Annotated in this window: 31 protein-coding genes (1 of these 31 running past the window's edge); 18 read left to right on the forward strand and 13 right to left on the reverse strand. The window is 42.1% G+C overall.

The window, feature by feature from the left end; translation table 11 throughout:
* Nucleotides 1-96: 96 nt before the first annotated feature.
* The 3 genes from HWQ43_RS21040 to HWQ43_RS21050 are packed head-to-tail and all read left to right on the forward strand — an operon-like array spanning nucleotide 97 to nucleotide 2,880.
* Nucleotides 97-1,182 (forward strand): spermidine/putrescine ABC transporter substrate-binding protein, encoded by a 1,086-nt coding sequence (locus HWQ43_RS21040; RefSeq protein ID WP_292737685.1) that lies wholly within the window; start codon nucleotides 97-99, stop codon nucleotides 1,180-1,182.
* 21 nt (nucleotides 1,183-1,203) lie between these two features.
* Nucleotides 1,204-2,097: an ABC transporter permease gene (locus HWQ43_RS21045; RefSeq protein ID WP_292737758.1), complete on the forward strand. Its 894-nt coding sequence runs from the start codon at nucleotides 1,204-1,206 to the stop codon at nucleotides 2,095-2,097.
* 54 nt (nucleotides 2,098-2,151) lie between these two features.
* Complete coding sequence (locus tag HWQ43_RS21050) at nucleotides 2,152-2,880, forward strand: Uma2 family endonuclease (RefSeq protein ID WP_292737687.1); 729 nt, start codon at nucleotides 2,152-2,154, stop codon at nucleotides 2,878-2,880.
* Nucleotides 2,881-2,930: 50 nt separating this feature from the next.
* Here HWQ43_RS21050 and HWQ43_RS21055 read toward each other — a convergent pair whose 3' ends face one another.
* The 7 genes from HWQ43_RS21055 to HWQ43_RS21085 all read right to left on the reverse strand — a co-directional run bounded on the left by HWQ43_RS21055 (nucleotide 2,931) and on the right by HWQ43_RS21085 (nucleotide 14,909).
* Nucleotides 2,931-6,548, reverse strand: a complete 3,618-nt coding sequence (locus tag HWQ43_RS21055) for a hybrid sensor histidine kinase/response regulator (protein ID WP_292737689.1) — start codon at nucleotides 6,546-6,548, stop codon at nucleotides 2,931-2,933.
* A 110-nt stretch (nucleotides 6,549-6,658) separates the two neighbouring features.
* A complete protein-coding gene (locus HWQ43_RS21060; RefSeq protein ID WP_292737691.1) occupies nucleotides 6,659-9,967 on the reverse strand; it encodes a GAF domain-containing protein in 3,309 nt (1,102 codons plus the stop codon).
* A gap of 124 nt (nucleotides 9,968-10,091) precedes the next feature.
* On the reverse strand, nucleotides 10,092-10,565 hold the full coding sequence (locus HWQ43_RS21065; RefSeq protein WP_292737693.1) for a chemotaxis protein CheW: 474 nt from the start codon (nucleotides 10,563-10,565) through the stop codon (nucleotides 10,092-10,094).
* A 124-nt stretch (nucleotides 10,566-10,689) separates the two neighbouring features.
* Nucleotides 10,690-11,052, reverse strand: coding sequence for a response regulator (locus tag HWQ43_RS21070; protein ID WP_292737695.1), 363 nt, complete (start codon nucleotides 11,050-11,052; stop codon nucleotides 10,690-10,692).
* Nucleotides 11,053-11,530: 478 nt separating this feature from the next.
* The gene (locus HWQ43_RS21075) at nucleotides 11,531-12,739 is read right to left on the reverse strand and encodes a response regulator (protein ID WP_292737697.1); all 1,209 of its coding nucleotides are present in this window, start codon (nucleotides 12,737-12,739) and stop codon (nucleotides 11,531-11,533) included.
* Nucleotides 12,740-13,348: 609 nt separating this feature from the next.
* Nucleotides 13,349-14,275, reverse strand: coding sequence for an N-acetylmuramic acid 6-phosphate etherase (gene murQ, locus HWQ43_RS21080; RefSeq protein ID WP_292737699.1), 927 nt, complete (start codon nucleotides 14,273-14,275; stop codon nucleotides 13,349-13,351).
* 205 nt (nucleotides 14,276-14,480) lie between these two features.
* Nucleotides 14,481-14,909, reverse strand: a complete 429-nt coding sequence (locus HWQ43_RS21085; protein WP_292737701.1) for a DUF3110 domain-containing protein — start codon at nucleotides 14,907-14,909, stop codon at nucleotides 14,481-14,483.
* A 260-nt stretch (nucleotides 14,910-15,169) separates the two neighbouring features.
* Here HWQ43_RS21085 and HWQ43_RS21090 point away from each other — a divergent pair, with 260 nt between their 5' ends.
* Complete coding sequence (locus HWQ43_RS21090; protein WP_292737703.1) at nucleotides 15,170-21,151, forward strand: translocation/assembly module TamB; 5,982 nt, start codon at nucleotides 15,170-15,172, stop codon at nucleotides 21,149-21,151.
* Between the two features lie 14 nt (nucleotides 21,152-21,165).
* Here the strand turns inward: HWQ43_RS21090 and HWQ43_RS21095 are convergent, their stop codons facing one another.
* The gene (locus tag HWQ43_RS21095; RefSeq protein WP_292737705.1) at nucleotides 21,166-21,957 is read right to left on the reverse strand and encodes an Rpn family recombination-promoting nuclease/putative transposase; all 792 of its coding nucleotides are present in this window, start codon (nucleotides 21,955-21,957) and stop codon (nucleotides 21,166-21,168) included.
* Nucleotides 21,958-22,022: 65 nt separating this feature from the next.
* On the reverse strand, nucleotides 22,023-22,949 hold the full coding sequence (locus HWQ43_RS21100; protein WP_292737707.1) for a carbohydrate ABC transporter permease: 927 nt from the start codon (nucleotides 22,947-22,949) through the stop codon (nucleotides 22,023-22,025).
* Between the two features lie 169 nt (nucleotides 22,950-23,118).
* Between HWQ43_RS21100 and HWQ43_RS21105 the strand changes: the two genes are divergently transcribed.
* The 3 genes from HWQ43_RS21105 (at nucleotide 23,119) to rtcA (ending at nucleotide 26,512) form a co-directional block, all read left to right on the forward strand.
* Nucleotides 23,119-23,781 carry a GIY-YIG nuclease family protein gene (locus HWQ43_RS21105; protein ID WP_292737709.1) on the forward strand — a complete coding sequence of 221 codons (663 nt, stop codon included), beginning with the start codon at nucleotides 23,119-23,121 and terminating at the stop codon, nucleotides 23,779-23,781.
* A 189-nt stretch (nucleotides 23,782-23,970) separates the two neighbouring features.
* Nucleotides 23,971-25,317: an FAD-binding oxidoreductase gene (locus tag HWQ43_RS21110; RefSeq protein WP_292737711.1), complete on the forward strand. Its 1,347-nt coding sequence runs from the start codon at nucleotides 23,971-23,973 to the stop codon at nucleotides 25,315-25,317.
* Nucleotides 25,318-25,462: 145 nt separating this feature from the next.
* Nucleotides 25,463-26,512, forward strand: coding sequence for an RNA 3'-terminal phosphate cyclase (rtcA, locus tag HWQ43_RS21115; protein WP_292737713.1), 1,050 nt, complete (start codon nucleotides 25,463-25,465; stop codon nucleotides 26,510-26,512).
* 2 nt (nucleotides 26,513-26,514) lie between these two features.
* Here rtcA and HWQ43_RS21120 read toward each other — a convergent pair whose 3' ends face one another.
* Nucleotides 26,515-27,303 carry a Rho termination factor gene (locus HWQ43_RS21120; protein WP_292737715.1) on the reverse strand — a complete coding sequence of 263 codons (789 nt, stop codon included), beginning with the start codon at nucleotides 27,301-27,303 and terminating at the stop codon, nucleotides 26,515-26,517.
* A complete protein-coding gene (locus tag HWQ43_RS21125; RefSeq protein WP_292737717.1) occupies nucleotides 27,300-28,643 on the reverse strand; it encodes an AAA family ATPase in 1,344 nt (447 codons plus the stop codon). The genes HWQ43_RS21120 and HWQ43_RS21125 overlap by 4 nt, the downstream gene beginning before the upstream one ends.
* A 160-nt stretch (nucleotides 28,644-28,803) precedes the next feature.
* Here HWQ43_RS21125 and HWQ43_RS21130 point away from each other — a divergent pair, with 160 nt between their 5' ends.
* The 7 genes from HWQ43_RS21130 (at nucleotide 28,804) to HWQ43_RS21160 (ending at nucleotide 41,866) form a co-directional block, all read left to right on the forward strand.
* Complete coding sequence (locus tag HWQ43_RS21130; protein WP_292737719.1) at nucleotides 28,804-29,175, forward strand: hypothetical protein; 372 nt, start codon at nucleotides 28,804-28,806, stop codon at nucleotides 29,173-29,175.
* A gap of 392 nt (nucleotides 29,176-29,567) precedes the next feature.
* Complete coding sequence (locus HWQ43_RS21135) at nucleotides 29,568-31,331, forward strand: EF-hand domain-containing protein (protein ID WP_292737721.1); 1,764 nt, start codon at nucleotides 29,568-29,570, stop codon at nucleotides 31,329-31,331.
* Nucleotides 31,214-31,651: a hypothetical protein gene (locus HWQ43_RS21140; RefSeq protein ID WP_292737723.1), complete on the forward strand. Its 438-nt coding sequence runs from the start codon at nucleotides 31,214-31,216 to the stop codon at nucleotides 31,649-31,651. The genes HWQ43_RS21135 and HWQ43_RS21140 overlap by 118 nt, the downstream gene beginning before the upstream one ends.
* Nucleotides 31,652-32,054: 403 nt before the next feature.
* Nucleotides 32,055-36,296: an ATP-binding protein gene (locus HWQ43_RS21145; protein ID WP_292737725.1), complete on the forward strand. Its 4,242-nt coding sequence runs from the start codon at nucleotides 32,055-32,057 to the stop codon at nucleotides 36,294-36,296.
* A gap of 608 nt (nucleotides 36,297-36,904) precedes the next feature.
* On the forward strand, nucleotides 36,905-39,121 hold the full coding sequence (locus HWQ43_RS21150; protein WP_292737727.1) for an EAL domain-containing protein: 2,217 nt from the start codon (nucleotides 36,905-36,907) through the stop codon (nucleotides 39,119-39,121).
* Nucleotides 39,122-39,872: 751 nt separating this feature from the next.
* A complete protein-coding gene (locus tag HWQ43_RS21155) occupies nucleotides 39,873-41,456 on the forward strand; it encodes a mechanosensitive ion channel family protein (RefSeq protein WP_292737729.1) in 1,584 nt (527 codons plus the stop codon).
* A gap of 107 nt (nucleotides 41,457-41,563) precedes the next feature.
* Nucleotides 41,564-41,866, forward strand: a complete 303-nt coding sequence (locus tag HWQ43_RS21160; protein WP_292737731.1) for a hypothetical protein — start codon at nucleotides 41,564-41,566, stop codon at nucleotides 41,864-41,866.
* A gap of 88 nt (nucleotides 41,867-41,954) precedes the next feature.
* Here the strand turns inward: HWQ43_RS21160 and HWQ43_RS21165 are convergent, their stop codons facing one another.
* Nucleotides 41,955-42,896, reverse strand: coding sequence for an N-acetylmuramoyl-L-alanine amidase (locus HWQ43_RS21165; protein ID WP_292737733.1), 942 nt, complete (start codon nucleotides 42,894-42,896; stop codon nucleotides 41,955-41,957).
* Nucleotides 42,897-43,367: 471 nt separating this feature from the next.
* On the opposite strand from HWQ43_RS21165, the gene HWQ43_RS21170 reads away from it, so the two are divergent.
* From HWQ43_RS21170 to HWQ43_RS21185, 4 genes are all read left to right on the forward strand, one after another.
* Entirely contained in the window at nucleotides 43,368-43,661 is a 294-nt protein-coding gene (locus HWQ43_RS21170; protein ID WP_292737735.1) for a hypothetical protein, read from the forward strand.
* A gap of 104 nt (nucleotides 43,662-43,765) precedes the next feature.
* On the forward strand, nucleotides 43,766-47,443 hold the full coding sequence (bchH, locus tag HWQ43_RS21175) for a magnesium chelatase subunit H (protein ID WP_292737737.1): 3,678 nt from the start codon (nucleotides 43,766-43,768) through the stop codon (nucleotides 47,441-47,443).
* A gap of 238 nt (nucleotides 47,444-47,681) precedes the next feature.
* Nucleotides 47,682-48,269: a DUF1003 domain-containing protein gene (locus HWQ43_RS21180; RefSeq protein WP_292737738.1), complete on the forward strand. Its 588-nt coding sequence runs from the start codon at nucleotides 47,682-47,684 to the stop codon at nucleotides 48,267-48,269.
* Between the two features lie 358 nt (nucleotides 48,270-48,627).
* Complete coding sequence (locus HWQ43_RS21185) at nucleotides 48,628-55,245, forward strand: HAMP domain-containing protein (protein ID WP_292737739.1); 6,618 nt, start codon at nucleotides 48,628-48,630, stop codon at nucleotides 55,243-55,245.
* Here HWQ43_RS21185 and HWQ43_RS21190 read toward each other — a convergent pair.
* Nucleotides 55,234-57,671, reverse strand: partial view of an AAA family ATPase gene (locus HWQ43_RS21190; RefSeq protein ID WP_292737741.1) — the 3' portion only. Its footprint extends 4,642 nt past the window's final position; only the last 2,438 of its 7,080 coding nucleotides appear in the window; its start codon lies off the right edge, out of view; its stop codon occupies nucleotides 55,234-55,236. The two genes, HWQ43_RS21185 and HWQ43_RS21190, sit on opposite strands and share 12 nt — an antisense overlap.

Below are 57,671 nucleotides of genomic sequence, written 5' to 3' on the forward strand. Positions count from 1 at the left end.
ATAGTTGTTAGATTTTCAAAAATTTTAACCCTTAACTATATCACAATTTTTTTTTTGCAAGAGGTCTAATACAAAAGATAATTAACTATTAACTTAATGACTAACAGACGCCAATTTTTAACAGGGGTGGTAGCGCTTTCTAGCTTATCTTTAGCTGGTTGTGGCTGGAGGCTAGCTGAAGTACGTGCTAATTCTAATACAAATAGTCAGCGTGACCAACTTTATATCTTCACTTGGACACAATATACTGACAACCAATTACTGAAAACTTTTAGCGCCCAAACTGGCATGAAAGTGTTGGCGGATGTGTATGATTCCAATGATGTCATGCTGGCTAAATTGCAAGCTGGAGGCGGTGGCACTTACAGCATCATCAACCCATCTGATTATATGGTGCAAAAGATGGTAGACAAAGGCTTGTTAACAGAAATAAATCACGATCGCTTAATCGGTCTAGAGAATTTATTTCCCCGGTTTCAAGATCCTAGTTATGACCCCAATAACCGCTATAGTATCCCTTTTAACTGGGGGACGACAGGTTTACTTTACAATTCCGAAAAAATCAAAGATGCACCACAAGACTGGGATTACCTTTGGCAAAATCAAGAGCAACTTAATCAGCGAATGACCTTGCTCAATGATGTTCGAGAAGTGATGGGTGCAACCTTACGAATGCTCGGTTATTCTTACAACTCAAAAAATGAACAAGAAATCAAACAAGCTTATGAAAAATTGAAGATGCTAAAACCTGCGATCGCACGTTTTGACACCGATGCTTGGCAAAATCAAATTCTGGCCGGAGATTTACTACTGGCAATGTGTTATTCAGCAGATGCAGTCAAAATCTCTCAAGAAAATCCTAAACTCAAATATGTGATTCCTCGCAGTGGTTCTTCATTATGGACAGACACTATTGTAATTCCCAAAACAGCCCCCAACCAAGCTGGAGCTTATGCTTGGATTAACATGATTTTGCAACCAGAAATAGCAGCCCAAATCACTCAACGTCTAAATATTTCTACGCCGAATAACGCCGGATTTGAGCAATTGCCAAAAAAAATCCAAAACAACACTAATTTGTTTCCGCCAGAGTCACTATTAAAAAATTGTGAACGTGTTACACCTGTAGGAGAATTTGAAGAGGTTTACGATCGTTATTGGACTCAATTAACTAGCAGTTAAAATAGTTAGGAGTTAGGAGTGATTAATTTGGAAAAAAATGAGATTTCTAAAATAGAAGAATTGCAGCACCCCATTAGAAATTGGCTGCAACCCTTGGTATTGCTTGCACCATCTGGGATTTGGTTATTACTTTTGTTGGTGCTGCCAACTTTGATAATTTTCGAGTTAAGTTTAGTTGCAGACATCCGACCGGGAGATTTGGTCAATCCCAACGGATTCAAAAACTACATCCGAATATTTGACTCCCTTTATGTACAAGTAATTGGGCGATCGCTATTTTTTGCCTTTGGCACTACGATAATTTGTTTAATTTTGGGCTTTCCCGTCGCCTATTGGATTGCTCAAATAGCGCCGCAGCGTTGGCGAAATTTGCTGCTATTAGCCTTTGTTCTACCTTTGTGGACTTCTTCGTTACTCCGTTCTTACGCTTGGATTACAATTCTTCGTCCTACTGGTTTATTGAATAGCTTATTCAGCAATTTAGGCTTGCCTACTTGGGAATTACTCAACAATAGTCAAGCTGTATTGATTGGCATGAGTTATAGCTTATTACCCTATATGGTTTTGATTTTATATGCTTCTCTCGAAAAGCTAGACAAGCGGTTGCTAGAAGCCGCGGCTGATTTAGGTGCAAATCCGGTGGAAACTTTTTTCCAAGTAACCGTACCGCAAATTTTTCCGGGAATTGCAGCTGCTTCCATGCTTGTATTCATCACAGGTATAGGGGATTTTGTCGATCCAGAATTACTCGGTGGTGCCTCTAGTATGACGGCGGCGCGGTTAGTTTATAATCAGTTTCTTGGAGCAACCCAAAATTGGGGATTTGGTTCAGCCTTGAGTATGACGTTAATTTTGCTTGTTAGTATTGCGATCGCACTTTTAATTAAGTTTGGGGAAGGTACACCCAAACGCTAAACTTTGGGTCACTCATTTATAATAAAGGCATCAAACGCCAGCGAGACAACGGTTATGCTCTCACCCGATCTCAAAAATGCGTTACCAACTACTGACGAACTTCCCTGTTCAGACGATACCCCAGTGGATAACGAAGACCAAAACTTTTTGCCCAACATTTTACTCTTCTTACTCAACTCCATTTGGGCAAATCGTATGGATTGGTACTTCGGAGTAGACATGGGAGTATATCACACCACAGGAGTAAATCCCAGAGTACCTGTAGTCCCAGATGCTTTTTTAAGCCTGGGAGTAGAACGGAAAAAGGGTGATAAATCACGCAAAAGTTACGCGGTTTGGGAAGAAAATGGGATAGTTCCAATATTCACATTAGAAATGGTATCCCATACTCCAGGAGGTGAATACGACGAAAAGCTAGATATATATAGAAAACTCGGTGTATTGTACTACGTAATTTATAACCCTGAGTTTTGGCGACGCGACCAACATCAACCCTTTGAAGTGTATAAGTTGATCGATGGAAACTACCAATTACAAATAGGTGAACCCTATTTAATGCCAGAGGTGGGTTTAGGTATAGGGCGACACCAAGCTGTAATTGCCGGGATACAACAGGAATTTTTATGTTGGTATGACGAGCAAGGAAAGCGTTATTTGACAGATGCAGAACAAGCACAACAAGAGCGATCGCGGGCTGAACAAGAACGGCAAAGGGCTGAACAATTAGCCGAGTATTTACGTTCTCTAGGTGTAGATCCAAATAATCTACCTGATAATTCGTAATTCGTAATGACGCTCGCGGACTCGCTAACGTAATTCGTAATTACAAATTATCAATTATTTTTCACCGAGACTAAATTATCTAAATCATCTGTATTATTGTTAATTAACTCATTAATTTTAGAGATAAACTCATGCTCTAAAAAAGGCTTAGTCAAATAAGCTTTTGCACCCAATTCTTGGGCAAGCTGGCGATGTTTTTCAGCGCTGCGAGAAGTAAGAATCATTACAGGTATTTTTGCTAAGTTGGTGTATTGACGGAAATTGCTCAACAACTCAAAACCATTCATTCGTGGCATCTCTAAATCGGAGACAACAACTTGAATTTCTGGATGTAAGTGCAACTTTTCTAGAGCTTCTATACCATTTTGAGCTTGTATGACTTGATAGCCAGATTTTTGGAGAGTCAGAGAGAGAGTTTGTCGGAGACTAATTGCATCATCTACTACTAAAACAACCTTTGGTGATTTATAATCTGGCTCTTGAGAATAACTGGGTTGGGTTTCGATAGTTGTTGTGGAAGTCGATGCCGCAAGTAATGGTGTAGATGAAAAAGTATGCCCTGATATCTGCAAGGTTTTTTTATTTGACGAAGAAGCTACTGGTAGCACCCTGATATCAAGTGTTGTTTGTTGGATTTCGCTAGATTTTACCAGCAACAAAGCATCAATTACTAAGATGAGATTACCATTAGCTAAACTACTACAACCATAAATGTATTTTGGCGGTGCGATCGCATTTCCTAAAGGTCTGATTACCAGTTCTTGTTCACCAATTATTTGGTCAACTTCTAAAGCAACTTTTCCCTGATTTCGCTGGAGCAAAAGCACCGGATTTTTCGCTATGCTTGGGTCGTGAGTATTTGATGTGTTGTATGGAACAGCACTATTAAACAATGAATCATTATAATTAATCAACTTTGAAAGTTGACGAAGGTTGACCATAGTCTCATCATTGTCTATATTCCAATGCAAGACTTTTTTTCCTTCAATTTCTTTAATCTGCTGGTCAGAGGGAATCAATATTTTTTCGATACTGTCCAACATCAGACCATAAACAACACCTTTGGCTTGAACCAGCATTAACTTTTCTGTAGTCATAGAAAAAGGAATTTTGAGTATAAATATTGTTCCTTGGTTGGGTAAGAATTGAACTGAAATCGAGCCGTTGAGTGCGTGCATCTGAGTACGCACAATATCTAAACCCATACCGCGTCCAGAAATTTCACTTACTTTAGTAGCAGTAGTAAATCCAGGCGAAAATATCAAATCTAAAAGTTCAGGTTCCGCCAGATTGAAAGCAGAGCTTCTAGTTTGTTCTTCAGTTTGTATGGGATAAAGTTCAGCAGCTTTTCTGCGAATTCTATCTAGATTCAATCCCTGACCATCATCTCGAACTTCGATAACAGTTTGGCTACCCTGATGATAAGCGCAGATTTCGATTAAACCTTCTTCTGGTTTACCAAGCTCTCGGCGAACTTGCGGAGCTTCAATACCGTGGTCAAAAGCATTACGCACTAAGTGTAACAAGGGATCGTAGAGTTTTTCTGCGATCGCTTTATCTACCAGTACTTCACTACCAGTAAGTTTCAATTCTACAAGTTTGGCATGAACATTCCCCAACTTATTTACCATGTGGGGGAAACGATTCAGAATATTACCCAAAGGTGCCATTCGTGCTTCGACTAAGCTATCTATAATATTAAGAGTTAAATTTTCTTGCTTATCACTAATTTGCATAGCTTGTGTCAGAAGCAAGTCAAGAGACTCTGTGGTTTCTTGTAGTTGCAGTGTCTCTTCTATTGCTTCATGCAATGTCATGTGAAATTCTGTATATACATCCATTTCTAGAGAGTCAAAATCCAATGCAAAACTTTGCGTTTGTTGTGAGTTAATATTTTGTATTTGTAAAGGTAGATCGCGTAAATCATTTAAAGTTGTTTGGTGTCTAGTGATTTGCTGTACGAGTTGCTCAATTATTTCTTTGACTTGTTGATCTTGTAAACTACGCCGTTTTTGGTAAATCAGTAATTCTCCTGCTAGATAATTGAGGTGTTGCAGTCTTTCTGTATCTACCCGAATAAATGAAGGTTGACGAAAGTTTTTAGTTTGAACATACTGTGATTTATCTTCTATTTCTTTATTGATTTGTGTAGCTAGATCAGGGATGACTTCAATAGCTGTTTCCGAAACGTCTACAATTACCTGCTCACTAACAGTTAATGAATCCAGCTTTCCTAAATAATTATCAATCTGGGTTGTCACGACTTCAACAGCAAGGTTTTGCCTAGCTTCTTCACCCCATATTGCTTCTAGTAGGTTATCTGTTGATTGAGAAGATATAATCTCTTGAATCACTAACAGTTTTTGTAACTTAGGACTATCAAGCCAATTTTTCTCCTCGCTAGTAACAGGAGGGTAACTTTTATATTCTTTTGCTAATTTATAAATTTGGTTTTGTAATGTTTTAATTCCTGAGAGGTAACTATCAGATGCTTTCAAAGAATATTGAAACTTTGCAACTGCAAATAGGATGATTAAGATGATCCCACGCCGATAAATACAAAGACTTTGACTATCTTCTTCGTCTTGAACAAAACTAAGAAAGTCTTGCAGCCAGTTGTTGATATAATTAAGCAGATTTTTTCTTTCTAATCTGGGAACGAGTAAAGTCAAACTGAGTTCTGACTCTGGTATTTGCATCTGGTGATTAAACCAGCCAAAAATGTAGCGAATTACTTTTAAATAAAACTTGGCAGTTGTTGGTTTTACCGATTCGTTTTTATTGTTATCAGATATAGTAAGAAACTGATAAAACTGTTCTTCATTAAAGATAAATGTGCTGGCAAATGAATCATTTTGTAATTCTTCAGATTCATTATTTGCCACTATCGTGAGTTTTCGCAAATCTGAAGAAACTTCTCCACCAGATGTGCGATCGCCTTCTAATACTAATTTTTTTGCTTGTTGTAAATCTGCAAAGGCAATTTCTGCAATTTGCTGTACCTGACTGGGATTTGCTTGCAGCGCTGAAAGAATCGTTTGGGAAATTTCTCCCAATCCAGGTAAATTTAGAGATTCTGCCAAGCCAAGAAATACTTCAGCTTGAGAGTGTAAAAACTCGATAAATTCGTCATGGTTTGGCGGATTGTTAATAACATCAGCAATACTGTTTAGACGTTGTTCTACTCCTACTTCAAAAACAGATTGCACAATATCAAATCCCAATTCTTCAGAAGTGGGAATATGAGATTCAGCACCAAATGAATCACCCAGCTTTTCTTGCAACTGCGCGAACACTGAAGTCGCTCGGTGAAGAAGTTCTTCGTCATTAACAGTACTACCTATTAATTCAGTATTTAATGCTATACTCAAACACTCATAAGCTTGTAATAAAAATGTTTGTAATTCTGCATCAACTACCACTTTTGGATTGTATAAAGCCTTAAATACATCTTCTAAAAAATGGGCGATCGTCTTAATTAATTCTAGCCCAACGTTAGCCGCACCACCTTTAAGTGTATGAGTGGCTCGCATTAGATTGTGAATTTTAGCAATGCTATAATCTTCCGACAAGCTAAATAGTTCTTGTTCAATAATTTGGACTAATTCTGGGGCTTCAGCTAGAAAGTAGATGTACCCTTGTTCGCGAATTTCGTTATCTGTAATCATAATTAGGGAGTTGGGAGTGGGGAGTGGGGAGTTGGGAATTAGGAGTTGGGAGTATAGTGCTTTATATAATTAATGCTTTGACCTAATAACTCCTAACTCCTAACTATTTTTCATTTCACTTTAAACTTACTAGCAGTTGTTAATAGCTCTTGTGCCATTCCTGATAAATCTTGGAATACAGTTGCAATTTCTTGAGATTCAGCAAAAGTTTTATCGGCAATTTCTGCAACATCTTGCATTGATTTAGTTACTGTTACAGATTGCGCCATTTGTTTTTGAGTCGCTGCGGTAATTCGCTCGATTAGCTGACTAATTTCGGCAGTCGCAGAAACGATCGCATTTAAGTTTTGGCGAGTATCGCTAACAAGATTTGTACCTTCTACTACCTGCTGAATACCAGTTTCCATTGCGACTGCAACTTCCCCGGTTTCTGCTTGAATCTCCTGAACTAATTTTTCAATTTCGATGGTTGCTGCTGCTGATTGGCGAGATAAAGAACGGACTTCATCAGCTACAACTGCAAAGCCTTTGCCATATTCACCAGCACGAGTAGCTTCAATGGCTGCATTCAAAGCAAGTACGTTTGTCTGGGTGGCAAAATTACCAATCAAATTCACCACTTTGGAGATTTTTTGCGAGGATTCGCTGAGGCGTTTAATCTTTTTGCTGGTTTGAGCAACGGTTTCACGAATTCCTTGGATGGCTTTTACAGTCAGGTTCATGGCAGTATCGCCAGACTCTACAGTTTTATTGGCTTTTTGCACTGCTAGTTGTACTAATTCAGCATTCGCTACTACAGCTTGAGTAGAGTCCACCATCTGTTGAATGTCATCTAAGGCTGCGGTAATGTCCTCAGACTGTTGTTGTGCCAGATTGGTTAGTCCCGCTAGTGAAGCCTCGCTATTGCTAGAAGTTTGGGCAACTTGTTGAGCAGCTCCTTGTACTTGAACAACAATTTGCCGCAGTGCTTGCAGAGTATTATTGTAAGCATCTGCGATCGTGCCTAGCTCGTCTTCTGTAATCGGTGCGCGTACTGTTAAGTCGCCGTTAAGAGCGGGTCTAAGGGCTTTTAAGAGTTGAATGGATCGTTGTTGCAGTAACTCGTTAGCTGCCTTTTCCCGTGTTGCTGCTTCTGCCAATTTTGCTGACTGCGCTTGTACTTGTTGCAAATATTCGGTGTGTTGTAATGCCAATCCTAATTGGCTGCCAATACGTGCTAACAAAGTGACTTCCGATTCTTCCCAATCACGAGTTCCCGAATTTTGATAAGCTGCCAGCAATCCCCACAATTGCTCCCCAAAAAATACAGGAACAATTACATAAGCTTTAGCTTCAAATTGCTCTAAAACTTCAATGTGACAAGGAGAATGACCTGCCTGATAGATATCATTTACAACTAAATTTTCCCCTTGGACATATCGACCTCCCTGAGTTTCTTGTAAATAGGTATCTTCCCAGAGAGTTTTGATATCGGGGCCTACCACTTTTATCCAAAGATGACCTGCTGACTCTGCGACAAATTCACCACCCCAGTTCGGATTGAAACGATACACGGCGACGCGATCGCATCGTAATAATTGTCTTACTTCTTGAGTAGTTGTTTTGAAGATTTCTTCTACATCTAAAGATTGTCGGATGCGGTTACTAATCTTGGTGACAGCTTTTTCTTGTTCTGCTATCTGAGCTAGTTTCTCAGATTTCACCCGCACTAATTCCAAATAATCTATCTGTGATTTAGCTAGGCTAAATTGCAAGCTAGTCTGCACCAAAAAGTTCACTTCCCAGCTTCGCCATTCACGAGAGGTAGAATTTTGATAAGCTGCCAGCAAGCCCCACAATTTATCCCCGAAAAATATCGGAACAATGATGTAAGCTTTGGCTTCAAACTGCTCTAAAATCTCAAGATGGCAGGGAGCAAGCCCGATTTCATAGATGTCATTAACGATAAAGTTTTCACCTCTGACATACCTACCTCCCTTAGTTACTTGCAAGTAAGTATCATCTACAATGGTTTTAATATCAGGGCCTACCAGTTTTGTCCAACCAGTACCCACAGACTCAGCCACAAATTCGCCACCCCAATCAGGGTTAAAACGATAGACAGCGACGCGATCGCATTGCAGTGATTGACGCACTTCTTGAGTGGTTGTTTTGAAGATGCTTTCTACATCTAAAGATTGTCTGATGCGGTTGACTATCTTAGTGAAAACTTTCTCTTGTTCAACTATTTGGGCTAGTTGGTCAGATTTCGTCTGCACTTGTTCCAGATATTCCCCTTGTGATATGGCCACACCAAATTGCAGTCCAATTTGAGTTACAAAGGTTTCTTCCCAAGGTTGCCAATCACGAGGCCCAGAATTTTGGTAAGCTGCCAGCAAACCCCATAATTTTTCTCCAGCAAATATGGGTGCAATGATGTAAGCCTTCATTTCATACTGCTCTAAAATGTCAATGTGACATTGAGCATGGCCCATTTGATAAATGTCATTGACTACAAAGCTTTCACCCTTGGCATAACGTCCTCCTTGGGTGTCTTGTAAGTGGCTATCTTCCCAAACCATATAAAAATCAGGGCCGACCATTTTTATCCAGCCATTACCCACTGATTCAGCGACAAACTCACCACTCCAGTCAGGTTTGAACCGATAGACACCGACGCGATCGCATTTTAGTAATTGGCGGATTTCTTGAGTGGTTGTTTGAAAAAGCTTATCGACATTTGATACCCGCAGAATTTTGTCGATGACTTTGGCTACAGATTTTTTTGCTAGTAGCCGCTGTTGCTGTTCTTTTTGGAATTCAAAGCTCTGTAATTTGTAAATTAGTTCTGTTGTAAGTTGAGATAGTAGGCTAATTTCTACTTCTTGCCACTGCCGCGTTGAGTAGCAATTATTGACTACTAGTAAGCCCCACACTTTACCTTCTACTACAATCGGTAAACTCAAACTAGCTTTAATTTGAAATTTATCTAGCAGTTGCTTTTGATAAGGAGTAAGTTGAATCTGATTGATATCGTCAATAACTACAGCTTCTACATAGTCTTGATTGGTATATAAACCAAAAATAATTCCGGGAATATTTTCGCCTAAAGTTGGTGTCCAACCTAGTGTTCTTGATTCGGCTAAAACATTACCGGATTCTGGTGAAGTAAACTGATAAATTAAGGCGCGATCGCAGCCAATCTTTTCTCTAATTTGTGCTACAGTAATTTTAAGTAATGTATCAATGTCTGGGGCTTGGCGCATGTGAGTTGCGATGTCTTTCAACTGTCGACGCCAATTTTTAAATTCTTTAGCGATCGCACTTAATAAAGTTATTTCATTACTAGCAATATTTGCTATATGAGCGTTACCATTCTGATTTTCTAATTCCGTGATTAGATGCTCGTTATCATGGCTATTGTTATATAAAAATGTCATTTGATTAACCTCCAAATTGTGATAGGTAATAACTTGATATGTGCTAGGCAAAATTATCTGGTGTTTACTCATTAAGGATTAGGAATTTTCAAAACAATCTACCTAATCTCACCTTACTAACTATTCAATTATGAATTCCCCATGCTGGAGATTGAATAATAGTTATGGCATCCAAATTAAAAATTATCTCCTCTGAATCATTAATAAAGTATCCCTGTAAAAAAGGTGATAACTTCGGATAAAATAATTCAGCTGTTGCTGGTTTCAGTTCTTTAGTATCTAGCCATTCAATATCTATAATTTGTTGCACTAATAGTCCCAAATACTTACCCTTATTTTCCAGAACAATCGCCATCATTCTTGAAACTAAATTTGACCCTTGCGAAATAGGAGGATAACCTAACATTGCCTCTAAATCGACTAACCAAAGCATCTCACCGCGCCAATTATAAATGCCCAAGACGCTACTTGGCATCTGAGGAACACTACATATTTCTAGTAATGATACTTGCAAAACTTCTGTGATGTGTTGTAAAGAAATGACGGCTGTATCACTTACTCCCAAATTAAAACTTAAAAACTTTTCCTGAGTTTCCAAAACTATTTATCCTTTGTCTTTGATTAATTATCTTTAGCCAATATTTGCAGTTATTGGTTATTGTGGGAGAGATTCTATCTAAGAAATAGTGACTTATATTATTTGTTGATTTATGACATTTTTCCTAATTAAGTAATCGTTTTAAAATTACCACTAGCTCGTCTCGGTCAATCGGTTTTGATAAATAACCATCAGCGCCTAACATATTACCCCAAATTTTATCTACATCACTATTTTTTGTAGAGCAAAAAACCACAGGTATATTGCTAGTGTCGGGATTGTTTTTCAGTTCCCGGCAAATTTCAAAGCCACTTTTACCAGGTAAAATTACGTCGAGAAATATTAAGTCTGGTTTGTTTTTATCTATTTTGTCTTGAGCCTCTTCACTGCTAGTGGCGCTAATCACAGAATAACCTGCCTGTTGTAAGTAACGGCTGATTATTTCCCTATCTGTTAAGCCATCTTCAACAACTAAAACAGTATTCATGGTAATTACTCGTTAACTTTTTCTCAAAATGTAAACAAAATATACAAATCCTAAATGATTTCTCAAAAAAGACATGGAAGGGACTAGAGACTAGCCCTAACCCCTTTGCCTTAACTAATATTTCACAAATCAAATAGGACTGCTATAAATACAAAAATTTGTATTTGTCTAATTTTGATTCAATCTTTATTTATCAACCTCAGAAAAAGTACGTAATAAATATAACTTAATGTAACATATTTGAATATAATCTAATTTTGAATGTTGGATTAAATATTTAAAATTACACAATGACTGAGAGCAAGAGAACTTAACGGCGAGAATAAATCTAAAATTCCAAATCAATTGACAACTCTCTGGTTTGATTAATAGAGTAAATCTAAAATTGTTTAACCTCAATAATTTAATTTTTACTGAGGTGAAAAAATATATAAATTTTGAGGAATAATTCAGAATTACAAATCGCCTTTAATTCTCCCTAATTACAAACCTCTAAATTAGATTTACTCTTATCGTGGGATACGTTGGATACGCTGTGTGTCGGTAAATATTTACGTATGATACTCATTACCTTATCAGCCACTACAGGTTTAGTGAGAAAATCTGTAGAACCAACTACTTTGGCACGAACTCTATCTAAAAGACCATCACTGCCTGTTAATATAATTATTGGTGTGTTAGAAAAGGTAGATATTCGTCGTAACTGAGTACAAATTTCGTAACCACTAGCAACTGGCATAATCAAATCCAAGAAAATCAGGTCTGGTTTATCCTGAATGAGGGTTGGTAGAGCTTGTACAGCATCTTGAATTTTGACAAACCTCAATCCATTGGAAGTGACAATATCCTCTAACATTTTACATACTTGAGGGCTATCATCGACGCAAGCTACTAGTGGAGTAATCCGCTTTTTGGCTTGTGTGGTGGTAGAGTTATTGTTAACTTCAGTAATTCCTAAAGGCAAGTCAGGTACTTCTACCAATTCAATGATTCCTTTAAGGATATAAGGAAGCAATGAACGGGTGAGTGGTAGTACACTCTGCTTCATTTTCATCGCTAAATCTCGCAGAGTGAATTTGCCATTGATTAAATTCACAAAGTTTTTGTAGACAGATGGACTTACCATCTGCTCAAGTTGTTCTGGTCGCCGTAGAATTGGTGCTAAGTCAGGAGAAAAATTTGCTAAACCAGCTTCTGACCAAATTTTCCATGAGTCTTGCATGTGCTTTACAGACATTTCTGCACTTGTGAAGCTCATTGGGGTTTCTAAGATAACTTCTTGGGTGCGATTGCAACTTAGAGAAGCAAAGTTTCCTTGCAAAGCCAGGTCAAATAATAGTTCTGCTATCGTATTCTCCGCAATAGATTGAATCTGTTCCCTCTGAATTTTCTGTTTTTTATAAAATATTTCTATCAGTTTATAGTCCCAGTAATCAATTGATAAGTCTTGCACACGTAACTGCAACTTATCAACATCAATCTGGGGACAATTTTGAGCTATATTTCTACGCCAACGCCGGAAGGGATGAGTTCCTCCTGTTGCCCAAACTATCCGTCCCAGTCGATAGTAAAAAGTCCATTGGCTACCCTTTGAACTCTTAATATTTAATTTGCCATTGTATTGCAACTGAGTACAAGTTTTAAATTCATTTACTAGGTTATTTGAAATAATTTCTTGATGAGGCATAGTTTGTTCCTTTTATTAAAAAGCTAGCCATTAAAAACCGATACTATTAGAGCACGGCGAAAATCCAGCTCCCATCTCAATTAACCAGACAAATCTCTTAAGTTACTTGTTAAAGGTAGGCAACACTTCCGTCACAGTGTTCTAGCTATATAGGGATGTGAATAAGTGCAAATGCATTTGATATATAGCAGTCTAAATCAAGATTATTAAAAGCGAGGTAGATGTTCAGATGGCAAAACTATTGCTAGTAAATAATTTATTTAGCATAGAGTCTTTATTGGCAGAGTTTACTTTTCTGTTAATATTTATGACTAAAGTAGGTTGTTATCATATAGATCATGATGTATTGATATATTATTTTAATAATTTTCATCCTGAATCATATCCGTATAAGTTCTGAATTTTTGTTCAAAAAAGATTAGCAGTCTCCAAATATTTCTACTTTAGTTATTCACATTGATCATAGCTGTTAAAAATATTTATTTAAATTTACTATTCTTAATTATGTTAATTAATATTAGCTTTTCTAGGGAATATTTTTCTAAAAAAAGGCGTGCTACTAAAAATAAGTAGCAGCCAGATTAGAAAGTATTTATTTAGAAAATTTATTCAAGGTTGCTTGTGGTTTTGAAAGCTGACAACAGCTGCTCTGAGATTACTTTGGTGTTCTGAAAGCAGCCGATCGCCTTCATCTTTTTCCAAACCAGTCCAGTGCATCAATAGCGCCAGCTTAACCCATTTACCACTACGTTCTAGTAAAAAACCAGCAGTTTCCCGGCTTAAACCTGTGAGGTCTTGCAGAATTCGCAAAGCGCGATCGCGTAATTTTTGATTTGTTACTGCTACATCGACCATGCGATTGCCATAAACTTTGCCTAGCTTAACCATCACGCTGCTAGAAAGGATATTTAAAGCTAATTTAGTGGCTGTACCAGCTTTCAGACGAGTTGAGCCGGCGATTATTTCTGGCCCTGTCAAGAGACGAATGTCAATATCAGCATCAAAGCTAACTTGTTCAGCAGGAACACAAGCGATAAAAATAGTTGTGGCTCCTCGCTGACGAGCAGCATGAAGCGCACCGTGGACATAAGGCGTTGTGCCGCCAGCGGTAATGCCAACTACGACATCTAATTGGGTAACGTGCCGCCCTGCGATCGCAGCCTCACCATCTTCAATACTGTCTTCTAAATCTTCAGAACTGCGTACTAATGCGCCAGCACCACCAGCAATAATCCCCTGTACCAACTCTGGGGGTGTACAAAAAGTAGGTGGACACTCAGCAGCATCTAACACCCCTAATCTGCCACTTGTACCCGCACCAATATAAAATAGGCGTCCTCCGTGGCGCAAACGCTCTGCGGTGCGCTCAATTGCCTCTGCTAACTGAATTTTCGCCGCTGCAACAGCTGCGACGGCCTTTTGGTCTTCGTCATTAAACAACTCTACCAATTCCAGAGAACTGAGCTGGTCTAAGTTCAGACTGTTAGGATTTACCAGTTCAGTTAAAAGATGCCCGCGTTCTTGCAAATTTGTCATTTGTCATTTGTCCTTTGTTCTACCCTATGCCGCCCTTTCTTTGGGCATCTATCTATGTCCGTTGTCATTAGTCAGTTAGCGACCAATGGCTAATGACCCTTCGGGTGACGCTCGTGCCTCGCTAACGCTGCGCTAACGCCAGTTGCTCATGGGGGAAACCCCCAAGACCGCACTGGCTCACCAATGACTAATGACTAATGACTACTTACAACAACCCTTCTAATTTGCGACGAATCTTCTCTAATTCAGAATCAGACAATTCTGGTTCTTCTAGCGGCTGTTGATTGAGAGGGAAAGTGTCTTCAACAGTATCCTCCTTCTGGGCATCTTCTTGCCAATCAGTTTTTTCGACGTTAAGTTCTGGGGGAGTTACAACTAAATTGCTGTTTTCTGGGATGATTTCCCATTCATATCCAGCACTTTCGCAAAATTCCTTGATTTCTTCAGCATCGATCGGCTCCGGTGTGGGTGCGGGGAAATCCTGAGCTTCTAACATCAGGGCAAAGCGCGTGGCATCGTCTTCTGACTCGAACATCAGAATTTTATTGCGATCGCCTTCCCGAATCGTGTGAATCCCCTCATTTTCCGTTCGAGCGTTAAAAATTAACACAAAAACACGCATTGGTGTAATCATCTGTCCTTTTTAAGGTTTATTCATATTAAAGTTCGAGATTGTGCCTCAAGGAAAGTCACAGGAATAATTTTCACTCTATTCAGATTTTCCTGAAAACGCCAATATTATTAAGCATAAGTATTGGATCGAGAAAATACCGTAACTCAACCAATGGGGTCTTGGGTTTAGTTGGCGTATCCTGGAAATGGCATACTGAACCAATGTGCCAGTTAATGCTTGTGTGTGCCAGCGACATCCGGCAATAAATACAGTGAAAGCAAATGACTAAATCTACCAATCAAGATATTCATTCCCCCTCCCCTATCCGCAAACGTTTGTGGTTGCTGGTGTTGAGCCGGGGTAGCATTGCCTTGAGTGGACTTTTGCTGTTAGGAGTTATCGTTGGTATTTGGCGGTTGTGGACTTTTGTCCAAACAGAGTTAACGCCGTTGGCACAACAAAGTCTAACTACTACACTCAACCGTCCGGTAAAACTGGGAAGAGTCACACAATTTTCGTTGACAGGAGTACAGTTTGGGGCTTCAGCTATCCCAGCCACACCCACAGATGCAGATCGGGCTACAGTCGAATCTGTAGAGGTGGGTTTTGATCTGTTACAACTAATTTTTAATCGCCATCTAAAGCTAGATGTAACCTTAGTCAACCCAGATATTTACATTGAACAGGATGACCAAGGGCGTTGGGTTTCCACTACCATCGCGTCGTCAAGTGGAAGCAGTGCAATTAAAACTGATTTGGACTACCTGCGGTTTCGGAATGCCAAGCTGGCCTTGATGCCGCAGGAGAGAGTAGAGGGAGATGAGGAGGCAGGGGGGCAGGGGGGCAGAGGGGCAGAGGGGCAAGAGGGTAAGGGAGAATACCCAACTTCTAACTCAGCACTGCCTCAACGCCCTGCTACTACTAAAAACACTCAGCAATTGCCGGTGCTATTTTCTCAACTCAATGGATCTGCTCAACTTTTAGCAAATAACCAGTTGATACGGTTTGAAGTCGGAGGTCAAGCGAACAGTGGTGGCAATATTTCCATTCAGGGAGAGACACGTTCTAAGGTGCTAGCAGGGACTTTCCAGGTGCAAGCACAAGATTTTCTGGCTGAGAATATTACTCGGTTGATTAAGTTACCAGTGAACTTACAGGCGGGTCGAGCTAATGGCGATTTGTTAGTTCGGTTGACACCAGGACAGCAAACTTTATTGTTTGGCAATGCTACTGTGCAAGGGGTAACGCTGCAAATACCCAAAGTCCCGCAATTGTTGAGCAATAGCCAAGGAAACCTGCACTTCCAAGGAACGGAGTTGCAGTTAAATAATGTGACTAGCAACTACGGCAAAATTCCTTTAGTGGCTACGGGAATCGTCGACACGAAAGCAGGCTTGAAGTTGGCAGCGCGTGTAAATGCAGTAAGTTTGGCGAATGCCCAGGAGACTCTTAAGGTAAAATTACCTGTACCGATCGCTGGACAAGTACAAGCTTCTTTGCAGATTACTGGATCGACTAAAGAGCCAATTCTCTCCGGCTCAGTTGCGACGATTCAAACTGCTCGGATTGATAAAGTTGATTTTAATAGCATCAGTAGTAAGTTTGAGCTTGTTACTAGTTCCTCTTTAATTACCCTAAAAGATATTCAAGGTAAAGCTAAAGTTGGTGGTGAGATTACGGGTGCTGGTACAATTAAACTTGGTAAGAGTCCGCGACTGGATTTAAATTTCGCTGCTAAGAATGTTCCAGGGGATGCGATCGCCAAAGTTTATGAAACAACACCTGCGTTTCAAATCGGCAATGTCTCAGGTACAGCTCAACTAACTGGCGCTCCTACCAATGTCCAAACTGTGGTGCAGTTCCAAGCTCCCAATGGAACTTATCCTGGAACTGGTGAAGTTGCCATCGCTCCAAATCGCAGCGTCTCTTTCCGCAATGTGGCTCTGAATGTCAGTGGTGGGACAGTCCGGGCAACTGGTAGTTATGCCAATGAGCGTTGGCAAGCTGTGGCTGTTTCCTCTGGAGTAAAATTGGAACCCTTTGTAGACAAGAGTCAACTGCAAAATGTCTCTTTGGCTGGGGCACAATTTAATGGTCGTCTGATCCTCTCAGGCAGTACAGCACCATTTGAAATTGCCACAATTCGCAGTGATGGGGCAGGAGTTCAAATTGGTGGCGGCACAGTTGCAGTTTCTAATATCCAACTGCAAGACCAAAGTTTCTCGGCCCAACTTGTAGCTAATGGTGTACGGTTGGGACAAATATTGAAACAGTCTCCTCCAGCTTTAGATAATCCTTTGGCGGGAACATTCCAAATCGCAGGTAGCAGAGATGATTTCAGCCTGAAAACCATGCGTGGGAGTGGTGAGGGTCGCCTTGCTATTGGCAGGGGTACGATTACAGCCTCTAATATTCAAGTGGCGAATGGTGTATATCAGGCGCAAGTTCAGGCTAAGAATGTGCCTGTGCAGAAGTTGGCAAAAGTACCAAAGCAATTTCAAGGGGCATTAAATGGTCAGTTCAACGTAGCGGGTTCTGTTGAGTCTTTTAAACCGCAAACTATTCAAGCCAATGGTCAGGCACGGGTAAATGTTGCGGGTGGAACTATTACGGCCTCTAATATCCAACTTGCTAACGGTGTCTATCAGGCGCAAGTTCAAGCGAATAATGTACCTGTGCGCCAGTTGGCAGCAGTACCACCGCAGTTTCGAGGGACGTTAACTGGTCAAGTAAACGTGGCAGGTTCTGTTGAATACTTCCAACCGCAAACTATCCAAGCGATGGGTCAGGCGCGGGTAAATGTTGCGGGTGGAACTATTACAGCTTCTAATATCCAAGTGGGTAATGGTGTATACCAGGCGCAAGTTCAGGTAACTAATGTACCGTTACAGCAGTTAGCAGCAGTACCACCACAGTTCCGAGGGACGTTAACTGGTCAAGCAAACGTGGCGGGTTCTGTTGAATCCTTCCAACCGCAAACTATCCAAGCTAACGGTCAGGGACGGCTGGATGTTGCAGGTGGAACGATCGCAGCCTCTAATATCCAAGTAGCTAATGGTCGCTATCAAGCTGTAGTTGATGCTGCTGGTGTGGAATTAAATCGGTTAAATCAGCAATTGCGGGGGCAGTTTGGCGGTCAGTTGCAATTAGCCGGTACGCTAGGATCGTCCAAATTAGCTGATGTGCGTGCTGCTGGACAGGTGCAATTATCCCAAGGTCTCCCTGGTCTAGAGCAACCATTGACGGCTGCGATCGCTTGGAGTGGTGAAAGGCTGACTATTGAGCGAGCAACTGCTCCCGGTTTAAGTGTTACTGGTAACATATTAGCCAATGCAACAAAGACAGGTATACCGGAAATTACTGCCCTAAATCTCAACGTCCAGGCGCAGAATTACAACTTAAAACAGTTACCGATTAATCTTCCTAATCAGGTTGCTGTGGCGGGGAAAGTAGATTTTAATGGTCAAATCACTGGTAAGCTGCCCTTACCAAATGTCGTCGGGCAAATCAACTTACGAGACTTGGTTGTTCAAGACATTGCTTTTGAGCCGTTGTTAACTGGAAACATCGATTCAGTACAGGGACGCGGCTTAAGTTTAAACTTGGCGGGTAATAGCGATCGCCTGAACTTCAATTTAGATGCCAATAATCGCCCGAAATCTTTCTTAGTCAAATGGCAGCAAGCATCAGCCACAGGTAATGTTCAAGGGAATGATTGGGCGCTGAAAGTTGCCAATTTCCCCTTACAAATATTGAATTTGACTCCGCCACCAATTACTCGATTGGGTGCTGGTAAGATAGCTGGGTTGTTAACTGGGGATTTGCTGTTTAATCAGCAGACATTGGCAACAACGGGAAATTTAGCGATCGCTAATCCCCAAATTGGCCGGGTTAAAGGCGATCGAATAGCTGCTCAATTCCGCTACGGTGACGGTAAAGCCACACTCACTAGTAGCGAATTTGTCAAAGGAAAAAGTAGCTACGCCCTTGTCGGTACTTTTGCCCAAAGCGCTAAAGGGCCTAAATTACAAGGTAAACTGAATGTCAAGCAGGGTGAGATCCAAGATGTTCTGGCTGTAGCAAAGATATTTGATTTACAAAATTTGCCTGGTGGTTCAGCAGAAATCTACGGCACAGCAGCGGATCTGACTACCAACCCCCAAGGAACGCCAAATGAACCCTTATTAACCCAAATCCAACGGTTTTCTGAAATTGAAGCTTTGGTTGCAGAACAGGAAGAACAGCGACTCAATTCAACTCCAATACCAGATTTGGCAGACTTAAAGGGGACTTTCAATGGAGAAGTGGCTGTAAATACAGCTACAGCCAATGGATTATCAGTGGATTTTAATTTGAATGGACAAGACTTTGCCTGGGGTAAAAAGGAAGAAAGAAATCGTTTTTATACTGCCGAAAAAGTGATTGCCGAAGGCAACTTTGAGAACGGTGTTTTAAGTTTGCGACCATTACGAATCGAATCTCAAAACAGGCTGATTGCATTTACGGGTAACGTTGGTGGTGATGAACAATCTGGTCAGCTGCGGGTGAATAATTTTCCAGTACAACTATTGAATAATGTTGTCAAACTACCAGTTGGAATCACAGGTAATCTTAACGGTACAGCAGCTTTAGCCGGCAGCATTGCTAATCCCCAAGCTAGAGGGGAATTGCAAATCACAGAAGGAATATTAAATCAGAGCAAAATAGAGTCAGCAACAGCAAGTTTCAGCTATGCCAATGGACGCTTAAACTTTGGTAGTACTGTAGCAGTTGCTGGGCCAAAACCTGTTGATATTACTGGCAGTATCCCTTATAAATTACCTTTTGCTTCCGTCGCACCAGACAGCGATCAAATCAGTTTGGATATGAAATTGGAAAACGAGGGATTGGGGCTGTTAAACGCATTGACTAATCAAGTGGTATTTGAGAAAGGTGAAGGAGAAGTAGACCTCAAAGTGCGAGGAACACTGAAAAAACCCGAAGTAAATGGAATTGCTACTGTCAATGATGCTACTTTTTCAGCCCAGGCTTTGCCACGTAAGCTGAGAGGTGTCACAGGTAGAGTACTGTTTAATTTTGACAGCATCTTAGTAGAAAATCTTCAAGGTAGATTTAGCCGTGGGACGGTAGAAGTTGCTGGTGAAATTCCCATCTTCAACAATGAGAACGTAACTATCAAAAATCCCCTGACTGTTAATCTCGATCAGTTAGCGTTGAATCTCAAAGGACTTTATCAGGGAGGCGCTAGTGGCAATTTGCAGATTACTGGTTCTGCCCTTAATCCCATAATTGGCGGTAGAGTAAATTTATTTGATGGTAAAGTATTGCTGGCAGAATCTACCGACGCTGCGACATCTGCAAATGGTAGTATTGGCGTATCGCCTACAAAAGACAATAAGCAGAGCAAATCTGAAATTGGGAATGGGGTGGGAAATACTAACGCCAGATTTAATAATTTAGATTTGGAATTAGGTAAAAACGTCCAAATTACCCGTGACCCTATTCTCAACTTCCGCGCCAGCGGTAATCTCATCGTTAACGGCTTAATCAATCAGCCTATACCCGATGGCACCATCCAGTTAGAAAAAGGAGGGGTAAATTTATTTACCACCCAATTTAACCTTGCTCGTGGCTATAAACACACTGCAACCTTTAGTCCTTCTCAACCCCGCGACCCCAACTTAGATATTCGGCTATTTGCCAAAGTACTGGATGTAACTCAAAGTAATGACTTCAGCCGGGTAAATTCTACAGGTTTATCAGCCTTAGAGAGTGTTCGAGTCGAAGCTACTATCAACGGTTTAGCTAGCAAACTAAATGAAAATATAGAATTAACAAGTAGTCCGTCACGTAGTCAAACCGAAATTGTTGCTCTTTTAGGAGGCGGATTTGTAGACACCCAAGGACGTGCAGACAGTACTTTAGGTCTGATTAACATTGCAGGTTCGGCTGTGTTTAACAATTTTCAGTCAGCTTTTAACCAGATTGGGAGTACTTTTGGCTTAAGTGAACTGCGGATATTTCCTACCGTGATATCTGAGAATCCTGAAGCTGGAAGAAGCAATTCAACTTTAGAATTAGCAGCGGAGGCTGGGGTTGACATTTCTTCCAAAATATCTGTTTCCAGTATCAAAATTTTGACAACAAACGACCCCTTCCAATGGGGTATTAATTACCGGATAAACAATGAATTTCGTGTGCGTGCCTCCACTAACTTAACTGATGACAGTCGTGCTGTAGTGGAATATCAAAAGCGGTTTTAAAGAAATCTCTTCAATTACGAATTACTTCCTGTTCCCTCTTTTTCTTGCTTCTCAATAGCTTGTTGTACTTGTTTAACATCTAATTCTAATGCTTCAGCAATTTGCTCTATACTTAAACCCAACTTAAGTAGACGGGGTATCGTATCGAGCTTTGTTTCTTCCTTTACTTCCTGGTAAAATTTGGTTTGTCTCCAATCGGTTAATCCAAACATTGCTTCTAACTCCTGCTGACTTTTGTTTACAAATTTGTAGATAAGCATTCTCTCTACTAATTCTAAAAGATTGCTACGGTTAGCTTCATCCGTTTGTTGTACTTGTTTTATCAAGTTTTTCGCTTGCTGTACGGCTTGATATTCTGCTGCAACTACTAACTTAATTATGCCTAGCCCAATCGAAGATGATGGTACATTATCTAATTCGTCTAAATAAATTATACGAATTTGCTGTGGAGCTAATGATGTTTGATAAATAAATGGTATACCTGGATCGAGACTACGTTGAGCAAAAAGTAATACTGCTTGCCAACGACGTTGAGGTTTATATTGATTGATATAGAGGAATGCTTCTGTGATTATTCGCCAGTAAATATCCTCATCGCGCTGAAACTGTACCTCAACAAAATAGATTGTGTCTTCTGGGTAGTCAGGTTTGGGTAAGAATAAGCCGTCGATACGACGTGCTAGTTCTTTGATTTCTACTGAGGTAAATTGGTAGTGTAATGCTAAAGCTTGCGATTGTTCCAAAAGTTCAAATAAGACACCTGGAAGAGTTTGGAATAAGGTGTAAAAAATCGTGTCTGTTTTCATGCACTCTCGATATTTGAATATTTTCAGATTATCGGAGATAAGAGAAGATGATTTTTTTAAATTTATTAAATTGTGATATCATCACCTTGCTGATTAATAGCTAATCGCAAAATTGATAAGCCTAAAATTATTAAAAATAGCACTAGTCCAATCGTGCAAGCATAGCTAATTTCCAAGTTATTGAAGGCTTGCTCATATAAATAATAAACAATCGTTTTCGAGCTACTGAGTGGACCTCCTTGAGTCATAATGTAGATTTCTTCAAACACTTTGGTCGCAGAAATAGCTGAAATTACCGCTACTAGCGCTAGATATGGCTTCATTAAAGGTATGGTAATATCCCAATGTTTGCTAATACCATCAGAGCCATCAATGGCTGCGGCTTCGTACACATCAGCAGGAATTGATTGCAACCCCGCTAAATAAATCACCATGTAGTAACCTAATCCTTTCCATATGGTGACAGCCATAACACTGGCAAGAGAAATTGGTACAATGCCAAAAATTTTTGCTGGACTAGTTAGCCAAGGAATACCTTCTGGAAAAAGACCTAAAGCTTTAAATAACTGATTCAGTAATCCGTTTTCTGCATACAGCCATTTCCAAGCTATTCCCGCAACCACCATTGAAATTACCACTGGAGTGTAGTACGCTGCTCTAAACCAATTCATTCCCCGCAGTTTCTGATTTACCAAAATTGCCAGTACTAAGGGAGCGATTACTAAAATTGGTACTACACCCACAAGATATAAAAAAGTGTTTTCCAAGGTTTTCCAAAAAACTGCATCCTTCCAAAGCTTGAGAAAGTTGGCGAAACCTATCCATTGTGGCGGCTGGGCAATGTCTTCATAACTGGTAAAGCTGAGGTAAAAGGCTTGCAGTGCAGGCCAAAAGACAGTTAAGCCTAAAAGAACTAAGGCGGGTAATAAAAATAAATAAGGGGTAAGCCGTTGTTTGATGAACATCCAATTTTTAGGTATCAATTGATTCATAAGAAGTTTAATAGTTGTTTTTGCTTTGTCAAAACAAGAATTTGGAGATGTGAGTAGATTTAAGCTTCAATATTTTAAGGGCATATATTTGCTTGCGTAAGCATTGGCGTAGCCTCTGGTAGAGAAGTTCGTCGTAGACATCACTAATTAATAACTCGGAGAAACTGCAATGGAAACTCAGCACAATCCGCCCATTGAACATCAAAATGTCCCCATAAACCACCGTGGGCTGCATGAATTTTTGTATAGTTCTGACAACGAACACGCCGCCATTGAGGTGAGTATAACTCCTGAACTGGCAAACAATGGTACTGAAATCATTGAGTTTGAGGCTTGGAGTGTGGCTGTTCAGAACGCTAAAATTGCCGGAGTTTATGCAGTATTAGATGTAGAACGTCGCACGCAGTATATTGGCTATTCTCGGAATGTGTTGCTTTCCCTAAATAGCCATCTTCGCCAAAATGGCGAGCAAAAGTGTGCTTTTGTACGTGTGCAAGCATTCAAGTTCCCCAAACGTCAAGAAATGGAAGATTTGCGAGATGCCTGGATAGCAGAACTCGAAAGTACGCCACCTGGTAATGCAACTGAAAGCGAAATGTGGGCTAGTACGGTAGGTGAAGCGACTAAGGCGGTAATGTCAGAAGCCCAACTTCAAGCCTACGAGGAGAAAAAGCTAAAACTGCGGAAAGCAATGGCTGATACAACCCTTTCTAAAGAGTTAGAAACAATAGATGTGAGTGAAGCCGAACGTCAGCGTCAACTTGAAGCTGCTGTGAAAAACGATGACTGGAGTGTAATTATCGACGCACAGACACAGGAAACCAAGTATTGATTTTTGTCTGCTTGAGTGCGCTATCTGACTTTTTGAGTAAGTGGCATGAAAGTTCTGTGAAAGATGAGAGTTAAGATTTTAAAACGCAAAGGGGCGCTGAGGGAAGCGCAAAGGTTCGCAAAGGAGTGAATTCTTTGCGTTCTTTTGCGTAAACCTTTGTGTTCCTCTGCGTTAAAAATAAGGATATATATGACGACAAAATTAGATGCTCTGATTAATTCTCTAGAAGGTATAGAAACTATTACCGATTCTACTCAAGTCGCAAAATTATCCCAGGATTATCACACTTTTAGCCCTGTGTTAGTGTCGAAACTAGAGGGAAAATTTGGGGATATCGTAGTGCGTCCCGCGAATGAAGCAGAGGTTTTAAAAGTTGCAGCCGCCTGTGCAAAACATCGTATACCTGTAACTGTGCGAGGTGCGGGAACTGGGAATTATGGGCAATGTGTACCATTGCACGGCGGCGTAATTTTAGATATGACGCGGTTGCAAGAAATTCTTTGGGTAAAACCGGGAGTGGCGCGGGTGGAAGCTGGGGTGAAGTTGGCAGCTTTGGATAAAAAAACACGGGAAATCGGCTGGGAAATCCGTATGGCACCCTCTACGTACCGCACAGCGACAATTGGCGGATTTATTGCTGGGGGAAGTGGCGGTATTGGCTCGATCCAATATGGGTTACTAGCCGATCGCGGTAATATCTTAGCATTGCGAGTGGTAACTGTAGAAGATGAACCCCGTGCGATCGCATTACGCGGCGATGATGTCCAGAAGGTGAATCATGCTTGGGGAATTAATGGGATTATCACTGAAGTCGAAATTCCTTTAGGGCCAGCTTATCCTTGGGCAGAAGTCATTGTCACCTTTGACGACTTTATGACAGCAGCAAAGTTTGGTCAGGCAATTGGTAATGCTGATGGCATGATTAAGAAGTTGATTTCTGTCTTTGCATCCCCAATTTCCCAATATTTTCACGCCCTACAAGAGTATATTCCTGAAGGAACTCACTCAGTATTTTTGATAATTTCCGAACCGAGTTTGGAATTCTTACCAGCTTTGGTGCAGCAATACGGCGGCCAGATTACCTATAAAAAACCAGCCGAGGAAGCAGCCAAAGGTACACATTTAGCGGAATTTAGCTGGAACCACACTACCTTACTTGCCCGGAGTGTAGATACTGGTATTACATACTTACAAAGTCTCTTTCCTAATGATTGCAGTTTGCAACTAGTAGAGCAGATGTATAATTACTTCGGCGATGAGGTAATGATGCATTTAGAATTTTTTCGGGTGAATGGTGTCGTAGTTCCTGGTGCATTGCAACTTGTGCGCTACACCACAGAAGAACGCCTCAATGAAATTATCCGCTATCATGAAGAACAGGGTGTGAGTATTGCCAATCCTCATACGTATATTATTGAAGACGGCGGCAGAAAATTTATCGATCCTGAACAGTTAAAATTTAAAGAAATAGTCGATCCTTATGGGTTGATGAACCCCGGTAAAAGCAAGGTTCTTCAATTCCAAATTCAAAATTAGCAAACTACAGAAACAGGTATCAGAAATTTCTCTGTATATTTGTGTAACCTACCTCCAAAAAGCTAGTTGCTGGGCGTTTATAATTTGTGGTTTGATTTTAACAGCCGTGGGGATAACCCAAAATCCAACATTCCAATAATCGCCCATGATTGAAATTGACGGTTCCTACGGAGAGGGAGGCGGACAAGTTCTTCGCACTTCCTTAAGCCTAGCCGCCATCACCGGTGAACCCATACGAATTACAGGCATTCGCGCTGGACGCAAAAAGCCAGGATTAGCAGCACAACACTTAACAGCAGTTCGGGCGGCGGCGAGAATTTGTAATGCCCAACTACGGGGTGATGCTTTAGGTTCAATGCTGCTGGAATTTATCCCAGGTAGTGCTGTGCAAGCGGGAATTTATACCTTTGATGTTAGTAAAGCACAACAAGGTGGTTCTGCGGGTGCGATCGCTCTAGTTTTACAGACAATTCTCTTACCTTTGGCACTAGCATCTGGCAATTCCCTGGTGACACTAAAGGGTGGAACTCATGTAAACTTTAGCCCCACAGCGACGTACATTGAGCAAGTTTATCTGCCCATACTGCAACGCATGGGTGTAGAAGCCCAAGTCAAGTTAGGCGCTTGGGGGTGGTATCCCCAAGGTGGCGGAGAGGTAGAGTTACAGGTGGATGGCGGTGGTAAACTCGGTGGGATCGACTTGTTGGAACGGGGCGATTTACAACAGGTGCGAGGACTAGCAGTGGTGACGGAATTGCCTTCCCATATTCCGCAACGGATGGCAAATCGTGCGGAGAATTTGTTACGGTCAGCCCATTTAAAGGTTACTGTACAGACCTTAAGAGAAAGAGGTGTAGCACCTGGGGCGGGTATTTTTTTAACTGCTGAGTATCAGAATAGCTTAACAGGATTTGGTGGATTTGGGCGTTTGCGGTTGTCGGCGGAAACAGTTGCAGAGATTGCTTGTCAGCAACTGCTTGAGTTTCATTACACCGGCGCACCAGTGGATGAACATTTAGCAGATCAGTTATTATTGCCGGCAGCTTTAGCTTCACAAGAAAGTCAGTATCGAGTGGCTGAAGTGAGTAGGCATTTGACGACGAATGCAGCGGTAATTGAACAATTTGGGCTGGCAAAAATTACGGTAGATGAAGCTGAGAAAGTAGTGTCTGTGATTCCTGTAATTAGTGGATAAGATTAGAGACTAAACACTTTTTTAAGAGTCTTGATTTTTGTAGTATCAATGCCACATTCAAGTTTAGAGATAGGATTTAAGCTTTTCCATTTGCCTTTACTAGCACTGAATATAATATCAGATGATTTTTCTATATCAATAGCTTCAAAACCGGCTATTTTGAATTTTGATAAATAACTCAAACGAGTAAACACTTCATCTCTTGATGCAGATTTAATACTCACAATTTCTGGTGGTGGTAACGGCGGTAATGATGAGAGAAAGAATACTTTTGCAAGAGCATCCAATTTTTTACCTCTATTAATTCCACATTTTAAGGTAAGAATTGGGTTAAAATTAAACCAGGTTTCGCGATTAGACTCTGCAATTCGATTTGTGGCAACAATAGGATCTACACCTTTTAAAGCACTACTTGGTTCTGATATTAAGTATTTAAGTGCGGCTAGAATATTATCTCGTGATGCTGTATTCAAATTTACTTTAGGTAAAACTTCTCTCGCTAAAATTTTTGCCTGCTCAATAGTTTGAGATTCCGGTGAGATAACTATGCACCAAGCTCGCTCTAACTTAGCTTCTTGAGCAACTGCATATATAAAATGATTACTAACAACTTGATATTTATAGTCACCTATTTCTTTAACAATAACAGGAATCCAATTCCGTCCATCAGCTTCTAAGATAGACTCGGCTGCTGCTTTGATGATAAATTCAGATTCGGAAAACTTCTCTCCAGGTTCAATAGCAGTTAAGTTCAGATGCATTAGTTTGCCAATATTATCAAAATCACTCATGCAATAAAATACTCCTTAGCTAGATCAAGATAATAATTTGTAGCAATACAATGCGTAAAAGCTGCTGGAATTCGAGCAAAGGCTCCACTTGCTATAATTGCATAACTTGGTAGACTGAATATTTTTGTATGATTATTAGGATAAAAATAAGGACGTAAATTGAAATTAGATGCTTCACTTTCTCTGGTAATAATAGCTTCAATTTCCTGATTTGCTATTTTAAGCTGAGGAGGAGTGATATTCTCACCATTAAAAAATATAGGTAATGCGATTGGGCCACCATCTTGTCTAGCTGCCTTAACTTTTGGTACTAACTCTTTAATTACTTTAGCTGCATTATTTAGGGATGCTGAATTATTGTGCTTGGTAGGTATCAAAACGACATCACAGGCGTAGAGGCTACTTTGACTAAAAAACATCCAGTTTGTCGGACAGTCTATGAATATATAATCATATTCATACACCAAAGGTTTTAGAGTATCTTTTAACCTAGCAGCCCCCTTTTCAATTCTTGTTGCTAAGTCTTGCTCTGTAAAATCTACCAGTTTTGGATCTGCGGAAATAACATCAAATTGGAATAATTGACCAGATTTAAATTTGACTTTAAATGCTTGAATTGTATCGTGAACGTTTAACTTTCTATCGGATAGACAATCATATAAACTAATTTTTCTTACTTCTAGACCAAGAGATTTAGTTAAATCTCCTTGCTGTGGATCAAAGTCAATTACTAAAACTTGCTTACCTTGTTGCGCAAGAGTGGCTGCTAAATTAACAGTTGTTGTAGTTTTACCCACACCTCCTTTGTTGTTGTAAACACAAACAGTTAAAGCTTTGGGCGGATTGTCAATTAAATGCTTGACATCGGAAACAATAGTATTAATACTCTCTTTTTTAATTAAACTATTTGGAGTTGCAGGAAATATAACTTTTCCATGTCGCCGGAATAGCTGGATATAAACTGAATCAGTAATAATGCCCCATTGAGATGTGTTGCACTTAGAATCAAGTAGATATTTTTTTATTTGCTCTCTAGTGTTTATGTATTGAGGAGTGCCTTCTGATAAATTAAATCTAGCTCCTGTTCCTGTTGCTCGTGCTTTGACTTCAATAAGTAAATAGGGATTGCTCTTAGAGAATAAAAAAATATCACCATCAGTATTTTTGCGAACAGCAAAATCTACTGTCCCATGTGCTGTGGGAAATTGTGGAAAACGTTCTTTATCATTAAATCCAAGTGCGTTTATTAAAGGTCTTACAAATATCTCACTGATGAGCGTTTCACTACTCTCATCAGGCAAAATATTGTCTAAAATCTGGTTCCAGTGTGTAAGTAGCATCACTTAATAAGTAAACGGGCACAATGACAAAACCGTTTGTTTGATTAATTGAATCAAATTTGCTACTTAATCGACCTCAGTATTTTTAACTAATCGAATTGATTACTAGATTAAAGCTTTTCCCTAAAAGCAGGACTCTTGCATCTAGTAAATTATACTCTTGGATAAACCTTTGAGCTTTGTCGATAAACCTTTGAGCTTTGTCGATGAACCTTTGAGCTTTGTCGATGAACCTTCGAGCTTTGTCGATGAACCTTTGAGCTTTGTCGATGAACCTCTGAGCTTTGTCGATGAACCTTTGAGCTTTATCGATGAACCTTTGAGCTTTGTCAATGAACCTTCGAGCTTTATCGATGAACCTTCAGCTTTGTCGATGAACCTTCGAGCTTTATCGATGAACCTTCGAGCTTTATCGATGAACCTTCGAGCTTTGTCGATCGTATGTGGCATCATCTTCACGACTAACAATCTGCCAAGTATCCTATTCCCAACACTGGAAATAAGGCAAAGGAGTTTTTATAAGTGGAGATAGAAAATTTTTCAGAAGTATAGCAGCGTAAATAATTAAAGGTTTGTAATGATGATTTTAGTCTTCTCTGCGAGACGCTACGCGAACAAATCATGGCTGAAACACTTACCATGAAATAATCTTCAGATTTTTTATATTACTTAATATAGTTTGATTTATTCTCGCTGACTTACTTGGTTTATCTAGGAGCATTTGCAATTAAACCCGTAAAGCTGCATTTATTGCAACAATAAGCAACTGACAAATTTACTAAGCGACTGCAAGTAAGGTTGAGACTAAGTTCAGACGTTCCTAATATTTTCTACTTACTTAATATAAGTAAACAGCATTGAAGTAGCTGTTAGAAAACATGGTAATAAATTTATTAGTGAAACTTATGGAATTGGAACGAAACCATGATTGATGAACAAGAAATAGAAAAATTGTGGCAAGCTTTCAAAGTATTAGACGTAGACGGCAACGGAGCAATCTCAACCGAGGAACTAGGGGAGGTAATGCGATCGCTAGGGCAAAATCCCACGGAAGCGGGGCTGCGTGACTTGATTAAGGAGATTGACGTTGACTTGTCAGGCACTATCGATTTTGAAGAATTTAAAACGCTGATGATTGCGAAAGTAGGCGATCGCCAAAGTCGCCTGAAGTTAGCCTTCAGCGCCTTTGATGAAGACGGTAGCGGTGAAATTACTGCCGTTGAACTGCGGACAGTGATGACTCAGTTTGGGCTGACAGACGCTGAATTGAAAGAGATGTTGCAGGAAGTAGATCATGATGGCGATGGCTCAATTGACTTTGAGGAATTCTGTCAGCTAGTACCGGAGGAGTCAGAAAGGAAAACTGGCTATCAAGACTCACCGATTTCCCTGAACAGTTCGCTCAAGACAGTTGCTACTTCCAATGAGGCCGCAGCAGCCAGCACCCAGGCGACGCAAGAAACAACGACTCCAGAGTTGGCACAGTTAAGAGAACAGTTAGCGCAACAACCAAACTCACCGAATCAGAAAAAAAGCGGTACGTCTCCCTTACAAATGCAGATTGGTTTGTTTCGTTTGATTCAAGGAGCAGCCTATCGCAGTTTCCGTGAGAGTTTCTCTGCAAATCACGAAACTCATTTGCGGGTGAAAAACTTGCCATACAGAATTACTGATTTTGTGGAGTTTGTCAAACAAGCGATCGCACTGTACAAAGCATTAGGTATAGTATCCGAGGATTGCTACCCCGTCCTAGATGCAGTGGTTGAATCAATTGCCGATGAATATGCCCGATTACAGGAGCGGATCAAAAACTGGCAAACAGTGGCAAAGACACCAGAAATGTTGGCAGAACAGCAAGCGATTTTAGAAGCACGGAGTAAATTTGCCAATGTCAAAGAAAAGTTTGCTGCCGGAGTCGAGTTTGCAATTACGATCAAAAAGAAAAGTCTTAGCCTGGGTGACATCGTAGAAGGTGTGCTGGCCATTAACGAACTCAATCGTCTGCGGGGAATCGAACTGAATGAAGAAATGGCTCCACCACCAGCTAAATCTGCGGGAAATCCAAAGGACTATTTGCACAAGTGGAACCGCGTCATTCTCGGACAGGCAACTGAGGAAATAGATGGTGCAATCATGCCAGTAGCATACTGGTATGAAGACTTCATGCCGAAGTTGTTGGCGGCATTTAGTGTTTCTACCACAGCAGATATCCAAAACAACACCGTACCCAACGAGGCGGCTTTGGATGAATGGTATCAGTGTACAAAAAACTCAGGAGAATTTAACCGCTACGGGGCGGATGTTGCCGAAAATTTTCCCCGCTGCACTCCCAAACAGAAATTGATACTTAAACAAGCATGGCGGTTAACGCATCACTACCTGAATGGAGTGCAGAAACGCCGCGAACGCCTAGAATTTGGACGAGAATCAGGAGCGCTATCGCAGTATGTAGCATTCATTGATGTCTATCTAGATCGAACTGAAGTGAAGGATTCCCAAATGCGGGTCAGTTTCCCCTACTACATTGGCCCGGCAGTGTGGCGCTTCTTCCATACCACGGCTGAGATTGTGTGTACCAAGACACTCGAACAGCAAAAAGCCGCATTGCGCGATCGGAAGAATGGTATCACAAGGATGAGAAAGCGTTCTACACCACCCGTTTTTGGCCCAGCCTTGACTCTGAATTAGCAAGAGCCAATGCACTCAAATACACCAGCATAGAAACTGCTCGCATCTACAACATCTATGGAATTCTGAAGCCATTGGCACGGCTGACAGGGGTAAAAACAGAATTGCCAAAGCTGCTAGAGAAAAGCGATGCCAACAATCTCAAGGAAGCGTGTATAGTTGCACAGAACCACATCAAAGATTTAGAGGAAGCTGTCATTATCGGGCAGTTTCTCCAAGAGACATACTACTTTGAACCTAGCCTTGTGGATAAACCTCCACTCTTCACCCCTGAAGAAGAAGAGTTTGCCCGGACTGGTATGTTTACAGAAACGATTTAAATACTTAGGAATGCTTTAATTCCCCTCCTTCAAAGTTTCGTCGGCAGGGGAATTTTAGCGCGACCCATTAAAACCCGTCTGCTTGACCTAGGGCGTTCCAAATGCTTGTAGCTAGCGCGCCGTTGCAACATTATGGATTGTCTAATGAGAATCGCCCTTGGTAGCTTGAAATATCGATGATATAAAGGAGACAATAAAAATAGCCAAAGTAAAAACTTGCCCCGAAAAGGCAATTTCAATGCTTTGAAAAGTCACAGCATTGGGATCTCACGCTGTATGTACCTTTAAATATCCTCTAAAATGACTGTTTAGAAGCGTCAAGGTCTAGTTTATAGAGGATTTTTTCTAAAAGATAACCACCGATGTAGCCTGTAACCGACACATGACCAATCGAGAGGAATTAATGAAGAACGAGTCAACGTTAGCAAGCAACGCCGACGTAAATTTCCTTATCGGTGGAGGTGAAATGGGTGCTAGGATGCGAGAAAAGGATTGGTCAAAAACGTCCCTTGGCCCAACACAGCATTGGCCACAGAGTTTGAAGACTGCCGTGCGAATTATGCTAACTTCCCGTCAACCTATGTTTGTTTGGTGGGGCGAGGAACTGATTAATCTTTACAATGACGCTTACAAAACAATTATTGGCGGCAAACATCCAGAAGCACTTGGGCAGCCAGCTTCATACGTGTGGCGGGAAATTTGGGATCAGGTTGGGCCTCGCGCCGAATCAGCGATGCTGAAAAATGAGGGTACTTACGACGAAGCTCTGCTGCTAATTATGGAGCGTAACGGCTATCCAGAAGAAACCTATTATACTTTTTCATATAGCCCGGTTCCTAATGACCAAGGCGACACAGGTGGGATCATCTGCGCTAATACAGAGGACACGCAGCGGATTATTAGTGAGCGTCAGTTGGCACTTTTGCGCGAACTAGCGGCGAGGACGGCAGACGCGCGGACATTCGATGAAGCCTGTACGTTGAGTGTGAGTTGTCTGGAGAGCAACCCTTACGATCTCCCTTTTGCAATGATTTATTTGGTCGATCCCGATAAGCAGCAAGTTTTTCTGGCTGGAACGTGCCGTATTGGCCAAAACCACGTAGCAGTTCCCGAAACAGTGGCTCTCGATGCTGATGGGGTTTGGCCCTTTGCAGAAGTGATCGGAACACATCAAGCCAAACTGATTTCCGGTTTGGAAATGTCTTTTAGTAGTCTACCTTGTGGTGTTTGGCAGCGATCGCCCCATCAAGCGATCGCAGTACCCATTGCCCCATCTGGTCAAACCGGAAAAGCTGGTATATTAATTGCTGGTTTGAACCCTTTCAGGCTATTCGACGACAATTATAAAGGATTCATTGATTTAGTTGCGGCTCAAATTGCAGCCAGTATCGCTAATGCCCAAGCTTACGAGGAAGAACGCAAACGTGCTGAAGCCTTGGCAGAAATCGATCGCGCGAAAACCGTCTTTTTCAGCAACGTCAGCCACGAGTTCCGTACCCCACTTACTCTAATGTTAGGGCCATTAGAGGACACCTTAACCACTTGTGCTACTCTGCTTCCAGCCAAAGAACGAGAGCAGCTAGAAATGGTGCAACGCAACGGACTTCGGCTGCTGAAACTGGTCAACAGCTTGTTAGACTTTTCACGCATTGAAGCCGGAAGGGTTCAAGCTTCTTATGAAGCCACTAACCTTGCCACCTTCACCGCAGAACTAGCTAGTGTATTTCGTTCCGCTGTAGAACGAGCAGGGATGCAGTTATCAGTTAATTGTCCTTCCTTGCCAGCACCAGTGTATGTAGATCGGGAGATGTGGGAAAAAATTGTTCTTAACCTGCTCTCGAATGCCTTCAAGTTCACGATGGTTGGAGAAATTGCGGTCAGTTTGCAGTGGTCAAATGACCATATTGAGTTTGCAGTCAAAGACACAGGAATCGGTATCCCAGCAGAAGAAATCCCTCACCTTTTTGAACGATTCCACCGCGTCAAAGGGGCGCAAGGACGAACTTTTGAAGGATCAGGGATTGGATTGTCACTGGTGCAAGAATTGGTGCAAATGCATGGTGGAACAGTTGATGTTACCAGTCTTCTCGGAGCAGGCAGTTGCTTTACTGTGTCAATTCCAACAGGATATGCTCATTTGCCTCCAGACCGGATTAGTGCCCCGCGAACTTTAGCTTCAACCGCATTAGGTGCAAGACCTTATCTAGAAGAAGCCCTGCGGTGGCTACCTGGGGAAGAGAATAGGGAACAGGGAACAGGGAATAGGGAAGAATCTTACCTATCACCTCTCACCTATCACCTGTCACCCTCTCCTGCCCGAATTCTCCTAGTGGACGACAACGCAGATATGCGCGATTATGTCAATCGGCTATTAAGTCAGCAATATGAAGTGGAAGCAGTGCCAGACGGTTTAACTGCTTTGGAGTCTGCTCGTGGACGTGTCCCAGATTTGGTACTGACAGATGTGATGATGCCTGGATTAGATGGCTTTGGACTGCTGCAAGCATTACGAGCCGATCCGCAAACGCAAAAAGTTCCAATCATCCTGTTGTCGGCACGGGCGGGGGAAGAGGCACGGGTGGAAGGGTTAGAAGCAGGAGCCGATGATTATCTGATTAAACCTTTCTCTGCCCGGGAATTGTTGGCACGGGTAGAGGCAGCCTTAAAAATGGCTCGTCTCCGCCAAGAGGCAATGGAACGCGAGCAAGGGTTGCGAATTGAAGCTGAGGTCGCCAAAGCACACCTAGAGACTGTCATAGCTGGTATCCAAGACCAGTTCTTTGTGTTGGATCGAGAGTGGCGTTATACCTTTGTCAATCAACAGGTAGCAGAAATTGTTGGCATCCCCAAGGAAGAGTTGCTAGGTAGGATCATTTGGGAAGTTTTTCCCGATATGGTTCAAAGCGAGTTTGATACCGAGGTGCATCGGGCGAAGGCACAAAACACCGTTGTTCAGTTTGAATACTTTTATGTGCCTTGGCAGCGCTGGTTTGAGAACCGCGTCTACCCCTTTGCTGAAGGGGTAAGCATTTTTGTTACAGAAATTAGCGATCGCAAACAGGCAGAAAAAGCACTTCGTGAAAGCGAAGAAAAGTTCCGCAACATGGCTGATAATGCCCCCTTCATGGTTTGGGTGACAGATACCAATAGCTACTGTACTTACCTCAGTCAAAGCTGGTACGATTTTACAGGCCAGAACGAGGAAATGGGTCTGGGATTTGGCTGGTTAAATGCTGTGCATCCAGAGGATTACAATGACGCTAGTAATGCTTTCCTGGAAGCTACCAGTAGCTGCTTGGCTTTCCGTATGGAGTACCGCTTGCGGCGCCAAGATGGCAAATATCGCTCTTGCATTGATGCTGCTAATCCGTGGTTTGGGGTAGACGGTCAGTTTAAAGGTTACATCGGCTCAGTCATTGACATTACCGAACGCAAAGTCGCAGAAGCCGAACGCGATCGCCTCCTAGAACTTGAGCAAGCTGCCAGAACTGAAGCCGAAAGAGCCAACCGGATTAAAGATGAGTTTCTGGCAGTACTTTCCCATGAATTGCGATCGCCTCTCAATCCGATTCTTGGTTGGGCGAGACTTTTGCAGACTCGTGAATTTGACGCAGTAGCTCTGAAGAAAGCGATCGCAACTATCGAGCGGAATGCTCAATTACAAGCTCAATTAATTGAAGATTTGCTCGATGTCTCTCGGATCTTACAAGGCAAGCTCAACCTGAAGATGTTACCTGTCAATCTAGTACTTGTGATTGAGGGGGGATTGGAAACAGTCCGTTTGGCAGCAGAAGCTAAAAATATTCAAATTCAGACGATGCTGGATGCTTCTTTCGGGCAAGTTTTGGGTGATTCTAGTCGTTTACAACAAGTTATTTGGAATCTCTTATCGAATGCCGTTAAATTCACTCCTGAAGGAGGAAAAATTGATATTCAACTAGAGTGCGTTGACGCTCAAGCTGAGATTACCGTCAGCGACACAGGTAAGGGAATCAGCCCTGAGTTTCTACCTTATGTGTTTGAATATTTTCGTCAGGCTGATGGCACGACAACCCGAAAATTTGGTGGATTGGGGTTAGGGTTAGCAATTGTGCGTCATTTGATCGAATTACATGGCGGCACGATTCAGGCAGAAAGTTTAGGTGAAGGGCAAGGAGCTATTTTTCGAGTTAGGCTACCACTAATTAAAAAAGATTTAACCCCAAAACAAGACATAAATATTGCTGCATTAAATCCTTCTCCTCCGACTGAAATTCTTGCAGGCATCCAAATCTTAGTTGTAGATGATGACGATGATACCCGTGACTTCCACACATTTGTACTAGAACAGGCTGGAGCAATGGTGACAGCAGTGACATCAGCAAAAGAAGCATTACAAGTTTTGGCAGAGTCAGAACCAGATATGCTGCTCAGTGATATTGGGATGCCAGAGATAGATGGCTATATGCTGATGCGCCAAATTAAAGCATTGCAGGCAAACCAAGCCAAACAAATTCCGGCGATCGCTTTAACTGCTTATGCCGGAGAAATCAATCAGCAACAAGCACTGGAATCAGGGTTTCAAAAGCATCTGTCCAAACCTGTCGAACCAGATGAGTTAGTCAAGGCAATTGCAACTCTAATTGGTAGAAGTGGGAATATTTGAGTATTCAGTTGCGGTGCATAAACTACGTCAATATCTCTACAGGAGGAATTGATAAATTTACTCGTGGAAGAAATACCAAGATTAGATATTTTCCCCAGAAAAATTCGCCCTCATCCCCCAATACTGTTCGGTTAAGGCAAGAAACGCGATGAATCGCCGTCTTTGTGATGATATCGCATCTTTGTGAGCTAGAAATTTCATCAAAAAACCTTAACCAAACCTATTGTCCCAACCCCTTCTCCCAAAAATTTATTAACTTTTATCAAATATTTTGCTGTTTATTTAGGTAGATTCATTCTTCAAAAAGATATATTTACTCTAAATTAATCTAGCTAAAATCTGTTCATAATCTGGCTAATTTTGCCTTTTTTTGCCAATTATATTGTTAATACAACTCCTCCTTATTGTTGCTTAATTGCACAAAACACATTGGCAATTACTTGGGCTTTTAGTATAAATTTCGGTATGTGTTGCTGAGTTACTTACTCATCTAAATTATTCAGCTTACTTAACTCATCAAATCTTCATGTATTTGAAGTGTGGTTTATCTTTTACAGTAAAAATAGTGGGAATAATAAAATAAATTGGATTAAGCAAATTATTTAGCTATGAGCCAAATATGTCCTATCTCCAAAACCTGTGCTTGTCGCAATGTTGCACGCTGTCGGAGTAAGGAAGCAGGTAGGCTCTTTCTCTGGTTCCCCGTTCCACATACCCTGATAAAAGTCACCTCCTACCTACAGCAGTTTGACCTTAAGTATGAACTGATGCACGAGCGACCAGGTTTGAGTTTGGAGTGTAGACCCGGACAGTCTCTAGAAATCGCCCGTAATCTGGCCAAATTACTTGCACCAAGAGAATTAAAAGAGACGCAAGTCCTTTTCATTCAAGGCACTATCCAACCTCAACTCCATGATTTTAGTGACATAGCCTCATTACAACGCTTCATTAAGTTGAACCAATCCGACTGGTTGATTGAAATGCTAACAACAGAACGATTTACCAGTTACTTTCAACCAATTGTCTCAATTAACGATACATCGCAAATTTTTGGATATGAATCGCTCTTGCGAGGGGTGGATGAAGAAGGTAATTTAGTTCTACCGACACCAATTCTGGAGTTAGCAACCGAAGCCGGACTTATACCACAACTCGACCAAGTTGCTCGTCTGAGCGCAATCACTCAATTCAGCCGCTATCAAGTGAATGGGCACATCTTTATCAATTTTGCACCAACGTCACTTTATGACCCAGTTTTTTGCCTACGCAGTACGGTAGAGGCAATTGATACTGCCGGAATTTCCCACGAGCGGGTTGTTTTTGAAGTCGTGGAGTCAGACAATCCTCAAGATTTAGCCCACCTCAAGGCAGTGCTTCAATACTACCGGAATGCTGGATTTTTAGTCGCTCTTGACGATCTTGGTTCTGGCTATTCCAGCCTAAACTTGCTGCATCAGTTACGTCCAGACTTTATCAAGCTGGATATGGAGTTAATTCGAAATGTACATCAAGACCTTTACAAAGCTTCGATTACCGAGAAACTGCTAGAGATTACTCAAAAGTTAAACATTCAGACCGTTGCTGAAGGAATTGAGTGCATTGAGGAACTCAACTGGCTACGAGAACGAGGCGCAAATCTTGCCCAAGGCTATTTGATTGGTAAACCCAGTGCAGTGCCTGTCACTACAACCCCTTACTTTGATCCGATCGCGTTAACTGTAGCATCGGCACATTCTGGGCAGGTTGAACATGTTCAACACCAAAGCGAGTCTGAGCGAATTGTCGCAGATGTCACGCAGCGCATTCGCCAATCCTTGGAGTTAGACGAGATTTTGCAAACCACAGCAACGGAAGTGCAACAACTGTTTGAGGTAGACCGAGTACTGATTTACCAGTTTGAGCCAGACTGGAGTGGGTTAGTCGCTGTAGAATCCTTAGCAGAAGGGTGTATATCCATTCTGGGATTTCACGTCATGGATACCTGCTTTCAATCCACGCGTGCAGCTTACTATCAACAAGGTAACACCAGAGCGATTGAAGACATTGAAACTGCGGGCCTATCACCTTGTCATATTGACCTCCTGAGAAGTCTGCAAATCCGGGCAAATCTTGTCGTACCAATTTTGCAGCAAGATCGTTTGTGGGGACTATTGATTGCTCACCAATGCCGTCAGCCCAGACAATGGCAGCAATCGGAGATTAACTTGTTTAACCAGTTAGCAGGTCAAGCTGCGATCGCTATTCAGCAATCAGAACTTTACCACCAATTACAACAAGCAAACCAGGAATTACAGCGCCTTGCCTGTTCCGATGGTCTAACCCAAGTGGCAAATCGACGCTGCTTTGATGACACATTAAACACGCAGTGGCAATGGTTGGCACGAGAGCAAAGTTCGCTATCTTTGATTTTATGTGATGTCGATTACTTTAAGTTTTACAACGATACACATGGACATCTGGCAGGAGATGATGCACTTAGACAGGTTGCGAAGGCAATCTCTCAGGCAGTTAAACACCCCGCTGATTTAGTTGCTCGTTATGGCGGAGAAGAGTTTGCAGTTATTTTACCGAATACTGATATTGAAGGGGCGATCGCAGTTGCAAGAGATATTCAGATCAATGTTAGTGCATTACAAATGCCTCATCCCCATTCTCAGGTCAGTGAATTCATTACCCTAAGTCTTGGTGTGGCAACTATCACTCCTCATAGCCAATTATCTCCTGCAATCTTAATTGCTGCTGCTGACCAAGGACTCTACCAAGCAAAAGCACAAGGAAGAAATTGTGTGGTGCAGATGGATTGTGAGAATGCTGATGCTAAATAAGCTAATGCGCTTGTAAGTTGCATAGTTCAAATCGCTATAAAGATTTAAAGGCGCGAATATAACGCTTCTCGAATGGAAGCAATACATTTTGACCTCACTTCCATTCCTCTTTCCTAAAAGGAGAGAGGCTTTGATGCTCCTCCCCAACGCTAGCTCTTAAGGGATTGGGGGTTAGGTCTGTATTTCACGCAATTGAGAACCGCTATATACGTGGGCGAAAAAACCCATTAACCCACTATCTACGCGCAATTATTGCAGTGCAAACCAGAGAAACGCTCTCATGTCAACTTCACTTTTGTCCTGCTTACTAGCTTTCGTTGGAAGGATCATCATTCCCCCTGACAGTACCAGTAAATCTTTTTCAATGCTAGCCGTTGCTGAAATGACTTTTCAGGAATCCCAATGGGACAAGAACCTTTTCTCGATTGGATAGATTCAGGGGTAATCATCTATCAGCATCGCTTAAGTAAAGCGGCATCAATAATTAAAGGTTTATAGTGAGTTCAAATGAGGGATTCAGCCCTCACTAAAAACTAATCTAAATATTTTTTACATTACTTAACTTACTTCGATTTATTCTCACTTACTTAAAGTAGGTGAGAATAAATCGAAAAGTGAACATGTGAATAGAATGTTAACGACTTGACAAGTTGTGGTTATATGAAATAATCATCTATGTATAGAAATACCTTGATACTCTCAATATATTTTCATATACAACTGTTAAATTAATTCAAGTTTATGTTCATGTATGAATGTATTAATTATTTTGGCTGAAGTCAGCTTAATAATCTTTGTTTTTTTATTACTGAACTGGGTTTTAAGCAAATTATTCCAGCTATTTACTAAAACCTTTATACCTAAAAGCGATAATAGAAGTATCAAAACCCTCCGCCGAAATATCACTGGGTTATTGTTACTTGCTTGTGTAGTGTCGTGCATTTTGATTGTGGGTGCTAATGGTTATCTAGTTTATCGCGGTGAAAACCTTCAAGAATACACACTCTTGTTGATTGAGGGCATCCCATCAGGATTTTGGGTGACACTAGGAATTGGCATAGCTAAGAGTATTGGCACTTTGATTTTAGCGGCGATCGCCCTGAAATTTCTAAAATATTGGCTGAAGGCAGCCAGCACTCGCGCCAAGAACTTAGAAAAGAATACTGCTGACGATGAAAGTATTGATGCTTTCTTTAACGCTTTTTATAACAGAATTAGTGGTGGAATCTGGCTGTGGGCTATCATCTTGTGTGCCCAGTTTCTCAAATTACCAGCAACAGTTTCGGAATATTTGTACATCGCGCTGCGAATTTATCTAATCATTGCCGTCGGGTTACTTATACTCAAAGCAGTCGCTGCGATCGTTGATAGCCTAGATGCTCTCAGCATCAGATACTCCAATCCTGATAACCTGCTGAGATTCTACGATCGCCTCCGACACCTGATACCGTTTTTAAAGCGCTGCTTGGAATTTGTGATTTATGTCTGCATGGCAACATTAGTGATTCAGCAAGTGCAGTTAATTGCCAATGTCGCAACTTTTGGCCCGCGAATTATCAAGATAATCGGTATCGTCTTCATTAGTCGCGTATTGTTTGAAGTCGTTTACTTACTTATTGAAGAGGTGCTGTTCAAAGACCAGACTCTAACTGATATTCAAAGAAGTAGACGCCTGACGCTTGTTCCTTTGTTTCGTAGTTTCTTACAATACTTAATTTACTTTGGGGCTACAGTTTTCATTCTCTATGCCCTGAGTATCGATCCAACTCCCATACTTGCGGGTGCTGGTATTGTCGGCATTGCTGTCGGGTTAGGGGCACAAACACTAATTAACGATATTGTCTGTGGCTTCTTTATTCTGTTTGAAAACTACTACTTAGTCGGTGACTATATTGAAGCTGGAAAAGCCGAAGAGAAAGTTGTCGAAGGTATTGTCGAGGCGATTGAACTGCGAACCACTCGTGTCAGACATCCTAATGGTCAATTGCAGATTATTCAAAATGGGAATATTGGCTCAATTACTAATTACTCCAAACAGTATATCTTTGCAGTAGTAGAAGTTGGTGTGCCTTATGATTCTAACTTAGCGCATGTGTACAAAGTCATTGAGGAGGTAGGACAGCAGTTAAAAGCAGACGATCCAGATGTACTCGAAGGCACACAGGTGGATGGAGTCGAAAGTCTGGGAGAGTCTAACTTGTTGCTACGGACATTGACGAAAGTAAAGCCAGGAAAACATCTTCAGATTCAGCGCGTTCTTCGGAAGATTTTTACGAATGCACTGCTGCGGGAAGGAATTGTAATTCCCGTGCGCGCTGAAAGTGGCGAAGGTTAATTTGGCATTTTCTTTTAACAAGAAATAACTCAGGAGTCATTTAATTTAGGATTTTTCCTTCAATCAAAAATCCCAAATTGGCAGAGCAACTTATTTGAAATTGCAATATGAATTATACCCTCATCGCCCAAGCCGTAGAATCTGCATCAAAAGCTTCTGTTGTAGTACCAGCACCTCCAACTTTTCCAACGGGTGGACAAATTACCTCTTTCTTTTATACATTCGGCGCATCTATAGTTGTTGTATTTGTACTCTATATATTACTTTTCTATCTACTGCGATCGTTTTTTCGCCGCACAGAAAAAGATATAGCCCTGTTTATCCTTGGGATCTTACAAATCCCTGCGATCGCGCCTAGAAGAACAAGAGTAGCCGCGATTTCTAATCGCCTGGTATATTTGCAAAAGTGAGATGCTCCCGTTACCAGTTCTGAGTAAAGATGTCAGATTCCCTACTCCTTTACTCAGCACTACTATTTAGTCTCTAGTCGCCATCAGCCTAACCAATTAATTTCTGCCAGCTAGCAGGCCCGATAATGCCATCGGCATCTAAACCATTTTGCTTTTGAAAGTTCTTAACTCCAACTTCTGTTTGCGAACCGTAGACGCCATCATTCTCAACACCTAAACGGTATTGTAAGTATCTGACAACTGCACCACCGGCATGGTTTGGTCTGATAATTCGTTTTGCCAAAATTAGATTTATGGCATTCCATGTAGTTGCGTCAGCAATTCCAGTCGGCTGAACTGCGATAATAGTCTGAAATTTTTCTACGGCAGATTTGGTGTTAGCCCCCGTGAAGCCATCTTCCACTAACGCCTTACCATTTTTATCGGTTATTTTTAGTCTATTTAAGGATTTTTGCAGTCTGAGAATAGTCGCATCTATGTTCTCCTCTTCATCTGGTACAGGGTTAACAGGGGCACTTGGCAGTTTACCAGTTAAGCCTTTAACAATTGCATTAGCCATTGCTTCAGGATTAAAAAGATTCATATCTTTTTGCGAATCGAGGAAGCAACATTCTATCAAGATAGCAGGCATATCTGTATTTTTCAGAACATACAAGTGGGAACCACTCTTAACGCCACGATTAAAAAATCCTAACTTGATGATTTCATCTAATACAGGTTTAGCAATTTTTCTGCCTGTATCGCTAGTCGCATATACTTCTGTGCCGTTAGCTTGGTTGTTAAAAGCATTAAAATGAATCGAGACGTAAATATCTACTTTACTGGAATTAGCTGTAGAACATCTTTTTAAGAGTGAGTCACGGACTGTATTAGCACTACTTGGTCTACATACTACGACTTCATTTCCTAAAGCTCTTAACTTGGCTATAACTCTATTACCTACATCTAAAGTTAAATTATCCTCGAATTTAATACCTCTAGCTCCTGTATCTGGTGGACAATTGTGCCCGCTATCAATTCCGAATTTCATTATTTCATCCTCAACTTACTTGTTTTTACACTAGTTCAAAACTCTTATAATTATATAGACAAAGTTTGGTTAATAGCTTTTTGAAAATACTTATTAGCAATGAATGCATTATTTTCAGCATTACTACGCTATTAGACGAAATAAGTTTTTCTGCAAACCTGAACAGCAAATTTTATTTGGTAAAATCCACTAATTCAAAGCTATATTTTAACCAAAAACACAACTATTATAAGTTAACGATATCGAGAATAACCAGTAAATTTTTGCAATAAATTGAAATCTAGCAATTGCTCCCATTATTTAGATAATAACGCTTTCTAAAAGTGGGAAGCCATGACAAATGTACTTAGTTAGATGCCCAAATCCCTAAACCGAACGCACCCCCTGATGTGAACCTGGGTTTATAAGGTCGTAAACCCTTGAGACACTCTACCCTTGGCTTCCTGTTAACCCTGAGCAGCTTAACACATAATGCTTTACAGTATTAATGAATACGCGATCGCTTTTAATGTCTTTGCAGAACGTCAAGATAGAGAGTTGTTTTCGCTTATACATCAATGGCGGCATACTGCCACTGAGTTTAACCGAAGATTAGATATTACCGAGTTGCGTACATTCACAAACCTGTCACCACAAGAAATTCGTTCGCTATACGAAGCGCTACAGGAATCGAAAGAGTTCAATGATGCACTTAATTTGACTCAACACATCACAACTTTTTTGAAATCAAAATATCCCAAAGGCAGTGGTATAATGAAGTTCTAACTCCTTCAAGGAACCACTGACCGAAATCTGTGGGTAGATATTTAACAATCAGCCTGAAAGCACGTTTAAAATTTAAGTAAAGAAATATTTCGTAGCTTACAGGCATGAAACGCATCGTCTTGGTTGCTGGGTTTGAATCATTCAACGCTGACTTGTACAGAAAAGCAGCCTTTTTGGCTAACTCTCGCTGTCCTGAGTTGGATATTCGGGTATTTAGCGATCGCGATCTTACCAATAAACGCACTGAGGTAGAAACAGCACTTGATGGCGCTGATGTGTTTTTTGGTAGCCTACTATTTGATTATGACCAGGTTGTGTGGTTGCGCGATCGCATTTCCCAAATTCCCATCCGTCTAGTCTTTGAGTCAGCCTTAGAATTGATGAGTTTAACCAAGGTGGGTGACTTTGCCATTGGCGACAAGCCCAAAGGAATGCCCAAACCAGTTAAATTCATTCTTGACAAATTTAGCAACGGACGAGAAGAAGACAAACTCGCTGGTTACATCAGCTTCTTAAAAATTGGCCCCAAACTACTGAAATATGTCCCAGTGCAAAAAGTCCAAGACTTACGCAACTGGTTAATTATCTATGGTTACTGGAATGCTGGCGGTTCAGAAAACGTCGCTTCATTATTCTGGACACTAGCAGAAAAATATTTAAATTTAAAAGTCGGCGACATTCCCCCGTTAATTGAAACCCCCAACATCGGATTACTCCACCCCGACTATCAAGGATTTTTTGAATCCCCCCGCGAGTATTTAGAATGGTATAAAACCCATTGTAGAGTAGCGATTCATCGCGTCTCCCCAGTTATCGGAATTCTCCTCTACCGAAAACACGTCATCACCAAACAACCCTACATTCCTCAACTAATTCGCAGTTTTGAAAAAGCCGGGTTAACTCCTTTACCCATCTTCATCAACGGCGTAGAAGGCCACGTGGCGGTACGAGATTTAATGACAACCGACTATGAAATTCAGCAACGACAACTAGGCAATATAGAAACTCCTTCACTATCTAGTGAAGCAGTAAAAGTAGATGCGATCGTTTCGACAATTGGCTTTCCTCTGGTGGGTGGCCCAGCTGGTTCAATGGAAGCTGGCCGTCAAATAGAAGTAGCAAAGCGCATCCTCACTGCCAAGAATGTACCTTATATTGTTGCTGCACCATTATTAATTCAAGATATTTCCTCGTGGACGCGCCAAGGTATCGGCGGATTGCAAAGTGTGGTGTTGTATGCGTTACCAGAATTGGATGGGGCTATTGATACCGTTCCCCTTGGTGGTTTGGTGGGCGAAAATATTTATCTGGTTCCCGAACGGGTGGAACGATTAATTGGTAGGGTAAAAACTTGGGTGGCTTTGCGACAAAAACCTGCTTCGGAACGCAAGATTGCAATTATTTTATATGGGTTCCCGCCAGGTTATGGTGCTGTAGGCACAGCTGCATTATTAAATGTACCGTGTAGTTTGCTGAAGTTTCTCCACGCACTGAAAGAACAAGGTTACACCGTGGGGGATTTACCGGAAGATGGGGAAGAATTGATTCGCTGGGTGAAAGAAGCGGATGAATCTTTTGATGATACAAAAAATATCCCCGCCTCCGTCAGCGCCCGTACTCTAGAAAAATGGCTGGGATATCTGCAAACCTCCCGTATTGAAAAACAATGGAAATCTTTGACGGGAACTGGTATTAAAACCTATGGCGAGGAATTTCAGATTGGTGGTGTGCAATTAGGTAATGTGTGGATAGGTGTACAACCACCTTTGGGGATACAAGGCGACCCGATGCGCTTAATGTTTGAAAGAGATTTAACGCCTCATCCACAATATGCGGCTTATTATAAATGGTTGCAAAATGAGTTTCAAGCTGATGCTTTAGTTCACTTTGGAATGCATGGGACGGTGGAATGGTTGCCTGGTTCTCCGTTGGGGAATACGGGTTATTCTTGGTCGGATATTTTGTTAGGAAATTTGCCTAATCTATATATATATGCGGCGAATAATCCTTCTGAGTCGATGTTGGCAAAACGTCGCGGTTATGGTGTGTTGATTTCTCATAATGTACCGCCTTATGGGCGAGCAGGTTTGTATAAGGAATTGGTGGCGTTGCGGGATTTGATTGCGGAGTATCGGGAAGATCCGCAGAAGAATTATGTTTTGAAGGAAGGTATTTGTAAAAAAATTGTGGACTCTGGGTTGGATGCAGATTGTCCGTTTGAGGATGCTAAACGGTTGGGGATTGCGTTTACTCCAGAGAATGTGCGGATGTTTAGCAGTCATGCTTTTGATGATTATTTGGTGGAGTTGTATGGATATTTGCAGGTTTTAGAAAATCGGTTGTTTTCTTCGGGGTTGCATACTTTGGGGGAAAAGCCTAGTGAGGAGGAGTTGGGATCTTATTTGGAGGCTTATTTTGGGGACGAACCGCCAAGACGCCTTCGCGAAGCGTCTCGAAGAGAAGAACGCCAAGAGGAAGAAAGACTAATAAGAGATTTGTTGATGCAGTCTACGGATGAGTTGACGAATTTGTTGAGGGGGTTGAATGGGGAGTATATTCCGCCTGCGCCTGGTGGGGATTTGTTGCGGGATGGGGCTGGTGTGTTGCCGACTGGGAGGAATATTCATGCTTTAGATCCTTATCGGATGCCTTCGCCTGCTGCTTATGAACGGGGACGGGAAATTGCCCAAAAAATTATTGCCCAGCATTTGGAGGAATATGGGAAATATCCTGAAACTGTGGCGGTGATGTTATGGGGGTTGGATGCGATTAAAACTAAGGGTGAATCTTTGGGGATTCTGTTGGAGTTGGTGGGGGCTGAACCTGTTAAGGAAGGAACTGGTAGGGTTGTTCGTTATGAGTTGAAGCCGTTGGCTGAGGTTGGACATCCCCGCATTGATGTGTTGGGTAATTTATCTGGGATTTTCCGCGATAGTTTTGTAAATATCATCGAATTGTTGGATGATTTATTTCAACGGGCGGCTGATGCTGAGGAACCGGATGATCAGAATTTTGTTAGGAAACACGCTTTGGCTTTAAAAGCCCAAGGGGTAGAAAATGCCTCGGCGAGATTGTTTTCTAATCCGGCGGGTGATTTTGGTTCTTTGGTAAATGATCGGGTGGTTGATGGTAACTGGGAATCTGGTGAGGAGTTGGGGAATACTTGGCAAAGCCGCAATGTATTCAGCTACGGGAGAGAGGATAAAGGTCAAGCTAGACCGGAAGTGTTGAATACGTTGTTAAAAACTAGCGATCGCATTGTTCAAGAAATTGATTCGGTAGAATATGGTTTAACTGATATTCAAGAATATTACGCCAATACGGGCGGTTTGAAAAAGGCAGCAGAAAAACAAGGCGGTAAGAAGGTTACAACCAGTTTTGTGGAAAGTTTCTCGAAGGATACTACACCGCGCAATTTAGATGATTTGCTGCGAATGGAGTATCGCACTAAGTTGGTAAATCCCAAATGGGCGCAAGCGATGGCAAATCAAGGTTCTGGTGGTGCTTTTGAAATTTCCCAACGGATGACGGCGTTGATTGGTTGGGGTGGTACTGCTGATTTTACCGATGATTGGGTTTATGACCAAGCGGCTGATACCTATGCGTTAGATGCAGAGATGGCGGAGAAATTACGTAAGGCAAATCCTGAAGCTTTTCGCAATATTTTAGGCAGAATGTTGGAGGCGCATGGGCGGGGTTTCTGGGAAGCTGATAGTGATAAGTTAGATAAATTGCGGCAATTATATGAGTTAACAGATGAGGAATTGGAGGGTGTTAAGTAGGTCGTCGGCGTAAAAATTTTTCGTTGGGATGAGGCCAAAGGAAAGAGGGTTTTTTGCCTCCATCTCCAAGGCGTTGGTACAGCGATGATCGACAGGAGTCTTTATAAGGCGATCACTGCTTGAATTGGGAAAAATTATTTTAAAATTTAGTTGGGATTTCAATCCTATTCAAATCTTCCCCTGTCCCTAGTTCACAGTGCTATTAACACAAGATCATAAAATTATGCAGCAAGGCGGCATGAACGAAGAGGAAAAAGAATATTTAGACTATGAAGACGACAACCCAGCATTATCTAAAGTCATAGAAAGGAACATTCGCACTATCATCCGCCTTCGGGTCAAGGCTGCAAATAAGCGAAACTTACAAGACCGAATTGCCGACCTTATTACCTCTTTCTCAGGACACATAGTTTTTGTTTACGTACATATAGTCTGGTTTGGTGCTTGGATTGTTTTGAACACTGGAAAAATCGGTGTACATCCTTTCGATCCATTTCCCTACGGATTGTTGACAATGGTGGTATCTCTGGAAGCGATTTTTCTGTCGACATTTGTGTTAATTAGTCAAAATCGCCTCAGTGAAGAAAGTGAGTATCGTGCCAACTTAAATTTACAAATTTCACTAGTGACCGAGCATGAAGTAACACGAGTATTGCAAATGCTTGATGCAATTCAAGATAAAATGGGCATTGAAAATGATGAAGATAGTGAGCTTGCTGACTTAGAAATGGAAACTAAGCCGGAAGATGTGCTAGTGGAAATTGAACGGCTCCAACAGTTGGCGCTTAAAAGAAAAAAATTCAGAAATCGTCACCAAAGAGAATGACAGCGATCGCTTAACCCAGTAATTTTATGCTTTTAACAGCTTGGGGCGCACCACCACTTGCAGATTGAGCCTTTTCCTGACCAAGCCCTCCTGCCTTGCCCGTTGAGAAATTTTAATTTCCCCTATTATCATTAGAATCAGTATGCCTTACTAGTGCAAATCTGAATATCTGTCACTACTAGGGAAATTCGATAGTTAAATAACTACGTACTCCAAGCTAATCAGATTATCAAAGATTTGTTGCTATAGCGAGTACCAGAAAAGCTAGAAGCAGTAAATGAGAGTTAAAATCGACTTTCTGCTTTGAGAAAACCTTTTTTAAATACGAAAACTCAGAAAATTATTTAGAGATTAAGCTATGGCAACCGAACAGTTAACTAGAGACAGCGACAATCTAGATTTAAATCAGCTACTAAGAACGCTGAATGCTGTTAAACAGGGTGACTTTTCTGCTCGGATGCCCATAGACCATACTGGTGTGGCGGGGAAAATAGCTGACACGCTCAATGATATTATTGACCAAAATGAGCGGATGGCGGCAGAACTACAACGGATTGGTAACGTTGTCGGCAAAGAAGGAAAAATTGCCGATCGCGCCTCTCTCGGAGATGTTCGCGGCTCTTGGTCAGATTGTGTTTCTTCTGTCAATACTCTAATTACAGATTTAGTTCAACCAACAGCTGAAACTACTCGTGTAATTCGGTCTGTCGCCAATGGTGACTTATCGCAAACGATCGCTACAGAAATTGATGGCAGACCCCTGCAAGGTGAGTTTCTCCAAACTGCGAATATCGTTAATACGATGGTAGATCGACTCGGTTCTTTTGCATCGGAAGTTACCAGGGTTGCCCGTGAGGTGGGAACTGAAGGGAAGTTAGGCGTTCAAGCTGAAGTGCAAGGTGTGGCTGGCACTTGGAAAGATTTGACTGATAACGTTAACTTGATGGCGGGTAATCTCACCGGACAAGTTCGCAACATTGCCGAAGTTGCCACTGCGATCGCAAATGGTGACTTATCCAAAAAAATCACCGTTAATGTTAAAGGCGAAATTCTGGAACTCAAAAACACCGTCAACACGATGGTGGATCAATTGAATTCTTTTGCTAGTGAAGTAACGCGAGTTGCCCGTGAAGTGGGAACTGAAGGGAAGTTGGGCGTACAAGCAGAAGTTAAAGGTGTAGCAGGAACTTGGAAGGATCTAACTGATAACGTTAACTTGATGGCTGGAAATTTAACAGCACAAGTCCGTAATATTGCGGAAGTGACAACGGCGGTAGCTAACGGCGACCTTTCCAAAAAAATTACTGTTGATGTCAAAGGCGAAATTTTAGAGTTGAAAAACACCGTTAACATCATGGTGGATCAACTTAATTCCTTTGCATCGGAAGTAACAAGAGTTGCCCGTGAGGTTGGCGCAGAAGGAAAATTGGGCGGTCAAGCAGAAGTTCGCGGGGTAGCGGGTACATGGAAAGATTTAACTGATAGCGTGAATTTCATGGCGGGAAGCTTGACGGCACAGGTGCGGAATATTGCGGAAGTTACTACCGCTGTGGCAAATGGCGACTTATCTAAGAAAATCACTGTGGATGTCAAAGGCGAAATTCTGGAGTTGAAAAATACCATCAACACAATGGTGGATCAACTTAATTCCTTTGCATCAGAAGTAACACGGGTGGCGCGGGAAGTGGGAACTGAAGGGAAGTTGGGCGTACAAGCAGAAGTGCGCGGTGTCGCAGGAACTTGGAAAGATTTAACTGACAACGTTAACTTAATGGCGGGTAATCTCACCGGACAGGTGCGAAATATTGCCGAAGTTGCAACTGCGATCGCAAATGGCGATCTATCTAAGAAAATTACCGTCGATGTTAGAGGTGAAATTCTCGAACTCAAGAATACCATCAATATAATGGTGGATCAACTCAGTTCCTTTGCGAGTGAAGTAACGCGGGTTGCGCGTGAAGTGGGTAGTGAAGGTAAACTGGGTGTGCAAGCAGATGTGCGCGGCGTGGCTGGCACTTGGAAAGATTTAACTGACAGCGTAAACTTCATGGCGGGAAGTTTAACGGCGCAGGTGCGGAATATTGCCGAAGTGACTACGGCGGTTGCAACAGGCGACTTATCCAAGAAAATCACTGTCGATGTCAAAGGTGAAATTCTGGAGTTGAAAAATACCATCAACACAATGGTAGATCAACTCAATTCCTTTGCAAGTGAAGTAACGCGGGTTGCGCGTGAAGTGGGAAGCGAAGGGAAGTTGGGTGTACAAGCAGAAGTACGCGGCGTAGCGGGTACGTGGAAAGATTTAACCGATAGCGTAAACTTCATGGCGGGAAGTTTGACGGCGCAGGTGCGGAATATTGCCGAAGTGACTACGGCGGTTGCAACTGGTGACTTATCCAAGAAAATCACTGTTGATGTCAAAGGTGAAATTCTGGAGTTGAAAAACACCATCAACACGATGGTAGATCAACTCAGTTCCTTTGCAAGTGAAGTGACGCGAGTCGCCCGTGAGGTCGGAACTGAAGGTAAATTGGGTGTACAAGCGGAAGTGAAAGACGTTGCAGGAACTTGGAAAGATTTAACCGACAGTGTGAATTTCATGGCGGGAAGCTTGACGGCACAGGTGCGGAACATTGCCGAAGTGACAACTGCGATCGCAAATGGTGATTTATCTAAGAAAATTACTGTTGCTGTCAAAGGCGAAATTCTCGAACTCAAGAATACCATCAATATAATGGTGGATCAACTTAACTCCTTTGCAAGTGAAGTGACGCGGGTGGCGCGGGAAGTGGGAAGCGAAGGTAAATTAGGTGTACAAGCAGATGTGCGCGGTGTGGCTGGAACTTGGAAAGACTTAACCGACAGCGTAAACTTCATGGCGGGAAGCTTAACGGCACAGGTGCGAAACATTGCCGCTGTTACCACAGCTGTAGCTAATGGCGACTTATCTAAGAAAATCTCTGTTGATGTCAAAGGTGAAATTTTAGAGTTGAAAAATACCGTTAACACGATGGTAGATCAACTCAATTCCTTTGCATCGGAAGTAACGCGGGTTGCCCGAGAAGTCGGAACTGAAGGTAAGCTGGGCGTACAAGCAGAAGTTAAAGGTGTAGCCGGCACTTGGAAGGATTTAACCGACAGCGTAAACTTCATGGCGGGAAGTTTAACGGCGCAAGTGCGGAACATTGCCGAAGTAACCACTGCCGTAGCTAACGGCGACTTATCCAAGAAAATCACCGTCGATGTGAAAGGTGAAATTCAGGAACTCAAAAACACCATTAATACAATGGTGGATCAGCTAAATTCTTTTGCATCAGAAGTTACCAGGGTTGCCCGTGAGGTGGGAACGGAAGGTAAATTGGGCGTGCAAGCCTACGTCAGAGGAGTTGCAGGCACTTGGAAAGATTTAACGGACAACGTAAATTCAATGGCGGGGAACCTCACCGGACAAGTTCGCAACATCGCGGAAGTTACTAAGGCGGTAGCGAATGGCGACTTATCTAAGAAAATTACCGTTGATGCCAAAGGCGAAATTTTGGATTTGAAGAACACCACCAATACAATGGTGGATCAACTCAGTTCCTTTGCATCGGAAGTAACGCGGGTGGCGCGGGAAGTGGGAACTGAAGGAAAGTTGGGCGGACAAGCACAAGTCCAAGGTGTTGCAGGTACTTGGAAAGATTTAACAGATAACGTGAACTCGATGGCGGGGAACCTCACGGCACAAGTGCGCGGTATTGCCAGAGTTGTAACCGCAGTTGCTAACGGAGACTTGAAACGGAAACTGATGTTAGATGCTAAGGGAGAAATTGAAACCTTGGCAGAGACAATCAACGAGATGATTGATACTCTAGCGACATTTGCCAATCAGGTAACTACAGTAGCGCGGGAAGTGGGAATCGAAGGGAAGTTAGGCGGACAAGCGAGAGTCCCTGGCGCGGCTGGGACTTGGAAAGATTTGACAGATAATGTGAATGAACTTGCTGCTACACTGACAACTCAGTTGCGAGCGATCGCAGAAGTTGCTACAGCTGTAACTAAAGGTGATTTAACTCGTTCAATTGCCGTCGAAGCACTAGGGGAAGTAGCGATACTCAAAGACAACATCAACCAGATGATTGCCAATCTGCGGGAGACAACGCAGAAAAACACCGAACAAGATTGGTTGAAAACTAATTTAGCTAAGTTTACCCGAATGCTGCAAGGGCAGCGAGACTTGGAAACCGTATCTAAATTAATTCTCTCAGAACTAGCACCCTTAGTAGGAGCGCAACACGGCGTATTCTTCCTGATGGAATCTGGGGAAAATACACCGTATTTGAAACTAATTAGTAGCTACGCTTACCGCGAACGCAGACATCTAGCTAACCGCTTCCACTTGGGTGAAGGTTTGGTGGGACAATGCGCCTTAGAAAAAGAGCGAATTCTGCTGACGGATGTACCAAATGATTATGTGAGAATTGCCTCTGGTTTAGGAGAAGCTACGCCACTTAATGCCGTGGTGTTACCTGTACTTTTTGAAGGACAGGTGACAGCAGTCATAGAATTAGCATCCTTCCGTCGCTTTAGCGAAATCCATCTGACATTCTTCGACCAGCTTACCGAAAGTATAGCGATCGTTCTCAACACGATCGCAGCTTCGATGCGAACTGAAGAATTACTCAAGCAGTCGCAATCTTTGGCTGAAGAACTCCAAACCCAACAAAGTGAACTCCGCGAAACCAACAAGCGCTTAGAACAACAAGCCCAATCACTCAAAACTTCTGAGGATTTACTCAAAGGACAGCAAGAGGAACTACAACAAACCAACGCCGAATTAGAAGAAAAGGCAGAGTTGTTGGCGATGCAAAAGAAAGAAGTCGAGCGCAAAAATCGGGAAATTGAACAAGCAAGACTTTCTTTAGAAGACAAGGCTGAACAACTCGCCCTTTCCTCAAAATACAAATCAGAATTTCTCGCCAATATGTCCCATGAACTGCGGACACCGCTAAATAGCTTGTTAATTTTGGCGAAATTGTTAACAGATAATATTGATCGCAACCTCACCAGCAAGCAAGTCGAATACAGCCAAACAATTTACTCAGCCGGTACTGATTTGTTGGCGTTAATCAATGACATTCTGGATCTCGCTAAAATAGAATCTGGAACCATGTCTATTGACATGACCCAAATGCCATTGACAGACTTGGGTGAACAGATTGATCGCACCTTCCGGCAAATCGCTCAGAGCAAAGGACTTGGTTTTGCAATTGAATTTACTCCTGAATTGCCAAACAGCATTTATACAGATGTCAAACGTATACAACAGGTATTGAAAAATCTCCTCTCCAACGCTTTTAAGTTTACAGAGCAAGGAGAGGTACGCTTACGGATTGCGGTGGCCAAGCTAGGGTGGAGCAACGACAACGAAACCTTAAATCGTGCCCAGCTTGTGATTGCTTTCTCAGTCAGCGATACAGGCATTGGTATTGCCCCAGAAAAACAGAAAGTGATTTTTGAGGCATTCCAGCAAGCCGATGGCTCTACCAGCCGGAGATACGGCGGTACCGGATTGGGCTTATCAATTAGCCGCGAAATCGCCCGTCTCTTCGGCGGCGAAATAAAACTAATCAGTCAACCCGGTGAAGGTAGCACCTTTACATTCTACTTACCACAATTGAGTGCTGTTAGCGATAGCGGGGCGTTTAGCCCGTCACGAGTGCTGAGTCCTGAGTCTAGATCCACACTCCCCACTCCCTACTCCCCACTCCTCACTCCTCACTCAGCACTAATAACTGACGATCGCACTACTATAGAAAGAGGCGATCGCGTGTTACTAATTGTCGAAGATGACCTTAATTTTGCGCGTATCCTTCTAGATATGGCGCAACAACAAGGATTCAAGGTGATAGCTGCCCAAACGGGTAGTACAGGTTTGATGCTAGCGCAGCAATTCCTCCCTTCAGCGATTTTGCTAGATATCCGGTTGCCAGAAATGGATGGTTGGACGGTATTGGATCGTCTGAAACATGACCCAAATACCCGTCACATTCCCGTACATATCATGACAGTTGAGGAAGGGAGACAGCGCGGTTTACAACTAGGTGCGATCGCATATCTGCAAAAACCCTTAACCAGCGAGATAATATCCGAGGCGTTGACCAAAATTAAAGGTTTTGTTGAGCGCCAGGTGAAAAATTTATTGGTAGTCGAAGACGACGACACTCAACGGCTGAGTATTGTTGAGTTGATTGGTAACAGTGATGTTTCGACCACTGCTGTGGCTGATGGTGCAGCAGCTTTAGAAGCTATTCGCACCCAACATTTTGATTGCCTCGTCCTCGATTTAGGGCTACCCGACATGACCGGGTTTGAACTAATTGAGCAAATAAAGCTTCTACCTCACGGTAAAACTTTACCAATTATTGTCTATACAGGTAGAGAAATTAGCAAAGCTCAAGAAACAGAACTCAGACGAATTGCCGAAACAATCATTATTAAAGATGTGCGATCACCCGAACGTCTCCTCGATGAAACAGCATTATTTTTACACCGAGTCCAGGCAAATTTACCTGAACCGAAGCGACAAATACTGGAACAACTGCATTCACAAGACTACTTACTCACTGGTAAAACAGCGCTAATTGTAGACGACGATATGCGGAATATCTTCGCTCTTACCAGTATGCTGGAGCGTTATCAAATCCAGGTTTTATATGCTGAAAATGGCAGAGAGGGGATTACGATGTTAGAAAATACACCTGATATTGATGTCGTTTTGATGGACGTAATGATGCCAGAAATGGATGGTTACGAAACAACACGCACGATCCGCCAAAACGAGCAATTTAAGTCTTTGCCGATTATTGCACTGACCGCTAAAGCCATGCAAGGCGATCGCGAGAAGTGTATTGAAGCCGGCGCATCAGACTACATTACTAAACCCGTAGATACTGAGCAATTGCTGTCACTGTTGCGTGTTTGGCTATATCGTTAATGATGCGATCGCCCTCACCAATTCTTCTGGATCTACAGGCTTAGAAATATGCCGTTGAAATCCGACAGCGATCGCTTGCTGATGATCCATCTCACCAGCATAAGCAGTTAAAGCGATCGCGGGAATTGTGCCTCCTTGCTCTGGTTCCAGACTCCTCACCTGTCGCATCAGCATATAGCCATCCATTTCGGGCATCCCGATATCGCTGATAATTAGATTTGGTTGGGATTGACTCAATGCAGTTAAAGCTTCAATGGCTGAAGCGACAACGGTAACACTTGCACCATATTGCTCCAGCATGAAGGGCAAAAATTCTCGCATATCTGCATCATCATCCACCACCAGAATCTCTAAGCCAGACAGCGGCGAAGACTGAGCCGCCACCAGTGAGGAGTTAGCTTTTGCATCCTTGATTCCTTTGTTTTCATCCTGTAAGTATGGAAGTCTGACAGTAAAAGTTGCTCCTTGTCCTTCACCCAGACTTTCTGCTTGCACAGTTCCTCCGTGAAGTTCCACGAGATGGCGGACGATCGCTAATCCTAAACCTAAACCGCCAAATTTTCGAGTTGTCGCACCATCTGCTTGACGGAAATAATCAAAGACATAAGGTAAAAACTCAGGTGCAATTCCCTTCCCTGTGTCAGTTACACAAATTTGTAACTGTGAGCTAACTTGCTCTAATTTAATTTTTACCTGTCCACCGATGGGAGTAAATTTAATGGCATTAGAAAGGATATTCCAAATGACTTGTTGTAGTCGATTGGCATCACCTAAAACTTCCCCAACACCAGATTCAAGACTTGTCTGAATCTGGATAGACTTAGCCTCCGCCGATAAATGCACTGTCTCAATGGCAGCTTCAATCACTGAAACCAAATTAATCCGGCCAAAGTTGAGGTTAAGTTTACCCTGAAGGATGCGGGAAACATCCAGCAAATCTTCAATTAATTGAGTTTGTAACTTGGCATTGCGCTCAATGGTTTCTAGGGCGCGATCGCTTGTTGCTCGATCGAGCTTGCGGGTTCGCATTAGTTTTGCCCAACCCAGAATCGGGTTGAGTGGTGTTCTCAGTTCATGAGACAGCACAGCAAGAAATTCATCTTTGATGCGGTTTGCGGCTTCCGCAGCGCTTCGTGCTGTTCGTTCGGCTTCGTAAAGATGGGCGCGAGCGATCGCTTGGGCGCATTGTTGAGCAACAGCCAAGATAAAGGCTTGATCTTCTCCACTAAGTTCTTGAAGTTGAATAAACCCTAAAGTTATACCTCCAACTGCCGAACCCTCTACCATCAATGGAATAGAAATCCAGGCATCAATGTCATATTGGGCATAAGCTTCAGCTAGATGAGGGTAACGAGCTATTCTATTTTGTCTTGATTCAGCCCAAGCAGGTTGTCCAGTCCGCACAGCTTCGGCTAAAGGCGAAGGTGAATTAATAGGAAAATACCGCCAAGCGTCTAGCAAATCTTGGTTATAGCCAACCGCACGCACAATTTCTAGTTCAGTTTTGTTTTCATTCAGTAAGGCAACGAGGGCTGAACTGGCTTTTAAGGCAGCCATACTTTGCTCTACAATCACATCAGAGACTTGGGCTGGTGTCAGCGATTCTGAAAGGGCAGCCGTGATCGATTGGAGACGGGCAATGCGTTCTAAGGCTTGTTCTGCCGTTTTTTGTGCTTGCTGTGCTTCTTGGTAAAGGCGGGCATTATCGATAGCGATTGCAGCTCGATGGGCAATCTCTTCCGCTAATGAGAAGTCAGCCGTGCTGTAACGACGTTCTGATTCCGCAGTAAAAAAGGAAATTGCACCAAAAATTCTTTCACGTGCCATTAAGGGAAAAATTATACAGGACTTTAAACCAAGCTCACGCACAATCCTTAGATGTTCGGGATCTGGGATGCCTTCTACTAAAGCTACATCTGAAATTTCAGTTACCATTTCAGCAAGTCCTGTACGCAGCACTTTCGGCACACCTTGAGGTTCATCCAACTTTCTAGGATAACGCTGATGAAGTTCCCAACCGAGTTTCACTTTCCCTGAATCTCGGTGAGCAACTGCTACCCGATTAATTGATTGGTTGTCTTGCAGTAGATCGATGCTGCACCAATCGGCGAAGTAAGGCACAACCAGGTTGGCCACACTTGCTAGGGTGCTTTCGTAATCAAGGGAAGAGGCGAGTGTTGCACTAACTTGAGCCAAAAACCCAGATCGTTGTTGATTGGCTTCTGCTTCTAGGCGGGCGGTTTGCTCTTGAATCAGTTGGATTCTTTCGGCTTCAGATTGTTTGCGATCTGTGATATCAAGCACAACACCACTCATGTGTGTGGCTTTACCTGCTTCATTGAAAAAGGCTTTTCCCCGACAGGCTGCGTAGCGAATACTGCCATCATCCCAAATAATTCGATATTCTAAATTATGCTCCACGCCTT

The organism is Nostoc sp. JL31 (assembly GCF_017114965.1).
Classification (GTDB): Bacteria; Cyanobacteriota; Cyanobacteriia; order Cyanobacteriales; family Nostocaceae; genus Nostoc; species Nostoc punctiforme_A.

Coding starts and splice junctions, on each gene's coding strand:
- HWQ43_RS21040 (WP_292737685.1), top strand. CDS start 97: ATGACTAACAGACGCCAATTTTTAACAGGGGTGGTAGCGCTTTCTAGC.
- HWQ43_RS21050 (WP_292737687.1), top strand. CDS start 2,152: ATGCTCTCACCCGATCTCAAAAATGCGTTACCAACTACTGACGAACTT.
- HWQ43_RS21055 (WP_292737689.1), bottom strand. CDS start 6,548: ATGATTACAGATAACGAAATTCGCGAACAAGGGTACATCTACTTTCTA.
- HWQ43_RS21060 (WP_292737691.1), bottom strand. CDS start 9,967: ATGACATTTTTATATAACAATAGCCATGATAACGAGCATCTAATCACG.
- HWQ43_RS21070 (WP_292737695.1), bottom strand. CDS start 11,052: ATGAATACTGTTTTAGTTGTTGAAGATGGCTTAACAGATAGGGAAATA.
- HWQ43_RS21075 (WP_292737697.1), bottom strand. CDS start 12,739: ATGCCTCATCAAGAAATTATTTCAAATAACCTAGTAAATGAATTTAAA.
- murQ (WP_292737699.1), bottom strand. CDS start 14,275: ATGACAAATTTGCAAGAACGCGGGCATCTTTTAACTGAACTGGTAAAT.
- HWQ43_RS21085 (WP_292737701.1), bottom strand. CDS start 14,909: ATGATTACACCAATGCGTGTTTTTGTGTTAATTTTTAACGCTCGAACG.
- HWQ43_RS21090 (WP_292737703.1), top strand. CDS start 15,170: ATGACTAAATCTACCAATCAAGATATTCATTCCCCCTCCCCTATCCGC.
- HWQ43_RS21095 (WP_292737705.1), bottom strand. CDS start 21,957: ATGAAAACAGACACGATTTTTTACACCTTATTCCAAACTCTTCCAGGT.
- HWQ43_RS21100 (WP_292737707.1), bottom strand. CDS start 22,949: ATGAATCAATTGATACCTAAAAATTGGATGTTCATCAAACAACGGCTT.
- HWQ43_RS21105 (WP_292737709.1), top strand. CDS start 23,119: ATGGAAACTCAGCACAATCCGCCCATTGAACATCAAAATGTCCCCATA.
- HWQ43_RS21110 (WP_292737711.1), top strand. CDS start 23,971: ATGACGACAAAATTAGATGCTCTGATTAATTCTCTAGAAGGTATAGAA.
- rtcA (WP_292737713.1), top strand. CDS start 25,463: ATGATTGAAATTGACGGTTCCTACGGAGAGGGAGGCGGACAAGTTCTT.
- HWQ43_RS21120 (WP_292737715.1), bottom strand. CDS start 27,303: ATGAGTGATTTTGATAATATTGGCAAACTAATGCATCTGAACTTAACT.
- HWQ43_RS21125 (WP_292737717.1), bottom strand. CDS start 28,643: ATGCTACTTACACACTGGAACCAGATTTTAGACAATATTTTGCCTGAT.
- HWQ43_RS21135 (WP_292737721.1), top strand. CDS start 29,568: ATGATTGATGAACAAGAAATAGAAAAATTGTGGCAAGCTTTCAAAGTA.
- HWQ43_RS21145 (WP_292737725.1), top strand. CDS start 32,055: ATGAAGAACGAGTCAACGTTAGCAAGCAACGCCGACGTAAATTTCCTT.
- HWQ43_RS21150 (WP_292737727.1), top strand. CDS start 36,905: ATGAGCCAAATATGTCCTATCTCCAAAACCTGTGCTTGTCGCAATGTT.
- HWQ43_RS21155 (WP_292737729.1), top strand. CDS start 39,873: ATGAATGTATTAATTATTTTGGCTGAAGTCAGCTTAATAATCTTTGTT.
- HWQ43_RS21160 (WP_292737731.1), top strand. CDS start 41,564: ATGAATTATACCCTCATCGCCCAAGCCGTAGAATCTGCATCAAAAGCT.
- HWQ43_RS21165 (WP_292737733.1), bottom strand. CDS start 42,896: ATGAAATTCGGAATTGATAGCGGGCACAATTGTCCACCAGATACAGGA.
- HWQ43_RS21170 (WP_292737735.1), top strand. CDS start 43,368: ATGCTTTACAGTATTAATGAATACGCGATCGCTTTTAATGTCTTTGCA.
- bchH (WP_292737737.1), top strand. CDS start 43,766: ATGAAACGCATCGTCTTGGTTGCTGGGTTTGAATCATTCAACGCTGAC.
- HWQ43_RS21180 (WP_292737738.1), top strand. CDS start 47,682: ATGAACGAAGAGGAAAAAGAATATTTAGACTATGAAGACGACAACCCA.
- HWQ43_RS21185 (WP_292737739.1), top strand. CDS start 48,628: ATGGCAACCGAACAGTTAACTAGAGACAGCGACAATCTAGATTTAAAT.